At 58.7% G+C, this 57,671-nt stretch carries 50 protein-coding genes (1 of these 50 running past the window's edge); 40 read left to right on the forward strand and 10 right to left on the reverse strand.

Annotated elements, in window-relative coordinates; translation table 11 throughout:
• Nucleotides 1-484 precede the first annotated feature (484 nt).
• The 30 genes from SO058_RS06100 to rpsU all read left to right on the forward strand — a co-directional run bounded on the left by SO058_RS06100 (nt 485) and on the right by rpsU (nt 35,015).
• Complete coding sequence (locus SO058_RS06100; protein WP_320842102.1) at nt 485-2,569, forward strand: elongation factor G; 2,085 nt, start codon at nt 485-487, stop codon at nt 2,567-2,569.
• 138 nt (nt 2,570-2,707) lie between these two features.
• Complete coding sequence (locus SO058_RS06105; RefSeq protein ID WP_320842103.1) at nt 2,708-3,913, forward strand: FprA family A-type flavoprotein; 1,206 nt, start codon at nt 2,708-2,710, stop codon at nt 3,911-3,913.
• Between the two features lie 75 nt (nt 3,914-3,988).
• The gene (locus SO058_RS06110; protein WP_320842104.1) at nt 3,989-4,480 is read left to right on the forward strand and encodes a DUF4830 domain-containing protein; all 492 of its coding nucleotides are present in this window, start codon (nt 3,989-3,991) and stop codon (nt 4,478-4,480) included.
• A gap of 196 nt (nt 4,481-4,676) precedes the next feature.
• A complete protein-coding gene (locus SO058_RS06115; protein WP_320842105.1) occupies nt 4,677-5,429 on the forward strand; it encodes a pseudouridine synthase in 753 nt (250 codons plus the stop codon).
• A 217-nt stretch (nt 5,430-5,646) separates the two neighbouring features.
• Nucleotides 5,647-6,738 carry a PucR family transcriptional regulator gene (locus SO058_RS06120; protein ID WP_320842106.1) on the forward strand — a complete coding sequence of 364 codons (1,092 nt, stop codon included), beginning with the start codon at nt 5,647-5,649 and terminating at the stop codon, nt 6,736-6,738.
• A 174-nt stretch (nt 6,739-6,912) separates the two neighbouring features.
• The gene (gene ftsE / locus SO058_RS06125) at nt 6,913-7,602 is read left to right on the forward strand and encodes a cell division ATP-binding protein FtsE (protein ID WP_320842107.1); all 690 of its coding nucleotides are present in this window, start codon (nt 6,913-6,915) and stop codon (nt 7,600-7,602) included.
• Nucleotides 7,589-8,473, forward strand: coding sequence for a permease-like cell division protein FtsX (gene ftsX / locus SO058_RS06130; protein ID WP_320842108.1), 885 nt, complete (start codon nt 7,589-7,591; stop codon nt 8,471-8,473). The genes ftsE and ftsX overlap by 14 nt, the downstream gene beginning before the upstream one ends.
• Before the next feature lie 28 nt (nt 8,474-8,501).
• The gene (locus SO058_RS06135; RefSeq protein ID WP_320842109.1) at nt 8,502-9,680 is read left to right on the forward strand and encodes a murein hydrolase activator EnvC family protein; all 1,179 of its coding nucleotides are present in this window, start codon (nt 8,502-8,504) and stop codon (nt 9,678-9,680) included.
• 70 nt (nt 9,681-9,750) lie between these two features.
• Nucleotides 9,751-10,908 (forward strand): S41 family peptidase, encoded by a 1,158-nt coding sequence (locus tag SO058_RS06140; RefSeq protein WP_320842110.1) that lies wholly within the window; start codon nt 9,751-9,753, stop codon nt 10,906-10,908.
• A 130-nt stretch (nt 10,909-11,038) separates the two neighbouring features.
• Nucleotides 11,039-11,512: a transcription elongation factor GreA gene (gene greA / locus SO058_RS06145; RefSeq protein ID WP_320842111.1), complete on the forward strand. Its 474-nt coding sequence runs from the start codon at nt 11,039-11,041 to the stop codon at nt 11,510-11,512.
• 42 nt (nt 11,513-11,554) lie between these two features.
• Nucleotides 11,555-13,063 (forward strand): lysine--tRNA ligase, encoded by a 1,509-nt coding sequence (lysS, locus tag SO058_RS06150; RefSeq protein WP_320842112.1) that lies wholly within the window; start codon nt 11,555-11,557, stop codon nt 13,061-13,063.
• A gap of 132 nt (nt 13,064-13,195) precedes the next feature.
• The gene (locus SO058_RS06155) at nt 13,196-14,509 is read left to right on the forward strand and encodes a TrkH family potassium uptake protein (RefSeq protein WP_320842113.1); all 1,314 of its coding nucleotides are present in this window, start codon (nt 13,196-13,198) and stop codon (nt 14,507-14,509) included.
• 32 nt (nt 14,510-14,541) lie between these two features.
• Nucleotides 14,542-15,198 carry a potassium channel family protein gene (locus tag SO058_RS06160; RefSeq protein WP_320842114.1) on the forward strand — a complete coding sequence of 219 codons (657 nt, stop codon included), beginning with the start codon at nt 14,542-14,544 and terminating at the stop codon, nt 15,196-15,198.
• Nucleotides 15,195-15,980: a TrmH family RNA methyltransferase gene (locus SO058_RS06165; protein ID WP_320842115.1), complete on the forward strand. Its 786-nt coding sequence runs from the start codon at nt 15,195-15,197 to the stop codon at nt 15,978-15,980. The genes SO058_RS06160 and SO058_RS06165 overlap by 4 nt, the downstream gene beginning before the upstream one ends.
• Complete coding sequence (dprA, locus tag SO058_RS06170) at nt 15,977-17,200, forward strand: DNA-processing protein DprA (protein WP_320842116.1); 1,224 nt, start codon at nt 15,977-15,979, stop codon at nt 17,198-17,200. The genes SO058_RS06165 and dprA overlap by 4 nt, the downstream gene beginning before the upstream one ends.
• A gap of 78 nt (nt 17,201-17,278) precedes the next feature.
• Nucleotides 17,279-19,627 carry a type I DNA topoisomerase gene (gene topA, locus SO058_RS06175; RefSeq protein WP_320842117.1) on the forward strand — a complete coding sequence of 783 codons (2,349 nt, stop codon included), beginning with the start codon at nt 17,279-17,281 and terminating at the stop codon, nt 19,625-19,627.
• Nucleotides 19,620-20,924 (forward strand): methylenetetrahydrofolate--tRNA-(uracil(54)-C(5))-methyltransferase (FADH(2)-oxidizing) TrmFO, encoded by a 1,305-nt coding sequence (gene trmFO, locus SO058_RS06180; RefSeq protein ID WP_320842118.1) that lies wholly within the window; start codon nt 19,620-19,622, stop codon nt 20,922-20,924. The genes topA and trmFO overlap by 8 nt, the downstream gene beginning before the upstream one ends.
• Complete coding sequence (gene plsX, locus SO058_RS06185) at nt 20,921-21,943, forward strand: phosphate acyltransferase PlsX (RefSeq protein ID WP_320842119.1); 1,023 nt, start codon at nt 20,921-20,923, stop codon at nt 21,941-21,943. The genes trmFO and plsX overlap by 4 nt, the downstream gene beginning before the upstream one ends.
• 32 nt (nt 21,944-21,975) lie before the next feature.
• Nucleotides 21,976-22,647, forward strand: a complete 672-nt coding sequence (gene rnc / locus SO058_RS06190; RefSeq protein ID WP_320842120.1) for a ribonuclease III — start codon at nt 21,976-21,978, stop codon at nt 22,645-22,647.
• A gap of 145 nt (nt 22,648-22,792) precedes the next feature.
• Nucleotides 22,793-26,368 carry a chromosome segregation protein SMC gene (gene smc, locus SO058_RS06195; RefSeq protein WP_320842121.1) on the forward strand — a complete coding sequence of 1,192 codons (3,576 nt, stop codon included), beginning with the start codon at nt 22,793-22,795 and terminating at the stop codon, nt 26,366-26,368.
• 14 nt (nt 26,369-26,382) lie between these two features.
• A complete protein-coding gene (gene ftsY / locus SO058_RS06200) occupies nt 26,383-27,309 on the forward strand; it encodes a signal recognition particle-docking protein FtsY (RefSeq protein WP_320842122.1) in 927 nt (308 codons plus the stop codon).
• Nucleotides 27,310-28,035, forward strand: coding sequence for a ribonuclease PH (gene rph / locus SO058_RS06205; RefSeq protein WP_320842123.1), 726 nt, complete (start codon nt 27,310-27,312; stop codon nt 28,033-28,035).
• The gene (gene rdgB / locus SO058_RS06210; protein ID WP_320842124.1) at nt 28,032-28,685 is read left to right on the forward strand and encodes an RdgB/HAM1 family non-canonical purine NTP pyrophosphatase; all 654 of its coding nucleotides are present in this window, start codon (nt 28,032-28,034) and stop codon (nt 28,683-28,685) included. Before rph ends, rdgB begins: the two co-directional genes overlap by 4 nt.
• A 14-nt stretch (nt 28,686-28,699) precedes the next feature.
• Entirely contained in the window at nt 28,700-28,999 is a 300-nt protein-coding gene (locus SO058_RS06215; RefSeq protein WP_320842125.1) for a YhbY family RNA-binding protein, read from the forward strand.
• Entirely contained in the window at nt 28,996-29,589 is a 594-nt protein-coding gene (gene nadD / locus SO058_RS06220; RefSeq protein WP_320842126.1) for a nicotinate (nicotinamide) nucleotide adenylyltransferase, read from the forward strand. The genes SO058_RS06215 and nadD overlap by 4 nt, the downstream gene beginning before the upstream one ends.
• Before the next feature lie 34 nt (nt 29,590-29,623).
• Nucleotides 29,624-30,205, forward strand: coding sequence for a bis(5'-nucleosyl)-tetraphosphatase (symmetrical) YqeK (gene yqeK / locus SO058_RS06225; protein WP_320842127.1), 582 nt, complete (start codon nt 29,624-29,626; stop codon nt 30,203-30,205).
• A 25-nt stretch (nt 30,206-30,230) separates the two neighbouring features.
• The gene (locus SO058_RS06230; protein WP_320842128.1) at nt 30,231-31,826 is read left to right on the forward strand and encodes an LCP family protein; all 1,596 of its coding nucleotides are present in this window, start codon (nt 30,231-30,233) and stop codon (nt 31,824-31,826) included.
• Between the two features lie 27 nt (nt 31,827-31,853).
• A complete protein-coding gene (gene rsfS / locus SO058_RS06235) occupies nt 31,854-32,219 on the forward strand; it encodes a ribosome silencing factor (RefSeq protein WP_320842129.1) in 366 nt (121 codons plus the stop codon).
• A gap of 87 nt (nt 32,220-32,306) precedes the next feature.
• Complete coding sequence (gene leuS, locus SO058_RS06240; RefSeq protein ID WP_320842130.1) at nt 32,307-34,709, forward strand: leucine--tRNA ligase; 2,403 nt, start codon at nt 32,307-32,309, stop codon at nt 34,707-34,709.
• 123 nt (nt 34,710-34,832) lie between these two features.
• Nucleotides 34,833-35,015: a 30S ribosomal protein S21 gene (rpsU, locus tag SO058_RS06245; protein ID WP_283674899.1), complete on the forward strand. Its 183-nt coding sequence runs from the start codon at nt 34,833-34,835 to the stop codon at nt 35,013-35,015.
• A 302-nt stretch (nt 35,016-35,317) separates the two neighbouring features.
• On the opposite strand, the gene SO058_RS06250 is transcribed toward rpsU, so the two are convergent.
• Nucleotides 35,318-36,718: a spore germination protein gene (locus SO058_RS06250; protein WP_320842131.1), complete on the reverse strand. Its 1,401-nt coding sequence runs from the start codon at nt 36,716-36,718 to the stop codon at nt 35,318-35,320.
• A gap of 151 nt (nt 36,719-36,869) precedes the next feature.
• On the opposite strand from SO058_RS06250, the gene SO058_RS06255 reads away from it, so the two are divergent.
• The 6 genes from SO058_RS06255 to SO058_RS06280 all read left to right on the forward strand — a co-directional run bounded on the left by SO058_RS06255 (nt 36,870) and on the right by SO058_RS06280 (nt 45,063).
• A complete protein-coding gene (locus tag SO058_RS06255) occupies nt 36,870-38,864 on the forward strand; it encodes a DNA gyrase/topoisomerase IV subunit B (RefSeq protein WP_320842132.1) in 1,995 nt (664 codons plus the stop codon).
• A 21-nt stretch (nt 38,865-38,885) separates the two neighbouring features.
• Nucleotides 38,886-41,093, forward strand: a complete 2,208-nt coding sequence (locus SO058_RS06260; protein WP_320842133.1) for a DNA topoisomerase (ATP-hydrolyzing) subunit A — start codon at nt 38,886-38,888, stop codon at nt 41,091-41,093.
• 161 nt (nt 41,094-41,254) lie between these two features.
• Nucleotides 41,255-41,923, forward strand: a complete 669-nt coding sequence (locus tag SO058_RS06265; protein ID WP_320842134.1) for a FadR/GntR family transcriptional regulator — start codon at nt 41,255-41,257, stop codon at nt 41,921-41,923.
• A gap of 36 nt (nt 41,924-41,959) precedes the next feature.
• Nucleotides 41,960-43,207: an enolase C-terminal domain-like protein gene (locus SO058_RS06270; RefSeq protein ID WP_320842135.1), complete on the forward strand. Its 1,248-nt coding sequence runs from the start codon at nt 41,960-41,962 to the stop codon at nt 43,205-43,207.
• Nucleotides 43,208-43,243: 36 nt separating this feature from the next.
• The gene (locus SO058_RS06275; RefSeq protein WP_320842136.1) at nt 43,244-44,293 is read left to right on the forward strand and encodes an alcohol dehydrogenase catalytic domain-containing protein; all 1,050 of its coding nucleotides are present in this window, start codon (nt 43,244-43,246) and stop codon (nt 44,291-44,293) included.
• 2 nt (nt 44,294-44,295) lie between these two features.
• On the forward strand, nt 44,296-45,063 hold the full coding sequence (locus SO058_RS06280; protein WP_320842137.1) for an SDR family oxidoreductase: 768 nt from the start codon (nt 44,296-44,298) through the stop codon (nt 45,061-45,063).
• Nucleotides 45,064-45,092: 29 nt separating this feature from the next.
• Here the strand turns inward: SO058_RS06280 and cysK are convergent, their stop codons facing one another.
• The 3 genes from cysK to pepV form a co-directional block, all read right to left on the reverse strand.
• The gene (cysK, locus tag SO058_RS06285) at nt 45,093-46,022 is read right to left on the reverse strand and encodes a cysteine synthase A (RefSeq protein WP_320842138.1); all 930 of its coding nucleotides are present in this window, start codon (nt 46,020-46,022) and stop codon (nt 45,093-45,095) included.
• A 115-nt stretch (nt 46,023-46,137) separates the two neighbouring features.
• Entirely contained in the window at nt 46,138-47,229 is a 1,092-nt protein-coding gene (locus SO058_RS06290; protein ID WP_320842139.1) for a dipeptide epimerase, read from the reverse strand.
• 16 nt (nt 47,230-47,245) lie between these two features.
• Nucleotides 47,246-48,607 carry a dipeptidase PepV gene (gene pepV, locus SO058_RS06295; protein ID WP_320842140.1) on the reverse strand — a complete coding sequence of 454 codons (1,362 nt, stop codon included), beginning with the start codon at nt 48,605-48,607 and terminating at the stop codon, nt 47,246-47,248.
• A 213-nt stretch (nt 48,608-48,820) separates the two neighbouring features.
• Between pepV and SO058_RS06300 the strand changes: the two genes are divergently transcribed.
• The 3 genes from SO058_RS06300 (at nt 48,821) to SO058_RS06310 (ending at nt 51,161) form a co-directional block, all read left to right on the forward strand.
• Nucleotides 48,821-49,984, forward strand: coding sequence for a DUF819 family protein (locus SO058_RS06300; RefSeq protein WP_320842141.1), 1,164 nt, complete (start codon nt 48,821-48,823; stop codon nt 49,982-49,984).
• A 64-nt stretch (nt 49,985-50,048) separates the two neighbouring features.
• The gene (locus SO058_RS06305; protein WP_320842142.1) at nt 50,049-50,603 is read left to right on the forward strand and encodes a class I SAM-dependent methyltransferase; all 555 of its coding nucleotides are present in this window, start codon (nt 50,049-50,051) and stop codon (nt 50,601-50,603) included.
• Between the two features lie 39 nt (nt 50,604-50,642).
• Entirely contained in the window at nt 50,643-51,161 is a 519-nt protein-coding gene (locus tag SO058_RS06310) for a putative signal transducing protein (RefSeq protein ID WP_320842143.1), read from the forward strand.
• Nucleotides 51,162-51,204: 43 nt separating this feature from the next.
• Here the strand turns inward: SO058_RS06310 and SO058_RS06315 are convergent, their stop codons facing one another.
• Genes SO058_RS06315 through putP form a run of 4 tightly spaced genes read right to left on the reverse strand, consistent with a single transcriptional unit; the run spans nt 51,205 to nt 55,107 of the window.
• A complete protein-coding gene (locus tag SO058_RS06315; protein ID WP_320842144.1) occupies nt 51,205-52,470 on the reverse strand; it encodes a diaminopimelate decarboxylase in 1,266 nt (421 codons plus the stop codon).
• Between the two features lie 24 nt (nt 52,471-52,494).
• The gene (locus SO058_RS06320; protein ID WP_320842145.1) at nt 52,495-52,728 is read right to left on the reverse strand and encodes a DUF3006 domain-containing protein; all 234 of its coding nucleotides are present in this window, start codon (nt 52,726-52,728) and stop codon (nt 52,495-52,497) included.
• A complete protein-coding gene (locus tag SO058_RS06325; protein WP_320842146.1) occupies nt 52,725-53,609 on the reverse strand; it encodes a ComEC/Rec2 family competence protein in 885 nt (294 codons plus the stop codon). The genes SO058_RS06320 and SO058_RS06325 overlap by 4 nt, the downstream gene beginning before the upstream one ends.
• Before the next feature lies 1 nt (nt 53,610).
• Nucleotides 53,611-55,107 carry a sodium/proline symporter PutP gene (putP, locus tag SO058_RS06330; RefSeq protein WP_320842147.1) on the reverse strand — a complete coding sequence of 499 codons (1,497 nt, stop codon included), beginning with the start codon at nt 55,105-55,107 and terminating at the stop codon, nt 53,611-53,613.
• A gap of 209 nt (nt 55,108-55,316) precedes the next feature.
• On the opposite strand from putP, the gene SO058_RS06335 reads away from it, so the two are divergent.
• Nucleotides 55,317-56,708 (forward strand): glutamate synthase-related protein, encoded by a 1,392-nt coding sequence (locus SO058_RS06335; protein ID WP_320842148.1) that lies wholly within the window; start codon nt 55,317-55,319, stop codon nt 56,706-56,708.
• A gap of 44 nt (nt 56,709-56,752) precedes the next feature.
• On the opposite strand, the gene SO058_RS06340 is transcribed toward SO058_RS06335, so the two are convergent.
• Together SO058_RS06340 and SO058_RS06345 are read right to left on the reverse strand one after the other, a co-directional pair.
• A complete protein-coding gene (locus SO058_RS06340) occupies nt 56,753-57,346 on the reverse strand; it encodes a CYTH domain-containing protein (RefSeq protein ID WP_320842149.1) in 594 nt (197 codons plus the stop codon).
• A 2-nt stretch (nt 57,347-57,348) separates the two neighbouring features.
• On the reverse strand, nt 57,349-57,671 hold the 3' end of the coding sequence (locus SO058_RS06345) for a glutamate-5-semialdehyde dehydrogenase (RefSeq protein ID WP_320842150.1). 925 nt of this gene lie beyond the right edge of the window; the window shows 323 of its 1,248 coding nt (coding positions 926-1,248); the start codon falls outside the window, past its right edge; it ends in the stop codon at nt 57,349-57,351.

The raw sequence follows: 57,671 nt of genomic DNA on the forward strand, positions 1-57,671 counted from the left end.
TTATAATAACTCAGACCCCAATTTAATTAAATTGGGGGTGGGCCTATTTTACGCGCCCCACGCCTGTTTGGTTTTTATCGGGATCAAAGAGAGAAAAAGAGGAGGAAGATTATATAGGGATCAGAGAGAGGACGGAAAATACCGCCAGCGCCAGCATGAGCACGGCAGCAGCCGTAGCGAGATAAGCCCGTGTCATATCCATCCCTCCCAAGTCCTTATACTATTAAGACGCTTCAGACCCGGTTTTGGTGACAAAAAACTATGTGATTTCTGAAAATTCATCGGATTGCATAAATGAAGGAGATGATTCTTGTGCAGATTGCAAAATGGTTACAAGAATCGTGTCTGAATGCGTAAGCTTCATAAAGTTGCACAAAAAACCGCTTGCGTACATGGAGAAACTCGTGTATAATAACAAACAGGGAGTTCATCCCGAGACAATGCCGCCCGCATCAGGCGCGCGGGCAAGGGAGTGTTATAACAAATGGCCAATTATCCGGTTAATAAGATCCGTAACGTATGTCTGATGGGTCACGGCGGCGACGGCAAGACCTCGCTGGTTGAGAGCCTGCTTAATATCGCGGGCGTAACCGCACGCGTCGGCAAGATCACAGACGGCAATACCGTTTGCGATTTTGATCCCGAGGAGACCAAACGCCAGTTTTCGATATCGACCGCAGTCGCGCCCGTCGAATGGGGCGGCTGTAAGATCAACCTGCTCGACACGCCCGGTTTCTTCGATTTTGAGAGCGAAGTCAATTGCGCGATGCGCGTGGCCGAGTCCGCATTGATCGTGTGCACGGGCAAGGACGGCCCGGGCGTCGGCACAGAAAAAGCATGGGAGCGCTGCCAAAAATACGGCATGCCCCGCATGTTCTACATCTCCAAGATCGACGAGGAAAATTCGGATTACTATACCTCGCTGCATAAGCTGCAAAAGCAGTTCGGCGTATCGGTCGCTCCAATCGTCGTGCCGATTTTTGAGGGCAACCGCGATACGGTCGGCGTTGTCGACTGCGTTATCCGCAAGGCCTATAAGATGAACGGCAGCGAGCGCGTGGAGATCCCGATCCCGGAAAACATGGTCGATAAGGTCAACCAGCACCGCGCGGCGCTGTGCGAAAATGTCGCCGAGCTGTCGGAAGAGCTGATGGAACGCTATTTCGCAGGCGAGGAATTTTCGGATGAAGAGCTGATCGCCGGCATCCGTCAGGGTGTGCGAGATCTGGTAATCGCGCCCGTATTCTGCGGCACGGCGGTCACCGGTATCGGCTCGTACGCTATTTTGAAAGGCATTGCGGATTATATGCCGTCGCCCGATGAAAAGCCCGCCGAGGTCTGTGAGGACGAAAAGGGCGAGCTGATCGAGATCACCTGCACGCCCAACGGTTCGGCCTGCGCGTTCGTCTTTAAGACGGTCGCCGACCAATATGGCCGCTTCTCGTATTTCAAGGTCATGTCGGGCGAGGTTAAGCAGGATATGACGCTGGTCAACAAGCGCGCCGACGCGAATGAAAAAATGGCGCATATCTATTCGGTCTGCGGTAAAAAGACAACCGAAGTCCCGGTGATCGGCTGCGGCGATATCGGCGCGGTCTCCAAGCTGGTGACAACCAAGACGGGCGACACGCTTTCGATGTCGGTTCGAAAGGTCGAGCTCGACCCGATCGAGATCGCCCCGCCGTGCTACACACAGGGCATCGCGGCCAAGGTCAAGGGCGTGGAAGAGAAAATTTCGGCCGGCCTGTCCCGTCTGCGGGACGAGGACCCCTCTTTTGAGACCGAGTTTAACCCCGAAACCAAACAGCACACCATTTCGGGCGCGGGCGACATCCAGCTCGACGTGCTGTGCGCCAAGCTGCGCGATAAATTCGGCGTCGAGGTCGAGCTGACCGCGCCGATCGTGCCGTACCGCGAGAAGATCCGCAAAAAGGTTTCGGTCGAAGGCAAGCACAAAAAACAGTCGGGCGGCCATGGGCAATACGGCCATGTCAAGATGGACTTCGAGCCGTACGCCGAGGGCGATTACCTGTTTGAAGAAAAGATCTTTGGCGGCAGCGTGCCGAAAAACTTCCACCCGGCGGTCGATAAGGGCATCCGTGAGGCCATGGAGCACGGCGTTTTGGCCGGCTATCCGCTTGTCGGCCTGCACGCGGTGCTGACCGACGGCTCGTATCATGACGTTGACTCCAACGAGCTTTCGTTCAAGATGGCGGCGCGCCTCGCCTATAAGGCGGGCATCCCGCAGGCCAGTCCGGTGCTGCTCGAGCCGATCTGCTCGATGAAGGTCGTCGTGCCGGATTCGTACATGGGCGACGTGATCGGCGATCTCAACAAGCGCCGCGGCCGTATCATGGGCATGAACCCGATTGAGGGCGGCAAGCAGGAAATCCTGGCCGAATGCCCGATGGCCGAACTGTCCGATTATGCGATCACCTTGCGTTCAATGACGCAGGGACGCGGCTCGTTTGTATCGAATTTTGAGCGGTACGATGAAGCGCCTGCGCCGGTGCAGGAAAAGGTCATCGCGGAGAACAAGGCGCGCCTCGAAGCGCTGGATAAGGAATAAAATAAAACAAAACCGGCTGCTTTTGCGGCCGGTTTTTTTGTATATTGCCGATAGTTGGGCACACTGGACTTGTACCCGTCTGCGTGTTATAATTTTAACAGAATCAACCCACATATTATTATTGGAGGTGCCGCAGCCATGCACTGCACGAGAAACATTCAAGACGACCTCGTTTATATCGGCGGAAGCGACCGCCGCCTTTCACGCTTTGAGAATTTATTCCCCATTCCGCGCGGCGTGTCCTATAACAGCTATGTTTTGCTCGACGACAAGACCGTGCTGTTTGACACGGCGGACGAAGCGGTAGGCCGCCTGTTCTTTGAAAATCTGGAGTATGCGCTCGGCGGACGCAGCCTCGACTATCTGGTGGTACACCATATGGAGCCCGATCATTGTGTGCTGCTCGGCGAGGTATTGCACCGCTGGCCCGAGCTCAAGCTGGTGTGCAGCGCGAAAGCGCTTTCGATGATCGGTCAGTTTTTTCCGCTCGATGTGGCCGACCGCACGCTGGTCGTCGGCGAGGGGGACAAGCTTTCCACCGGCCGCCATATGCTGCATTTCTTTATGGCGCCGATGGTGCATTGGCCCGAAGTCATGGTGACCTATGACGAAATGAGCAAAACGCTGTTTACCGCAGATGCGTTCGGCGTGTTCGGCGCGCTCGCGGGCAATATTTTCGACGATGAGATCGATTTCGACAGCGCATGGCTGGCTGACGCCCGCCGCTATTATGCGAATATCTGCGGCAAATACGGCGCGCAGGTGCAGGCGGTGCTCAAGAAAGCGGCCGCGCTCGATATTGCGGCCATCTGCCCGCTGCACGGCCCGGTCTGGCGCACAAATCCCGGCCTGCTGATCGAGAAATACGAAAAGTGGAGCACATATGAGCCCGAGGAGCCCGCGGTTGTCATTCTGTACGCCACAATGTACGGCAACACCGAAAACGCGGCTAGCGTGCTTGCGTCGCGGCTCGCGGATCGGGGCGTGCGCAACCTTGCGATGTACGATGTTTCCGATGTCGACGTTTCTTATCTTGTGGCCGAGGTGTTCCGGTGCAGCCATCTGGTGCTGGCCGCGCCGACCTATAACGGCGGTCTGCATCCCCGTATGGAAACGCTACTGGCCGATATGAAGGCTCTTTCTGTGCAGAACCGCACGGTAGCGCTCATCGAAAACGGCACATGGGCTCCGGTCTCCGGCCGCCATATGGCGGCGCGCCTCGCGGAAATGAAAAACATGACGCTGCTCGACGGCACCGTAACTCTGAAATCGTCTGGCGGCGGCCTCCAACTGGAGGGGCTCACTGCGCTTGCGGAGACGATCGCGGCGCAGCTTCAGCAGTAAAAATTTGTCCCGCCGTGGTTCTGCTTTGTCCACCTGCCGCATAGGATAGACCAAGCAAGGGCAGGAGGGACGAGAATGATCGTTTATGCAACCAAATTATCGGTAAAAAAAGCGATAGCGGGCGTGCTGGTGATCGGTGCTGTCGTCTGGGGCGTGACCGCGCTCGTACCCAAGGCGGTCGAAACGGCCGGCACGGAAACAGCGGCAGCAGCGACCGAAGGGCTGGACGCCAAGCTCAAAAACAACGAGCAGCGCGTTGCGCTTCTGGAGAGCTTTGGCTGGAAAGTCAATCCCGAGCCGCGCAGCGAACGGGAAGTGCAGATTCCCAAAGTGTTTGACGAGACCTATGAGGCCTACAACGCCATCCAGATCGACCAAGGGCTTGACTTGACGCCGTATCAGGGGAAGCGCGCCATGCTGTATACCTACGAGCTGACCGAATACCCGACCGGCGCCGAGGGCGTGATCGCCAATCTGCTGGTCCGCAAAAACAAGCTGATCGCAGCCGACATCAGCGCAGCCGAAGCCGATGGCTTTGTCCACGGCATTACGCAAATGCCTGAATGAGAAAAGACCCCGCCAATCGGCGGGGCCTTTTGTTTTCTGTAGGGAGCCCTCAGCGTTTTCGCCCAAAAGCGGGCACGGTTTTTTGGTATGTCTCTTTTAAGTTCATTGGAAATGCACTTTTTTTGTGATTGCCTATTGTGCAACATGCAAAAAAGTGATATGCTATATCCATCAATCGATTGTCGGGAGGCACAAAATGCCGGGAATGCGTTTGGATAAGCTGCTCACGCATATGAACTGCGGCAGCCGCCGCGAGGTCGCTGCGTGGGTGCGCGCCGGACGGGTGGCGGTGGACGGTTTAATCTGCCGCGATCCTGCATATAAGGTCGATCCCGATAGAGCCTGCGTCCTGCTGGATGGACAGATACAAGCATACCGTGCGCAGCGGTATCTGATGCTGAATAAGCCGGCGGGCGTTATCACGGCATCCAGCGACCCGCGTCATCGGACGGTGCTCGACCTTATTCCGGAAAGCGAACGGCGGGGGCTGTTCGCGGTCGGCCGTCTGGATAAGGACACCGAAGGTCTGCTTCTGCTAACTACGGACGGTGCATTCAGCCACGCGCTGATGGCGCCCGGCAAACACGTCGAAAAGGAATATCTGGCCGAAATCGAAGGTACGCCTGCGGCCGATGCCGCAGAGCGGTTCGCCCAGGGGATCGTGCTGAAGGATGGTACGGTATGCCGTCCGGCGGGGCTTGAGCCAGTGCCGGAGGCTGCGGTGCAGACCGTGCGCGTGACGCTTTGCGAGGGGAAATACCATCAAGTTAAGCGCATGCTGTGGGCGGTGGGCTGTGAAGTGACGCGGCTGAAGCGCCTGCGCGTTGGCCCGCTTCGGCTGGATGGGGCGCTCGCGCCCGGCGCTTTCCGGGACCTTTCGGCAGAAGAACTGTCGTCCTTTGGACTTCCTGTGATGGGGCAAACAGGCATAGAGATATCGAAAAAATAAAATTCTACAAATAAAATTGAAAAAATTTGTACAAATCTGTTGACGCTTGTGATATAATTACTTAAAATGCACAGGGTTGTCGGCTGATTCTTGTGTAGATTGATGATGGATCCACGGCAGCCGGCACATCGTGCGGACTGTGTGCCGTCTATCCAGCCAATGGGCTGGTGCCACTGTAGAAGAGGGAGTAAGAAAACAGACGGGAAAGGTGATGGAAATGGCTTCAAGATTGTTCCAGTCGATTATTTTACAAATGAAAGACACGGTGGACCGTACGATCGGCATTGTCGATGCGAGCGGCGCTGTCGTCGCGTGCACCGATTTGCCGCGCATTGGCGAAATGCGCGAGGAAGCAATCACCGAGCTTGGCTTCGCGGGGGAAATGGTGCGCTTCGGCGGCTACACATACCATATGACAGGCGAGCGGTCGACCCGTTTGGAATACGCTGTTTTCGTGCAGGGCGAGGATGAGCTGGCGCGCAGTATCTGTTCGCTGGTTTCTGTCGCGATCAACAACATTAAAACGCTGTATGATGAAAAGCACGACAAAGCGACTTTTGTCAAAAACATCATTCTGGACAATATCCTGCCCGGCGATATTTACATCAAATCCCGCGAACTCCACTTTGGAAACGACGTGCCGCGCGTGGTGTTTCTCGTGCGCCAGCAGGCGCCGGGCGACGTCGCCGCGATCGACGTGGTGACCGGGCTGTTCCCTGATAAGCAGAAGGATTTTGTGCTGCATATCTCCGAGAGCGATATCGTCGTGGTCAAGGAGGTCAAGGCGGGGAGCGAGATCAAGGATCTGAGCAAGATCGCCGTGTCCATCGAAGAGGCGCTGGAGAGCGAGCTGTCCATCAAATGCCTCATCGGCATCGGTTCGGTTTCCGCGCAGATGAAAGACATTGCCAAATCGTTTAAAGAAGCGCAGACTGCGATCGAGGTCGGCGGCGTTTTCGATACCGAAAAAAACATTATCAGCTTTGAGAATCTGGGCATCGGCCGTCTGATTTATCAGCTGCCGATCACCCTTTGCGAAATGTTCCTGACCGAGGTTTTCAAAAAAGGCTCGATCGATTCGCTTGACCAGGAGACGCTGTTCACTATCCAGAAGTTCTTTGAAAACAATCTGAACGTTTCCGAAACCTCGCGTAAGCTGTTCGTACACCGCAACACGCTGGTCTACCGGCTGGAGAAGATCAAAAAACTGACCGGACTGGACCTGCGTGAGTTTGACCATGCCATCGTCTTTAAAGTTGCGCTTATGGTGCGCAAATATCTCGCCAGCCGTGAGGAAAGCGTGCGCTGAGAAGCTGGAAAGTTTCCACGCCCTTGCCGAAAACGGTCTGGTACGCGCCGCATTTGGCAGGGATTGTCGACTTGCGCGGCGGGAAAAAACCTGTTATAATAGACAAAGGTGCGTGCCAAACGCGCGCCTTTGTCTTTTTTTGTAAATCCGAACGCTTTCGGGGAGGATTCATCTGTGATACGAATGACTAACGCCACCGTGGTGTACGATAACGGCACCCGTGCGGTCAATAAAGCCAGCCTGCGGATCGACGAGGGCGAGTTTGTCTTTTTGGTCGGCGCGTCGGGCTCGGGCAAAACGACGATGATCAAGCTGCTGACCGCTGAGGTGCGGCCGACCGAGGGTCGTGTGCTGGTCAACAACTATAACATCGGCGAGATGAAAAAGCGCGAGATCCCGTATCTGCGCCGCACGCTGGGCGTGGTCTTTCAGGATTTCCGCCTCATTAATAATAAGACGGTCTACGAAAACGTCGCGTTCGCCATGCGCACGATCGGTGCGAAAACCAAGGCGATCCGCCAGCGCGTGCCTTATGTGCTCGAGCTGGTCGACCTGGCGGACAAGGCGAACGAAAAGCCGATGAACCTTTCGGGCGGCGAGCAGCAGCGCGTGGCGATCGCGCGCGCGCTGGTCAACAATCCCCGTCTGATCATCGCCGACGAACCGACAGGCAACCTCGACCCCGCGCGGTCACTCGAACTGATGACGCTGTTCGAGAAGATCAATGAGCTGGGCACGACCGTGCTGATCGTGACGCACGAAAAGGGCCTTGTCGACGAGTTTGAGAAGCGCGTGGTCGTCATCGACCAGGGCGAAGTCATCAGCGACCAGACAGGTGGGTACTATAATTATGAGAAGTTTTAGTTATTACTGCAAAGAGGGTTTCCGCAATGTCTTCAAACATGGCTTCATGAGCTTTGCAGCGATCGTGATCATGCTCGCGTGCCTGCTGGTGACTGGAACGGTCATGCTGCTTGCGCATAACATCAATTTGAGCATCGTCACACTGCAAAAGTCCAACGAGGTCATCGCGTTTATTGATGAAAGCCTGACCATGCGCGAAGCAAAGGCGCTGGGCACCGAATTTAACCAGATCGAGAATATAGCCAGCATCAAGTTTGAATCGCGTGACCAGGCGTTGGAGGATTACCGCATTGAGCTGGGCGACGACGCCTATATCCTCGATTCGTATGATTCGGGTAATAATCCGCTGCGAAACAGCTTCCGGTTCACGCTCAAGGATCCGACGATCGCCGAACAGACGATCGAGGAGATCAACGCGGTTTCCGGCGTGGCCCGCGTCAACGCGGACGAGACCACGATCGCCGCGCTGGTCCGGGTGCAGAACGTGTTCAATATCGTTGCGTTGGCAATGGTGATCGCGCTGGCGCTCATTTCGATCTTTATCATTTCCAACACAGTCAAGCTCGCGATGTTCGCGCGCCGTGAGGAGATTTCGATCCAGAAGATGGTGGGCGCGACCAACTGGTTCATCCGCTGGCCGTTCGTCATTGAGGGCATGATCATTGGTTTGGTCGCAGGCGGGCTCGCGTTTTTCGCACAGTGGGGCGTGTACGCCGAGATGACCAACATCGCGTCCGGCGTGATCCCATATTTCAAGATCGTCCCGTTTGACGGGCTTCGCTGGTTTGTGCTCGCCGTGTTTATGGGCGCGGGCCTGCTGTTCGGTATTGGCGGTTCGGTCACCAGCATCCGCCGTTTCATGAATGTTTAAATCTGAGCGATTGGAGTGATTTGCAGTTATGATGAGCAAAAAAACTGTCCGCGTCATTTCGGCGGTGATCGCCGCGATCCTAGTCGGCGCGATGGTGTTCGGGATGCTGGCCTCCGGCCTCAGCTTCGCGGGTGCGGCCGATGCGGACGAACTGAAAGATAAGCTTTCTTCCCTGGAGGATCAGAAAGCCTCGGTCAAGGCACAGATCGCTGAGCTGACGGAACAGGCCAAGGACGTGGAGGCAACACGGCAGGCACTGCAAAGCGAGATCGATTTGACCAAGGAAGAGATCTCGACGGTAGAAGCCTACATTGAACGCCTGCAGCAGCAGATCGATGTTAAGACCGCCGAGCTTGAAGTGGCTGAGCAGCAGCTGACGGAAAAAGAGGATGAGTTCGCGCTTGCCGTCCGCACCACCTATGAGCAGGGCGATTCCACTTATCTGCAAATTCTGCTTAATTCTTCGAGCTTTTCCAATATGCTCAAGCGTATTGAGATCGTCAGCCAGCTGCTTGAGCACAACAAGCAGGTGGTGGCCGAATTCCAGGCGGCCAAGGAGGATATCGAGCAAAAGCGCAACGACTTGCAGGACACGCAGGACGAACAGGTGCAGTATCAGGAAAACCTGGGCTACAAGGTAGATGAGCTTGCGGCTAACGAGGCCCAGCAGGCCGCGCTGCAGGAAAGCTTGGAAGCGTATAAGGCGGAATCTGAGGCTGAGTACGACCGCATCAACAGCGAGATGAATTCGGTCTCGAACGAGATCGCGGCGCTGTCGCGGCAGTCGGCCGCTGCGGGCGGCGCAACGCTGTACAGCGGCACGTTCACCTGGCCGCTGCCCGGTTATACAAGTAATTCGAGCGCGTACGGCTGGCGTATCCATCCCATTTTCGGTACGAGAAAATTTCACTCTGGCGAGGATATCCCGGCTCCGACCGGAGCATCCATTCTTGCCGCCGCGTCCGGCACGGTCGTCACGGCTGGCTGGGTATCGGGCTACGGCAACTACACGGTCATCGACCACGGCGGCGGATATATGACGGCTTACGGTCATCAGTCCGCAATCTATGTGTCGGTCGGGCAGTCCGTTTCGGCGGGCGAGACGATCGGTGCGGTCGGTTCGACCGGCAACTCGACCGGGCCGCACCTCCACTTTGAGGTGTATGTCAACGGCGCGACGCAGAATCCAATGGATTACTTCAGCTAAGGCTTACATAGGATCAAGAGGGGGAGCGGGAGACCGTTCCCCCTGTTTTTGACGAAAGGAGGAAACCCCCTTGCGTGATAAAAAGATATCGCTTGCGACCGCGCTCGTACTGTGCCTGATGGCGGCGGCGGCCGGCATCGCGTGCTGCTACGCGCTGTTTGGCTGGCATACGCAGGCGGTGCAGGAAAAGCTGCGGGAAATCGATGCGCTGGTCGCGGAAAAATACGTGGGCGAGGTTGATGTGAAGCAGGTTGCGGATTACGCGGCGATCGGTTATCTGACCGGCCTTGACGATAAATGGTCGAGCTACATCCCTGCCGATCAGTACGCGGCGTATCAGCTTCGCAACGATGGGCAGGGCGTGGGCATCGGCGTTTCGGTCATGACCACAAAAGACAGTATCCATGTTTACGAGGTATACGACGATTCGCCTGCCCAGCAGGCGGGCATCGAAAAGGGAGACTATATTCTGGCGGCGGAGGACAAGACCATTGAAAAGGACGGGGGCGAGGCGGTCGTCGAAGCCGTGCAGGGCGAAGCGGGCACCGAGGTGACGCTGACCGTCCGCAAAGGCGAAGCGGGGGAGAGCAAAACGCTGACGATGATCCGCGCAGTTGTCACGCAGAAGATGGCGTGGGGCGAAATGCTGGACGGCAAGGTGGGCTACCTGCGCATTACGAATTTTCGAAACGGCTCGGCCGACCAATTTGACGCCGCGCTCGATACGCTGCTCGAGGATGGTGCGAAGTCCCTGATCGTAGACGTGCGGCATAACGGCGGCGGCAAGGTGAAGCAAATGAGCCAGATGCTCGACCGGCTGCTGCCCGAGGGCACCATTATGACCCTGCGGACGAAAACAGGCGCGGAGACGGTCTATGAATCGGATGCGGACATGACCGACCTGCCGGTCGCTGTACTAATCGACGAAAGCTCGATTTCGGCTGCTGAGTTTTTCGCCGCGGCACTGCAAGAATATGGGCGCGCCACGCTGGTCGGCACGCACACGACGGGCAAGGGGCGCGCGCAGCAGACCTTTGCGCTGTCCGACGGATCGGCGCTCAACCTTTCGACCGAGGAATATTTCACGCCCAAGGGCAATAACCTTGCGGATAAGGGTATCGCGCCCGATATCGAGGTCAAACTTTCCGATGAACAGCGGGCGAATTTCTACTTTTTAACGCCCGAAATCGACCCACAGCTTGCAAAAGCAGTGGAAATTCTGTCATAATAAGCGCGAAACGGGAGAAAATATGCAAAAAGCACGAGGCCTTGCTTGACATCGGGGCTGACGTTACCTATAATAAGGAGTATTGTGACGGCCGGGAGGGCCGATTTCGGAGGATAAGAAGGTTTTCGATATGGCAAAAGAATTTAAACTGACACAGGAAAGTCTGGATAAACTGAAGGACGAATTGGAATATTTAAAGACCGTGCGTGAAAAAGAAGTTGCCGAGCAGATCAAGGAAGCACGTTCGTTCGGCGACCTTTCCGAGAACTCGGAATATGACGAGGCGAAAAACGAACAGGGCAAGGTGTATTCACGCATTGCCGAACTGGAAAATATTCTGGCGCACGCGGTCGTCATCAATGAGGATCTCTACGCGGCGGATGAGGTTTCACCCGGCTGCCGCTTTGTGGTAGAGGATCTGGAGTTTGGCGACCAGGAGGAATACCACTTTGTAGGCTCTCAGGAGGCCGACCCGATGGAAGGCAAGATTTCCGACGAATCCCCGTTCGGCAAGGCCGTGCTGGGCAAAAAGGTCGGCGAGGTCGTTGAAGTGGAAGCACCGGCAGGCGTGGTACAGTATAAGGTAATAGAGATCAAGAAGTAAAGCCTGTTTGTAGAAACAGGAATTAAGGGATAGGTGAAAGATATGGCAGAACAGCAAAATCCGCAGGCCGCCGAGCCGACCGCCGAGGAGCTGCATGAACTGAAGCGCATACGCCGGGAAAAGCTCGCGGAATTGCAGCAGGCGGGCGCCGACCCGTTTGAGCAGGTCCGCTTTGAGCGCACCCATCACACCTGCGACATCCGCGATCATTTTGAGGAACTCGAGGGCAAGACCGTGCGTCTGGCCGGCCGCATGATGTCCAAACGCATCATGGGTAAAGCCTCTTTTTCGGATATGACCGATCGCTATGGCCGCTTGCAGCTTTATATCAAGCGCGACAATGTCGGCGAGGATGTGTATAAGGGTTATAAAAAGATGGATATTGGCGATATCCTCGGCGTGGAAGGCGAGGTGTTCCGCACCCAAAAGGGCGAGATTTCGGTCATGGTGCGGGAACTGACGCTGCTGTCCAAAAATTTGACGCCGCTGCCCGAAAAGTGGCACGGCCTCAAGGATACCGACATGCGCTACCGCCAGCGATATGTCGATCTGATCGTCAATCCCGAGGTGCGCGACACGTTCGAGAAACGTTCGGCCATCGTGCGAGAGATCCGTAATTTTATGGATGCGCGCGGCTTTATGGAGGTCGAGACCCCGTGCCTCAACACCATTCCGGGCGGCGCGGCGGCGCGTCCGTTTATCACGCACCATAACGCGCTCGATATCGATATGTACATGCGCATCGCGACCGAACTGCACTTAAAGCGCCTGATTGTCGGCGGCTTGGAGCAGGTCTATGAGATCGGCCGTATTTTCCGCAACGAGGGCATGGACACCAAGCATAACCCCGAATTTACAACGATCGAGCTTTACCAGGCTTATACCGACTATAACGGCATGATGGATATCACCGAGGACATGGTCGTGCACGTGTGCGAGGCCGTGCTCGGCACCACCAAGGTGACCTATCAGGGCACGGAGATCGACTTCTCCAAGGGCTGGAAGCGCACGACGATGGCGGACGCGGTCAAGCAATACGCAGGGCTGGACTTCATGGCCATGAGCCCGGAGGAGGCGCTCGCCGCGGTCAAAGCCAAGGGCGTGGAGACCGAAAAAGGCAAGGAGAGCTGGGGCGACCTGCTCGCGCTTTGCTATGACGAATATGTGGAGGAAAACCTCGTGCAGCCGACATTTATCACCGACTATCCGGTGGAGGTGTCGCCGCTGGCCAAGCGCAAGCCGACCGATGCGCGGCTGACCGAGCGCTTTGAATGCTTTGTCTGCGGCCGTGAGCTGTGCAACGCGTTTTCCGAACTCAACGACCCGATCGACCAGAAGCAGCGCTTTGAACGCCAAGTTGCGCTGCGCGCTGCGGGGGACGATGAGGCCAATATGATGGACGATGATTTCGTCAATGCGCTTGAATACGGCATGCCCCCCACAGGCGGCATGGGCATGGGCATCGACCGTCTGGTCATGTTCCTGACCGATTCTGCGTCGATCCGCGATGTTTTGCTGTTCCCGACGATGAAGCCGCTTGGCATGGACTAAAAACATTTCCAAAGCCTGAACGCTTCCCGTTCAGGCTTTCGGCATATTACTCGAGAGGAGGGGACGGGCACGAACCGCCTGTTTCTGCTGCTGCACCGGCCGGACCGCAAAGCCGTCCGGCCGACGACCGTTATGGCGCTCGGTTTTCTCTGTATCATCCTGCTCGGCGCGATGCTGCTGTCGCTGCCCGCAGCCGCGCGGGACGGCGAGCCGACAAGGTTTTTTGATGCGCTGTTCACGGCAACCTCGGCCACATGTGTGACCGGGCTGGTCACACTCGACACGGCGACACATTGGTCCGGGTTCGGCCATGCGGTCATCCTGCTGCTGATCCAGGTCGGCGGGCTGGGCTTTATGACGCTGGCCTCGATCGCGTCCTTTCTGCTGCGCCGCACCTTTACGCTGCGCGAACGCATGGTGATGTCCGCCGGCCTCAATTTGACCGAAAACGCGGGCATTGTCCGCCTGACCCGCCGGGTGCTGTTTGGAACGATCGCATTTGAAAGCGTCGGCGCCGTTGTGCTCGCCTGTCGGTTCGTGCCGCGCTTCGGCGCATGGAAAGGCATCAAAATGGGTATTTTCCATTCGGTTTCCGCGTTTTGCAACGCGGGCTTCGATTTGATGGGTACGCCCGACGTGCAGTTCCCCTCGGTCACCGGATATATTTCCGACCCAGTGGTCAATCTGACGCTGATGGCGCTTATCGTGATCGGCGGGTTGGGCTTTTTTGTATGGGGTGATGTTTACGACAACCGACGGCATCCCCACCGTCTGCGCCTGCACACCAAACTGGTGCTGACGACGACCGGTGTGCTGCTCGCTATCGGCTTTTTGATGACGCTGGTGTTTGAATGGTCGAACCCAGGTACGCTTGGTCCGCTAAAAACGGGGGATAAGCTTCTAGCCGCCGCGTTCCAGTCGGTCACGCTGCGCACCGCTGGCTTCAATACCATCGATCAGGCCGCATTGTCCGGGCCGTCGCAGGCGGTCGCATGCTTCCTGATGCTGATCGGCGGGTCGCCCGGGTCGACCGCCGGCGGTATCAAAACAGTCACCGCCGCCGTGCTGCTGCTGACAACATTGTCCGCCCTGCGCGGACGGACGACGGTCTCGGCGTTTGGACGGACGATCGCGTCGCGCGGCGTTATGAACGCAGTGACGATGCTGGTCGTCGGCGTGGTGACCAGCTTGGCCGGCGCGTGCGCCATTTCCTACTGGGAGGCCGCGCCGTTCCATCAGTGTTTGTTTGAGGCAATCTCGGCGTTCGGCACAGTCGGACTGTCGATGGGACTGACACCGACGCTTGGTCTGGCTTCGCGCCTCGTATTGGTTCTTCTGATGTATCTCGGACGCGTAGGCATCCTAACGCTGGGTGTCGCCGTGTTGATGCGGCACAGAGAGCCGCCTAAAATGCACTACCCGGAAGGGCAGGTCATGGTAGGCTGATTAAAAATTTGCATAAGAATGAGGGATAGAGGATGAAATCCTTTCTGATAATCGGATTGGGACGATTTGGCACCGCGGTCGCGCGCGAACTGTCTTTGCTGGGGCAGGAAGTCTTGGCGCTTGATGAGGACGCGGACAATGTGCAGCGCATTGCGGACGATGTGACGCAGGCCATCGTGGGCGATGCGCGGGACGAGGCCGTGCTGCGTTCGGTCGGCGCGCGCAATTTTGACTGCTGCGTGGTCGCGGTAGCGACCGATATGGAAGCCAGCGTGCTGATTACGGCAATCCTCAAAGACTTGGGCGCCAAGCATGTGGTTGCCAAGGCGCAAAGTCCGGTGCACGCACGCGTGCTCGAGCGCATCGGCGCGGACCGCGTCGTACTGCCGGAAAGCGAAATGGGGCAGCGGCTGGCGCAGCGCCTGTCCCGCACCAACGTTGTGGACTTTATCGGCGTGTCGGACGATTTTTCCATTGTTGAGCTGCATCCGCCCAAGGCATGGGTCGGACACTCACTGGGAGAACTGAATATCCGCGCGAAATTTCTGATCAATGTGCTTGCCATCCGGCATGGCGCGGGCGGCCATGTCGATGTGACGCCGGCGGTCGACCAGATCATTCAGGCGGATGACATGCTGATCGTGATCGGCACCAATGAAAACGTCAATAAGGTGGTCGAGCTGAATTGACCAGAATTGAAAGCCGGCAGAATGCAACGCTCAAGCATTTGCAGCGGCTGCGCCGGGAAAAGAAATACCGCAAGACGTGCGGCGAGATGCTGTGCGAGGGCGGTAAAATGCTGGAAGAGGCGCTGCGCTCAGGGGCGGACGTCCGCAACGTTCTCGTGCGCGCGGACGCGCCGCTGCCGGACGGCGCGCGGCAGGCCGAGGCGCGAGGCGCGCGCCTGTTTGATGCGCCTGAAGCGTTGTTTTCGCTGGCAAGTGATGTGGAAACGCCGCAGGACGTGGTGTTTTCCTGCGCGTGCCCCCATTGGGGCACGGACGCGCTGACGGCTGCCGACCGCGTGCTGCTGCTCGAAGGGCTGCAGGACCCGGGCAACCTTGGCACGATCTTACGAACCGCCGAAGCGTTCGCGCTTGGCGCCGTCGTATTGTGCGAAGGTTGCGCAGACCCCTTTTCGCCCAAGGTCGTCCGCGCGACGATGGGGGCGGTGTTCCGCATGCCGTGCGTGTTTCTGCCGCTCACAGAAGCGGCATGCCGGCTGCGCGAAAACGGACTGCCGGTCTATGCGACCGCGCTGCACGAGGACAGCGAGCCGCTTTGCTCAGTGCCGCTGTCCCGCGCCGCAGTCATCATCGGCAGCGAGGGGCGGGGCGTGTCGCCGCAGGCGCTCGCGCTGGCGGACAGGCATGTCGTTATTCCGATGGCGGGGCGCGCTGAATCGCTGAACGCGGGCGTTGCCGCCGCGATTGTGATTTATGAAATGACAAAAGGGGGAAGCGGTAAATGAGCGTGCGTGAAAGCTTTCTCTGGCTGTCCCGGAAAAACAGCGTCGGCGCGGGGACAGCGGCCGATCTGCTGCGGATCTTTGGCTCGGCCGAGGCCGTCTACGCGGCGGATCGCGAGCGGTTTGCAACGTGCGGCTGCCCGCTGACCAAACGGCAGGTCGACGCGCTTTGCGACAAAGACCTCGATGAAGCCGCCAGAATATTGGAGGCCTGCGCGCATAAAGGGATTTCGGTTCTGACGATAGCGGATACGGCCTATCCGGACCGTCTGCGCGCGATCGCCGACCCGCCGCTGGTGCTCTATGTGCGCGGCAGCTGGCCGGACTTTGACGCGATCCCGGCGATCGCTGTCGTCGGCACCCGGAAATCGACCGGATATGGCGAGCGGATTGCGGAGAGCCTGGGCCGCGCGTTGGCGGAGGCGGGCTTTGTGGTCGTCAGCGGCATGGCGGCTGGAAACGACGCTGCCGCGCACCGCGGCGCGCTTCGCGCGGGCGGATTGACTGTCGCCTGCTTCGCGGGCGGCGTGGACGTGTGCTATCCTCCCGAAAACCAGCGGCTGATGGGCGATATCCTGCTTTCGGGTGCGATTGTCAGTGAGCAGCCGCCCGGGGAACGGCACCTGCCCGGACACTTTCACGGCAGAAACCGGATTTTAAGCGGCCTTTGCGTGGCGGCCGTTGTGGTTGAAGCCGCAGGGTCGCGTTCCGGCACGATGATCACAGCGCACGCCGCGCTCGACCAGGGGCGCGACGTGTATGCCGTGCCCGGCGCGGTCGGCGCGCCGCAGTCCGCCGGATGTAACGAGCTGATTGCGAACGGAGAAGCCGAAATCCTGACCGGTCCCGAAACGCTGATCCGCGCCTATGGCGGCCTGATGCGGAACAAACCCGATGAGCGGCTGGCCAGGCAGGCGTTTGAACGGCAGACCGGCGAGCGCCGGAAGCCGGCAGAGCTATCCGCATGGGACGAAATACAAAAACGCGAGCAGGCGGGACGGATGCGGAAAGCGGAACCTCCGCATAGCAGCCCCGCGCCGCTACCGGACACCCTGAGCCCTGAGGAGCGCCAGATCGCGGAACTAGTTGCGGCGGGCGCGTCGACCCCGGCCGAGGTGGTCGACAAGAGCGAGCTTTCCGCCGCGCGCGTCATGGCCATTCTGACGATGCTGGAGATGGACGGCGTGCTCATCCGTGAAAAAGGCGCGCTCCGTCTGCGCTAAAATTTGACAGCGCTTTCCGGACGGGTTACAATAAAGTGTCACGCGGCGTCGGCCGCTTTTTAGGAGGAAACAACAAATATGTCGAAACTTGTCATCGTGGAGTCGCCCGCTAAGGCGAAGACCATCGGCAAATATCTGGGGCCGGATTATGTGGTCAAGGCCTCGATGGGGCATCTGCGCGATCTGCCCAAGAAAAAAATGAGCATCGATTTTGAGCATGGCTTCAAGCCCGAATACGTGCCGATCGAGGGCAAGGATAAAATTATTGCCGAGCTGCGAAGCGAAGCGCGCAAGAGCGATTTCGTCTATCTCGCAACTGACCCTGACCGCGAGGGCGAGGCCATTTCGTGGCATTTGAAAGAGCTGCTGAAGCTCAAAAACGAAAAATATAAGCGCGTCACCTTTAACGAGATCACAAAACCCGCCGTCAAATACGGTATCGAGCATCCGCGTGATATTGATACCGACCTGGTGGACGCGCAGCAGGCGCGCCGCATCCTCGACCGCATCGTGGGCTATGAGTTGTCGCCGTTTTTGTGGCGCAAGGTAAAGCGCGGCCTGTCGGCGGGACGCGTGCAGTCGGTCGCCACCCGTCTGGTCGTCGACCGGGAAAATGAGATCCGCGCCTTTGAACCTGAGGAATACTGGACCATCGAGGCGCTGCTTAAAACCGAACAGGGCGGCAGCTTTTCCGCGCGTTTTCACGGTGACGCCTCGGGAAAAACCGAACTGAAGAACGAAGAGCAGGCCATGGCGGTGGTGAACGCCGTCACAGGCAAGCCGTTTGTCGTCGGCCCGGTCAAAAAGGGAAAAAAGAAAAAGTCGGCCACTGCGCCGTTTATAACGTCGACCCTGCAGCAGGAAGCCTCACGCAAGCTCAACATGACGCCCCGCCGTACCATGAGCGTGGCGCAGGAGCTGTATGAAGGCGTTGAGCTCGCGGGGATCGGGCTGACCGGCCTCATCACCTATATGCGTACCGATTCGCTCCGCTTGGCAGACGAAGCGCTGATTGCGGTCGCGGGCTTTATCCGCGGCCGGTATGGCGAGGAATATTACCCGGGCAAGCCGCGCGTGTTTAAGACCAAGTCGGGCGCACAGGACGCGCATGAAGCAATCCGCCCTTCCGACGTCAAGCTTGTACCAGAGGATATCCGGGATTCGCTTTCCCCCGACCAGTTTAAACTGTATAAGCTGATCTGGTCGCGCTTTGTCGCGTGCCAGATGGCGGACGCGATCCTGGATACGGTCTCGGCGGATATCCTGTCCGAGGGCTATGTGTTCCGCGCCTCCGGGCATACGGTGGCGTTCCCGGGCTTCACTGCGGTCTACGAAGAGGGCACGGACGACGATAAAAAGTCGGACGGCGGCAAGCCGCTTCCTGCTTTCAGCGAGGGCGACAAGCTGCAAAACGAGAAGCTAGAGCCAGCCCAACACTTTACGCAGCCGCCCGCGCGCTATACCGAGGCGTCGCTCATCCGTGCGATGGAGGAGCGCGGCATCGGCCGCCCGTCCACCTACGCGCCGACCATCTCGACCATCCTCGACCGCGATTACGTGGTCAAGGAAAACAAAGCGCTGCGTCCGACGCCGCGCGGCGAGGCGGTCACCGGGCTGCTGGTAGACAAATTCCAATCCATCGCGGATTATGAATTTACCGCCAACATGGAAAACGAGCTTGACGAGGTCGAGGCGGGCAAAGTCGGCTATGTCGACCTGCTGCAGGAATTTTACGGCGGCTTTGAAGACGCGCTCGAACAGGCGGAGAAAGCGCTGGAGGGCCAGCGGATCAAGATCGAGGATGAAGTGACCGACGTGATCTGCGAGAAATGCGGACGCAATATGGTCATCAAGTCCGGCCGGTTCGGCAAATTTCTCGCCTGCCCGGGCTTTCCGGAGTGTACGAACACCAAGGCCATCACCGAGGACACGGGCGCGTCCTGCCCGCTGTGCGGCGCCAAGGTGGTCAAGAAAAAATCCGCGCGCGGCTATGTGTACTATGGCTGCGATAAATACCCCGACTGCAAATTCATGACTTGGGACAAGCCGCTCAAAACCAAATGCCCCGATTGCGATTCCTCGCTCTTCCGCCATACCGACCGCGATTCCAAGGAGGTCACCGACGTGTGCCTGCGCGAGGGATGCGGCTATTCCGAGTTAGTCAAGGAGGGGCTGCCGCCCGAGGAGGCCGAAAAGAACCGCCAGAGGCGCGAAGCACGTGCGGCTAAGGCAGCCGAACGCGCCGCAGCAAAGGAAGCAGCGGGCGAAACTGAAAAGAAACCGGACAAAAAAACGGCCGCCAAAAAAACAGTCGCAAAAAAGACGGCGGCAAAGAAGTCTGCTGCGAAAAAGGCGCCGGCGAAGAAAACGGCGGTTAAGAAGACGACTGCCGCACGCAAAACCAAAAAGGAAGCCGCCGATGAATAACGTGACTGTGATTGGAGCCGGATTGGCCGGCTGTGAAGCCGCGTGGCAGCTCGCGAAGCGCGGCGTTCGGGTGACGCTTCATGAAATGAAGCCCGCCCTGCGCTCCCCCGCACACCACTCGGATGATTTTGCCGAGCTGGTGTGCTCGAACTCCCTGCGTTCGGACGAACTGACCAACGCGGCGGGACTCCTAAAGGAAGAGTTGCGGCGGCTGGACAGTCTGATCCTCCGCTGTGCCGACGCGACCCGCGTCGAGGCGGGCGGTGCGCTCGCGGTCGACCGCGAGGCGTTTGCACGCGCGGTGACGGAGCAAATCAAAAGCCATCCAAACATCGAAATCGTGCCGGGCGAGGTGACGGAAATCCCGGAGGGGCGCGTCATCATCGCCACGGGCCCGCTCACCTCGGACAAGCTCTTTGAGGCCATCCACCGCAAAGTGGGCGGCGATTTCCTGCATTTTTTTGATGCGGCCGCGCCTATCGTAACCGCTGAAAGCATCGATATGGATTCTGCTTATGCCGCCTCGCGCTACGGCAAGGGCACGGCGGACTATATCAATTGCCCGTTTACCCGGGAGGAATACGATGCTTTCTGGAATGCATTGACTACGGCGGAGGAAGCCCCTGTGCACGGCTTTGAAGACAAGCTGGTGTTTGAGGGCTGTATGCCGGTCGAGGTCAACGCGCGTCGCGGCTACGATACGTTGCGCTTCGGCATTTTAAAGCCTGTCGGCCTGCCTGATCCCAAGACGGGCAAGGACCCCTACGCGGTGCTGCAGCTCCGCCGGGACAATGCGCAGGGCACGCTGTACAATCTGGTCGGCTGCCAGACGCATTTGAAATTCGGCGAGCAGAAGCGCGTGTTCTCCATGATCCCGGCGCTCCGAAACGCGGAATTTGTGCGCTATGGCGTGATGCACCGCAACACGTTTCTCGATTCGCCGCGCCTTCTGGACGCGACCTTTGCATTAAAGAGCGACCCGCGCGTGCGCTTCGCCGGACAGATGACCGGCGTGGAGGGCTATATCGAATCGACGGCCTCGGGGCTGGTGACCGGCATCGCGGCGGCCTGCGAGGAACAGGGGCGGGAAATGCCCGCGCTTGACCGGCAGACCGCAGTCGGCGCGCTGGCCAGTTATATTTCGGATCATACTGTGGCAAAATTCCAGCCGATGAATATTAATTTCGGCATTCTCGATCCGCTTGGCTATAAAATCAAGGGCAAGCGGGAGAAAAACCTCAAGATTTCCGAACGCGCGCTCGCGCGGCTCGACAGCTTAAAGGGGGATTTGACATGAAGATCATCGTGGATGCAATGGGCGGCGATAATGCGCCCGAATCGGCCGTTTGGGGCGGCGCGCTCGCGGCGAAGCAGTTCGGCGAGGAGGTCGTGCTGGTCGGCCGCGAAGAGGAAGTGCGCGCTGTTTTGCAGCAAAAGGGCATGGCGGACACGCCGGGAGTCAGCATTGTAAATGCGGTCGACGTGGTAGACATGCATGACGATCCCGCGACCGTGCTGCGCCGTAAGCCGGATTCTTCAATGGCGGTCGCGTTTAAAATGCTGAAAAGCGGCGAGGGCGACGCGCTCGTTTCCGCGGGCAACACGGGCGCGCTGCTGTCGGGCGCGACGCTGTATGGCGGCCGAATTAAGGGCATCCGCCGCGGCGCGCTCGCGCCGGTCATGCCGTGCGCTTCCGGGCAGGTCATGCTGTGCGACGCGGGCGCGAACACTGAATGCACCCCCGAATATCTGCTGCAATTCGCGTTTTTGGGCTCGCTGTATGCTGAGAAGATAAACGGCGTAAAGAATCCGCGGGTCGGTTTGGTCAACAACGGCACAGAGGACACCAAGGGCGACACACTGCGCAAAGAGACCTATAAGCTGCTGCGCGCAGCGGGCGACGCGGGACGGCTTAACTTTGTCGGCAACGTCGAGGGCAGCATGGTGCCGCTCGGCGCGTGCGACGTTGCGGTGTGCGACGGGTTTGCCGGCAACGTGATGTTAAAGACCATCGAGGGTGTGGCAAAATTCATGGCGGGCGAGATAAAAAAGGTGTTTTACCGGAACCTCGCCACCAAAATGGCCTATCTGCCCTGCAAAAAGGGCATGGACGAGTTCCGCGACCTGTTTAACCAGGATAAGATCGGCGGTGCGCCGTTCCTTGGCATTGCCAAGCCGGTCATCAAGGCACACGGCTCATCGAATGAAATGGCGGTTATGAACGCGGTGCGGCAGGCTATCGCCTATACCAAATCGGGCATGATCGAGGCGGTTTCAGAAAATATCGAGTATATGACGGTCGCCTCCGAGGGCTGAGAAGCCGCCGCGGCGGCGGGAGGAAAGCAAGCATGCTGAATATGGAGTACCAATTTAAGAACGAAACGCTGCTGAATACGGCGATGACGCATTCATCCTATGCCAACGAGCACCGCGGCAGCCATCTGCACCATAACGAACGCCTGGAATTTTTGGGCGATTCGGTGCTCGGCTTCGTCACGGCGGACTATCTGATGAACGCTTATCCGGATCTACCCGAAGGCGGGCTGACCAAGCTGCGCGCGGCGGTCGTATGCGAGGGCGCGCTGTGTGAGATTGCCAAAGAGCTTGGCATCCCGGCGCGCATCAAGCTGGGGCACGGCGAAGAGACCGGCGGCGGAAGGGAACGGCCGTCCATCTTGGCCGACGCGACCGAGGCGCTGCTGGGCGCGATCTATCTGGACGGCGGCATCGAGCCCGCACGCGCATTCGTTCTGCGCTTTATCCCGAAAAAGGTGGAGATCGCGATCGAGGGCGGCGCATTCAAAGATTATAAGACCATGCTGCAGGAGATCGTGCAAAAAAACAAGCAGGAAACGCTGGAATACCGTCTGGCGAGCGAATCCGGCCCCGACCATGACAAGCGCTTTACGATGGAGCTGCTGCTAAACTCCAACGTATTCGCCATGGGCGAGGGGCGGAGCAAAAAAGAGGCCGAGCAGATGGCGGCCAAGAAAGCGCTCGAACTGATGGGAGAGGGCTGACGCGCGCGGGCGCGGACGGGATGCCGTCCGCGCCCGCCGCCGTCTTTGCGGAAAGCGTGAACAGGCTGTAAAATTGCTGTATGCGCATTGAAAAGCAAGGCGAAAAGTGGTAAACTGTACCCAACAGTATAAGCAGAGGTGCCGTATGGTATTAAAGAGCCTGATCTTGCAGGGCTTCAAGTCCTTTCCAGATAAAACTGAAATCCAATTCCTCGGCGGCCTGACCGCCATCGTCGGCCCGAACGGTTCTGGCAAATCCAACATTTCGGACGCCATCCGCTGGGTGCTCGGCGAACAGTCCTCGCGCAGCCTTCGCGGCGCCAAGATGGAAGATGTCATCTTTGGCGGAACGGCAAAGCGCGGACCGGTCGGCTTTGCCGAGGTTTCGCTCATTCTGGATAATTCCGAGGGCGCGTTCCGCTCTGCCTATACCGATATTATGGTCACCCGCCGGTACTACCGTTCCGGCGAAAGCGAGTATTATATCAACCGCGTCCACTGCCGCTTAAAGGATATCCATGAGTTGTTTATGGATACCGGCCTCGGACGCGACGGCTATTCCATCATCGGCCAAGGTCGTATCGACGAAATCCTGTCGCTCAAAAGCGAGGATCGCCGCGAGATCTTCGAGGAGGCCGCGGGCATCACCAAATTCCGGTACCGCAAGGAGGAGGCCGAGCGTAAGCTCACCGCCACCGAGGACAACCTGACCCGCATCCGCGACCTATACGCCGAGCTGGAACGGCAGGTTGGGCCGCTTGCAAAGCAGGCGGAGAAAGCAAGGGAATACCTCCTTTTGCGCGACGAGCTGCGCGTGCTGGAGATATCGCTTTGGCTGTTGGGACTGCAAAAGCTCAAAGAGGACGAGGAAAAAACGGAAAACGATGCCGCCGTATGCGCGCAGCAACTGGACGAGGCGCGCGCCGCGCAGGACGGCCTTTACGCGCGTTCCGAGCAGCTTGCCGGCGACATGCGTGAGATCGACCGAGAGGCAGACCGCCTGCGGCAGCAGCTCCGCGAGACCGAGCAGCGCGTCGCCGAACAGGCGAGCCGCGCGGCGGTGCTGCGAGCCAATATCCAGAACAACCGGGACAATATCGAGCGCGCGCGGCACGAAAGTACGCAGCGCGCCGAACAGGCGCAGTCGCTCGGCGCACAGCTCGCGGCGCGCGAAAGCCGCATCGAGCTGCTCGGCGCGCAGCTCGAGGGTCTGCTGGCCAAGCAGGAGGCGGGCAAGCAGGAGGCGGAGAAAGCCGGGGAGAGCCGTGCCGGGGCCGAACAGGCGCTTCGCGAGGCGCAAGCCGAACGGAAGGACAGGCAGGATGCGCTGCACCGTCTCGCGCTCGACCGCACCGCGGCAGAGACCGGGCTTCAAAGCTGTGATGGCCGGCACGATACCATCGCGGCCGATATTTCGGCGGCAGAGACCCGGCTTGCCGCCGAAAAACAGGCGCACGCCGCGCTGGAGGAACAAATGCGCGCGTGCCTCGACACCTTGGCGGGCGCGAAAAACAAGGCGCAGGGTGTGGCGCTCAAGGCGGATAGCCGCCGTAAAAAGGTCGAAGCGCTGTCAAATGAACTGGCGCGCGCCACCGCCGCGCTGACCGACGCGAAAAACCGCGTCAAAATGCTGTCCGACATGCAGAAGGATTACGAGGGCTTTTCGCGCTCGGTCAAAACCATTATGCAGCGGGCGGAGAGCGGCGCGCAAAAGGGCGTACACGGACCGGTGTCGTCGCTTTTGGATGTACCGGAGCAGTTCGTCACCGCTATCGACACCGCGCTCGGCGCCTCCGCGTCCAGCATCGTGGTCGATACGGCGGCTTCCGGCAAGGCGTGCATTGAATACTTAAAACGGGCGGACGGCGGCCGCGCCACCTTTCTGCCTATAGATATTATCAAGCCCCAACAGCTGCGGGAAACCGGGCTGGAAAACCGCCCGGGCTGTTTCGGCACGGCGGACAGGCTCGTATCATGCGGCAGCCAATATACCGCTATCGTGCAGAACCTGCTCGCGCGCACCGTCATTGCAGAGAGCATGGACGCGGCGCTCGCGCTTGCAAAGGCGTACGGGCACCGCTTCCGCATCGTCACGCTGGACGGACAGATCCTGCAAGCCGGCGGCGCGATGACGGGCGGTTCAGCCTCGCGCGGCACAGGCGCGCTCGCGCGCGCCGGCAAGCTTAAGGCCATGCGGGAGCAGGTTTCTGAGCTGGAACAAAAACAACAGCAGGCTGAACGCGACTGCCTTGCCGCCAAGGAAGAGCTGGCCGCGCTCGATTACGATTTAAAGGCCATTGAAGCCGAGCGCGCCCGCGCCGAACAGGATGAAGCGGGGCTGCGCGCGTCGGTTTCGCAGCACGGAGCGCTGCTCGAGAGCCTGACCGTCCAGTTTGACGGCCTGACGCTTGAGCGGGACAACCTTTCCGCAGCCAAACAGCAATATTTGGATACCATCGCGGCCTGCAAGGCGCGGCAAACGGAAGCACAGGCTGCACTCGACGCGGCGGACGAGCGGGTCGGCGCGTGCCAGAATAAGCTTGAAGAGCTGGCCGTTGTGCTCAATGAAACGATGCGGCTTGAGGCCGCGCTGCAGACTGAGATCGCGGAAAACCGTTCAGAGGCCGCGAGCGAAGCACGCGCGCGGGACGATCTGGAACGCCTCAAAAAGGAGCTGGACGCGGGCGTGACCGGGACCGATGAGGCCATCGCGGGCTTTGAAGCGGAGATCGGACGGCTTGAGGCTGAATTGGCACACGCCGAATCCTCCAAAGAGGATACGGGCGCGGTTTCGACGAAGCTCAGCGAGCAGCTTGCCGCGCAGGTGAACCAGCGCGAGCGCGTCGAGGGTGAGCGCGCCGCGGTCGACCGGCAGGCGCAGGGCAAGACCGAGGAGATCCTGAACCTTGAGCGCGAGGCCGCACGGCTGGAAAATAAGGCCGCACAGCTGAAAAATGAGCAAACGCAGATTTTGGATAAAATGTGGGAAAGCTATGAGTTGACCCCCACGCCTGCTGCCGAAGCCGCCAAGGAGCTGCCCGACGTGCCCGCGGCGCGCGAGAAAGCGCAGAACCTGCGCGCGCGCATGAAAACGCTCGGCAATGTCAATTTGGACGCGGTCGATGAATATAAAGAGGCACTGGAACGCTACACGTTCCTCGGCGGGCAGAAAGACGATCTTGAAAAGGCACAGAAAGAGCTGTATAAGGTCATCGAACAGCTCACGCAGAACATGAAAGAGATATTTGCTTCTGAATTTGCCAAGCTCAACGCCTATTTCGGTGAGACGTTTCGCGAGATATTCGGCGGTGGCCACGCGGAACTGCAGCTTGCCGATACGTCGGACATTCTGAATTGCGGCATCGACATCCGCGTTTCGCCTCCAGGCAAAGCGGTCAAGACGCTGACGCTGCTTTCCGGCGGTGAGAAAGCGTTTGTGGCGATCGCGCTGTATTTTGCCATTTTGAAACTCAGGCCAACGCCGTTTTGCGTGCTCGACGAGATCGAGGCCGCGCTGGACGATGTCAACGTGGTGCGGTACGCGCAGTATATCCGGCGGCTGGCCGACAAAACGCAGTTCATCGTCATCACGCACCGCCGCGGCACGATGGAGGAGGCCGATATGCTCTATGGCGTGACTATGCAGGAGCAGGGCGTTTCCAAGCTGCTGATGCTCAACCTTGCCGAGGCGGAAAAACGGTTGGGCAGCACGATTCGATAAGTAGGAGATACGCAATGGGATTATTTGATAAAATAAAAAAAGGCCTCGCCAAGACGAGCGACGCGGTCACGCGCTCGCTCGACCAGGTGTTCGCGGGCTTCGTCACGATCGACGACGACCTGCTCGAAGAGCTGGAAGAGGCGCTCATCCTGTCCGATGTCGGCGCGGTGAGCGCGGCGGGGATCGTCGCGGAGGTGGAAAAACGCGCCAAGCTGCAAAATGTGACCACCGCGCTCGAGCTGCGCTATGTGCTCAAGGATACGTTGCTCGACACCATGCTGGAAAATCAGCCGCTGGATGTTTCGGGCAGCCCCGCGGTCGTACTGGTCATCGGCGTCAACGGCGTCGGCAAAACGACCTCGATCGGCAAGCTGGCCGCGCGGTACGTGCAGGAGGGCAAGCGGGTCATGCTGGCGGCAGCGGATACGTTCCGCGCGGCGGCGGCCGACCAGCTGGAGATCTGGGCGGAACGCGCGGGCGCGGATATCGTGCGCCACGGCGAGGGGGCGGACCCCGCCGCCGTCGTGTTCGATGCGATCGCCGCCGCTAAGGCGCGGAAATGCGATATTATCATCATCGACACGGCGGGACGACTGCATAATAAGCAGAACCTGATGAATGAGCTTGCCAAGATCGACCGGGTGATTGCTCGTGAGCTGCCGGACGCATCGCGCGAAACACTGCTCGTGCTGGACGCAACCACTGGGCAGAATGCCGTGCATCAGGCGGAAGAGTTCAACAAGGTGGCAAAGCTCACCGGCATCGTGCTGACCAAGCTGGACGGCACGGCCAAGGGCGGCATCGTCATCGCGATTTCCGGCGGGCTGGGCGTCCCGGTCAAGTTAGTCGGCGTGGGCGAGGGGATCGACGATCTGGTCGATTTTGACCGCTCTGCGTTCCTGGAGGCCGTGCTGCCTCCGCTTGAAGGAGGCATTTCATAAATGGAAAGACCTGATGGTAGAAAGCCCGGCGCGATGCGCCCGGTGAAAATCACGCCCCACTATACGATGCACGCCGAAGGCTCGGTACTGGCCGAGATGGGGAATACCAAAGTGATTTGCACGGCGAGCGTCGACGAAAAGGTGCCGCCGTTTCTGGAGGGCAAGGGGCTCGGCTGGGTGACCGCCGAATATTCCATGCTGCCCCGCGCGACGAATACGCGCAAAAAGCGCGATATTAAAAATTTGAAGCTGGACGGGCGTTCGAGCGAGATCCAGCGGCTGATCGGGCGGTCCTTACGCGCTGTGGTCGACCGCGCGGCGCTCGGAGAACGGCAGATCATTATTGACTGCGATGTGATTCAGGCGGACGGCGGCACGCGCTGCGCGTCCATCACGGGCGGTTTTGTGGCGCTGTGGCTGGCATGCAAAAAGCTGCTGGACGAGGGCGTGATTGAAAAAATGCCGCTTTCGGCACAGGTCGCGGCGGTTTCTGTCGGCATTTTCGAGGATGAGGCGGTGCTCGACCTCAACTATGCGGAGGACAGCCACGCCATTGTCGACTGTAACGTTGTAATGACCTCGAAAGGCGAGTTTATCGAGGTGCAGGGCACGGGCGAAGGCCGTCCGTTCTCTGATGGTGAACTGAAAACGTTGCTGTCGCTCGGTAAACGGGGCGTGGCCCGTCTGTGCAGGGCGCAGGCTAAAATCACGGGGGACATTGTATGACCAGATTTGTGCTCGCGTCCCACAATGCGAAAAAGCTGCGCGAGATGGAAGCGATCCTCGGAGAGCTTGGAACCGCGGTCGAGATTTTGCCGGAAGGCGCACCCGAAGCCGCGGAGACCGGGACGACGTTTGAGGAAAACGCGCTCATCAAGGCGCGGTCAGCTATGCTGTTCACCGGCCTGCCCGCCATCGCGGACGACTCCGGCCTGTGCGTCGACGCGCTCGGCGGCGCTCCCGGCGTTTATTCCGCGCGCTACGGTTCGGCAGAATACTTTGATTACGCAGAAAAGCACGGCCTGCGGGTAGGTCTTGAGCCGCTCGCACCGGGCGCATCCGACGAAGATCGCACCCTGCGCCTGCTGCGCAACATGGCGCTTGTGCCGGACGGTGAGCGCCAAGCCCGCTTTGTCAGCGCCATCTGCTGCATCTGGCCGGGCGAAGAACAGAACGCGGTCATCGTGCGCGGGGAATGCGGGGGCGAGATCACGCGCCGCATGCAGGGCGCGGGCGGCTTTGGCTACGACCCTGTTTTCTATGTCCCTGAGCATGGCTGCACGTTCGGCGAGCTGCCGGCTGCGGTCAAAAACCAGATATCCCACCGCGCCCGTGCGCTGCAAAAGCTGAAAGCGGCGCTTGAGAAACGAATTTGAGGAGAAATAAATTTATGCTGACAACCAAACAACGCGCCCAGCTCCGTGGCATGGCCAATACGCTGCCCGACACGCTGATCATCGGCAAGGAGGGCGTGACCGAGGCGGTCGAGCGCCAGCTCGAAGAACTGCTGGACAGCCATGAGCTGGTCAAGGGCAAGGTGCTCGAAAGCGCGATGCTCACGCCGCGCACGGTATCCGAGGCGCTCTGCGAGGCTTCGGGCGCAGACCCGGTGCAGTGCATCGGCGCGAAATTTGTGCTCTACCGACCCGCGCGTGAAAAGGACAAGCGCAAGATCGTACTCGTCAAATGAAGACGGGCGTTTTAGGCGGCACGTTCAACCCGCCGCATCTGGGGCATCTGACCGCCGCGCGCAACGCCAAAAACGCGCTCGCGCTGGATAAGGTGCTGTTTATCCCGACCAACATCCCGCCGCACAAGGAACTGCCCGAGGACACCGCGACGGCAGCCGACCGCTGTGAAATGGTGCGGCTTTTGACAAAGGACGAGCCGTGGGCCGTGCTGTCGACCATAGAGGTCGACCGCGGCGGCGCGAGCTATACGGTCGATACGCTGCGCGCGCTGCAAAACGCGGGCGAAACCGACCTGACCCTGATCGTGGGAACCGACATGCTGCTGTCGTTCGACCGCGTCTGGCGTGCGCCGGACGAGATCGCGCGGTTGGCCTCGCTTGCGGTATGCGCCCGCGAGCAGGACGACTGGGACGCGCTGCGCCGAAAGGCGGACGCGCTCCGGCGGACACTTCATGCCAAAATCGAACTGGTGCGGGGCGGCGTTTTCCCGGTTTCGTCGACCGAGCTGCGCCAGGGCGGCGAGCTGCGCAGGCTGACAGCCCCCGCGGTCGCTGATTACATCGAGCAAAAACACCTATATGGGTTTTAGACAACGATGAAAAGACAGAAAGGCGGTCCTGGTTATGTTGTGTAATGACGAAATGCGGAAAGGTATCCTCTCGCGGCTGCACGGCTATCGGTTTGAGCATACGCTCGGCTGTGAGCGCGCGGCAAAGTTTTTGGCCGGGCGGTATGGCGGCGATGCGGAAAAGTGTGCGTTTGCGGCGGTTTTGCATGATATGACTAAGCAACTTTCTAAAGAAGAACAGTTGAATTTATGTGAGAAATACGGTATAATACCGTGTAACGTTGAAAAAAACGAGCCCAAAATGCTGCATGGAAAAACCGCGGCCGCGCTCGCGCTGGACGAATACGGCGCGCCGCAGGACGTGGCTGACGCCATCGCCTGCCATACGACGGGTAAAGCTAAAATGACCCTGCTCGATAAAATATTGTATCTTGCCGATTATATTGAGGACACGCGTGATTTCCCGGGCGTTGAGAAAGCGCGGGAACTGGCCGAACAGGATATCGACCGCGCGCTTCTATACTGCTTTGACCAGACGCTGATTGAGCTGATCGGGCGGGGCAAGCTGATCCACAGCGATACCATTGCCGCGTATAACGACCTGGTGGGGCAGGGCGTGTGCTGGCGGGACGCATGACCGAAACTACTGGAGGCAGAAATCTTTGAAACTGTTTGGAGGCGGCGGAGGCCGCAGGAAAGCAAACCGCGCCCCGTCGCGCGCGCAGCAGAGCGCGCCAAAAGCGGCGGCGTCCGGCGGTTCCCATAAGGCTACCGCGCCAAAACCCGCCGGCGGGAAAGGCGGAAAGGTCAAAAAGCCGCTGACAAAGAGGCAAAAGCGTAAGCGCATCATCATTGGAGCGGTCATCGCGGCAGTACTGTGCGCAGGAATTGCAACGGCCGCGTGGGTCTTTATCCGTCCGCCCGAGTTCAAAAACGACCCGACGATCCATGATACGGAAAACGGCGACGCGGTCGATATCAACGGCCTGCTCAATTCCGGGCAGCGCGTGGACGATGTGTTTACGTTTGTCGTCGGCGCGGTGGATGAGGACCAGACCCGCACGGACGCGCTCATGGTCGCTACGATGAACACCAAGAAAAAGACGATCAACGTCATGAATATCCCGCGCGATACGATGTGCAACAACGGATATTCGGGTGCGTCGCGCAAGATCAACGCCGCTTATGGCATGAAAAAGGGCGGTGATATCGAGCGCACCAAAAAGGAAATTGAGCGTTTAATGGGCTTCCAGCCTGATAAATACGTCATCGTCAACTTTGATGGTATCGCGGCGATCGTCGACGCGATCGGCGGCGTGGATTATGAGATCCCATTCCGCATGCAGTACGACGATCCCAGCCAGAACCTGCATATCGACCTCTATGCGGGAAACCAGCATCTGACCGGCAAGCAGACGGTCGAGTTTCTGCGCTGGCGCCACAACAACGATTTTTCGATGCAGTATCCCAACGGTGACGAGGGACGCGTTGAAAATCAGCAGAAGTTCTTAAAACACCTCGCAAGCGAGGTATTCCAGCTCAAAAACGTGCCGAAGATCCCTAAAATCGCGGACGCGGTGTTCCAGAATGTCAAGACCGATTTTACGGCCGGCCAGATCCTCTGGATGGGCATGCAGGCCATGCAGATCAAGAACGACAACCTGCAATTCTTCACCCTGCCCGGCTACGGCGCGATGAGCTACGCTGGCGGCGATCCATACCAATATTCGTTCTTCTTCCCGTATTACAACGAGACGCTCGAACTGGTCAACCAGTATTTCAATCCATTTGCGACCCCGATCGAGACGCTGGATATGGTGGATGGGCCTGAGGGTGGCTCCGGCGGCGGTGGCGGCGGCTCCTCTTCGCCGTCGAACGACGACAATTATATCTGGGGCGACAGCTCGTCCGGCAACAGCACGGGCGGAGAAGACCCGGAGGGAGGCACGGACGGCGAGCCATCCGGCGGCGGTACAACGGGCGGGGAACCGTCCGGCGGCGGCACAACGGGTGGAGATACGACGGGCGGCGGCACCTCTGGCGGTGATACTTCCGGGGGCGATACCTCTGGCGGAGATACGACGGGTGGCGGTAATGCAGGCGGAGACACCTCCGGCGGCACAACCGGCGGAGATACAACGGGCGGCGGCACGTCTGGCGGAGACACTTCCGGCGGCACTTCGGGCGGGGAACCGTCCGGCGGCGGCGCCTCCGGTGGGGACACTTCCGGCGGCGGTTCGATCGATCCGGAAGCATAAACGATAAAAATAAAAGGAGTGCATGAATTGACTGCACAACAAACAGTAAAAGCGATCTGCGAAGCGCTGCTCGAGAAAAAAGGCAAAGACCTGCAGGTTCTGCATATCGAACAGCTCACCACGCTGACTGAATATTTCGTCATCTGCTCGGCGACCTCGACCACCCAGGTCAAGGCGCTGGCGGACAACGTCGAGTGGCGGCTGAAATACGATTACGAGACCGTGCCGCACCATATCGAGGGCTATGAATCCAACCAGTGGATCTTGGTGGATTACGGCTGCGTGCTGGTGCACGTCTTCCTGCCCGAGGCGCGCCAGTTCTACAATCTGGAGAACCTGTGGAAGGACGGCACGGCCGTACCGCTTGATGAGATCGGCGTGAAAGACGAATAAGCAAAACAATTGCGGCGGGCGCAGGAAATGGTGCCCGCCGCGTTCCCGCGTTTTTTAACAGAATCCAAACTTTAGGGGGAAACACCGTTGAAGTACGATCATAAGCAAATCGAGAAGAAATGGCAGGACGCTTGGGACGGCGCGCACTGCTTCGAGGCGTCGGACGACAAAAGCAAAGAGAAATTTTATGCGCTGGTCGAGTTCCCGTATCCGTCCGGACAGGGACTGCACGTGGGACATCCGCGCTCTTATACCGCGCTTGACATTGTTGCGCGGAAAAAGCGTATGCAGGGCTATAATGTGCTTTATCCGATGGGCTGGGATGCGTTTGGCCTGCCGACAGAAAATTTTGCAATTAAGAACCATATCCATCCGGCGGTCGTGACCAAGAACAATATCGCGCGGTTTAAGTCCCAGCTCAAGGCGCTTGGCCTGTCGTTCGATTGGTCGCGCGAGATCAATACGACCGACCCGGACTATTATAAGTGGACCCAGTGGATCTTCCTCCAGCTCTTTAAAAAGGGCTTGGCGTACAAGAAAGAAATGAATGTCAACTGGTGCACCTCGTGTAAGTGCGTGCTGGCAAACGAGGAAGTCGTAAACGGCGTATGCGAGCGCTGCGGAAGCGAGGTCGTCCACAAGAACAAGAGCCAGTGGATGCTTAAAATTACCGAGTACGCCCAGCGGCTTTTGGACGATCTGGACGACGTGGACTACATCGAGCGCGTCAAGACGCAGCAGCGCAACTGGATCGGCCGTTCGACGGGCGCTGAGGTCGATTTTGCGACCACTGAGGGCGATAAGCTGACCGTGTACACCACCCGCCCGGACACGCTGTTCGGCGCGACCTACATGGTTATTTCGCCCGAGCATCCGGCGGTTGAAACATGGGCTGCCAAGCTTAAAAATATTGACGCGGTGCGTGCCTACCGCGAAGAGGCCGCGCGCAAATCGGACTTCGAGCGTACCGAGCTGAACAAGGACAAGACCGGCGTCAAGCTGGACGGCGTTTCGGCCATCAACCCGGTAAACGGTAAGCAGATCCCGATTTTCGTGTCAGACTATGTGCTGATGGGCTACGGCACGGGCGCGATCATGGCCGTGCCCGCGCACGACGAGCGCGACTGGGATTTCGCCAAGGCGTTCGGCCTGCCGATTATCGAGGTCATCGCGGGCGGCGATGTGCAGAGCGCCGCATTCACCGATGTGGAGACCGGCACGCTTGTCAATTCCGATTTCCTCAACGGCCTTTCGGTCGCGGAGGCGAAAAAGAAAATCATTGCGTTTTTGACCGAAAAGGGTCTTGGCCATGAAAAGGTCAATTTTAAGCTGCGCGACTGGGTGTTCTCCCGCCAGCGCTATTGGGGCGAGCCTATCCCGCTGGTGTACTGTGAGAAGTGCGGCTGGGTGCCCGTGCCCGAGGACCAGCTTCCTTTGACGCTGCCCGACGTGGAATCCTACGAGCCGACCGAGAATGGGGAGTCTCCGCTCGCCAAGATGACGGACTGGGTGAACACCACCTGTCCGCACTGCGGCGGCCCGGCCAAACGCGAAACCGACACCATGCCCCAGTGGGCCGGTTCATCCTGGTACTTCCTGCGCTATATGGATCCGCATAACGATAAGGCGCTCGCCTCCAAGGAAGCGCTCGAATACTGGTCGCCTGTTGACTGGTATAACGGCGGCATGGAGCACACCACGCTCCATCTGCTCTATTCCCGTTTTTGGCACAAGTTCCTATATGACATCGGCGTGGTACCTACTAAGGAACCGTACGCCAAGCGTACCAGCCACGGCATGATCTTGGGTGAGAACGGCGAAAAAATGTCCAAGTCCCGCGGCAACGTCGTCAATCCAGACGATATTGTAGCGGAGTACGGCGCGGATACGATGCGCCTCTATGAAATGTTTATCGGCGATTTTGAAAAGGCCGCGCCGTGGAGCCCTAAATCGATCAAGGGCTGCCGCCGCTTTTTGGAGCGTGTTTGGGCGCTTGCCGAAAAGGTGCAGCCGGGAGAGGCGTACTCGGCGCAGCATGAGGTGCTGATGAACCGCACGATCAAAAAGGTCGGTGAGGACGCGGACAACCTCAAGGCCAACACCGCGATCGCGGCGCTTATGACCATGCTCAACGAGTTTTACGATAAGGGCGTCAATATGGTGGAGTATGAGGCCTTTCTGGCGCTGCTGAATCCCTTTGCGCCGCATATTACCGAGGAACTGTGGCAGCAGATCGCCGGCGAGGGGCTGCTGTCCGTCTCACCGTGGCCGGTGTACGACGAGAAAAAGACCGAGGAAGACACGGTGGAGATCGCGGTGCAGGTGGGCGGAAAGCTAAAGGCAACCATCAAGCTGCCGCGGGATTGTGACAAACAGGCGGCGATCGACGCGGCACTCGCGGAAGAAAAAGTGCAGCGCGCGATCGAGGGCAAGGAAATGGTCAAGCAGATCGTCGTGCCGAATAAGATCGTCAATCTGGTTGTCCGGTAAACTTTCCTGTTGACAGGGACGGTAAAAACAGATATAATATTCTTACGGTTTTATGCGCGGTATATCCCGCAGAAACTGTGCAAAGTGTTTCCCTCTGGGAAACGCGCGGAGGGAGGGAAAACTGTGTCGGAAGTCCGCATTAAGGAAAACGAGTCTATTGACAGCGCGCTGCGCCGCTTCAAGCGTTCGTGCGCAAAAGCGGGTACGCTTTCCGAGCTCCGCAAGCGCGAGCATTATGAAAGCCCGAGCGTAAAGCGTCGTAAGAAGTCTGAGGCTGCACGCGCCAAGAAGAAAAAGTTCAAATAAGAACCGAAAACGGCTGGGTGAAAACCCGGCCGTTTTTTTATGCAGTAAAACGTTAACAGTTCTTTCAAAAATTCTACAAACTTTGGACATAGGATTCGGGTATTCTATTACCAGAGCAACGGAAAAGACGATCGCAAACAAGATCGGCTCTATATGAAAATCTGCTCCGGTCCTGTGGGACGGAATACCGCGCAGGCTCCCGGGCAGTCCAATAACAAAGGCGCAGGGCGTTTCCGCTCCGCCTTTTGCATAAAAAACACGCGCATAGGGAAGTGCACATCCCTTGCGCGTGTTTTTGCGTGTTACCGTTGGTTTTTGATGCTGGGACGGAACAGCTTCTTTTTGAGCAGCTTGCCGTCAAAGGGCACGAGCGGATAGAGGTAGCTGTGGCCGGAAAAGGTCTTGCAGGAAAGCACGATGACGAGGATGAGCACAAGCCCTCCGATAAAGCCCCAAAGGTTAAGCGATGCGGTGAGGACGAGCAGGCCGATGCGCATGAATTTGATGGCGTAGCCGAGCTCGAACGAGGGCTGGTTGAAGCCCCCGAGCGCGACGAACGCCATATACAGCATAGCCTCCGCGGAAAACCAGCCGGACTGCACGGCGAAATCGCCGACCACAATGCCCGCGATGACCGACAGCGAGGTGGTCAGCATGGAGGGCGTGTTGAGCGTGGCGAGCTTGAGTCCGTCGATGCCCAGCTCCAAAATGAGAAGCTGCCAGATGAGCGGCACCGCCGGGGCTTCACTGGGCAGTAGGAAGCGTAAGCCGTCCGGCAGCCACGCGGGATTCTGGTTTAAAAGCAGCCAGACAGGCGTGATGAGCAGCATCAGGATGAGTACGAGCATGCGCGTCAGCCGCAGGTAGGAGCCGGTCAGCGGCGGGAAATAGTAATCGTTGGCTTCCTCCAAAATATCGAAGATCGAGGTGGGCAGCGTCATGGCGGCGGGGGAGTTGTCGACCAGCAGCACTACGTCGCCCTCCAGCACCTGCGCGGCGGCGGCGTCCGGACGCTCGGTGTATTTGAAGCGCGGAAAGGGGTTATACCATTTATGCGGCAGCAGGATCTCGGCCAGGCTTTCACTGTTCATGGTCAGCGCGTCGACCCGTGCGTTTTGCAGCTTGCCGCGCAGTTTGGAAAGCAGCGTTTCATCCGCGCGGTCGGCCAGATAGCAGAGGACGATGTCGGTTTGGCTGGCCGTGCCGATCTGGAAAGCCTCCATGCGCAGATGCGGCGAACGGATGCGGCGGCGGATAAGCGCGCAGTTCAGCACCATAGTTTCGACGAAGCCGTCGTGCGAACCGCGGAACACCTTGTCTTTTTCCGGCTCGGCCGTGTCGCGCTGCGGATAGGTGCGGATATCGAGCAGCAGGAACTGGGAGAACCCCTCGATGAGCAGCGCGGTCTGGCCGGAGAGTATGGCGGTTACGGCTTTATCCAGATCAGGCTCGAGCGCGGCTTCACAGTAAGGGACCGCGCGGGCCAGAAATTTTTCTTCGCTCTCGAAGCAGGGGTCGTCTTCTTTGAGCGAATAGAGGAACTCCATGATTTTCTCAAACAGCTCGTCTTTCACGAAGCCGTCGATCAGCGTAAAAACTGCGCGCCGTCCGCCGAAGAAAACCGGCCGATCGAGCACATCAAAACTCTTGCCGACGTAAAGCGCGTCCCGCAGGGAACGCGACCGGGAATCAAAATCCTGCATACGCATACCGTCCTTTCTCTAGAAACACACGTAGTTTGTGTGAAAAATGGCAGATTATACACGAAAAACTGTGGTTCAAATTTGACGAAACGCAAAATATAGTGTAAAATAAACTAGGTTATTATTTGGAAAAACAGGAGTGCAAACAGGCATGAGCAAGGCAAAACAGCAATACGGCAACGATAGCATATCCTCGCTCAAGGGAGCCGACCGCGTGCGCAAGCGTCCGGGCGTCATCTTTGGCTCGGATGGCCTCGAGGGCTGCGAACACGCGGTATTTGAAATATTATCCAACTCGATTGACGAAGCCCGCGAGGGCTTCGGCAGTGAGATCACCGTCACCCGCTATGAGGACGGCTCGATCGAGGTCGCGGACCATGGCCGTGGCATCCCGGTCGAGTGGAACGAAAGCGAACAGCGGTACAACTGGGAGCTTGTTTTCTGCGAATTGTATGCGGGCGGCAAATATCAGAACGACACCGGCGAAAACTATGAGTTTTCGCTCGGCCTGAACGGGCTCGGCACCTGCGCGACGCAGTATTCCTCCGAATACATGGACGTAACCGTCGTGCGCGACGGGTTTGAATACTCGCTGCATTTTGAAAAGGGCGAAAACAAGACCGGGAACAAAGAGGGCTTTCTCAAAAAGGAGACCGCGAGCAAAAAGACGGGCACGACCATTCGATGGAAGCCCGATCTGGAGGTCTTCACCGATATCCGCATCCCAGTCGCGTATTACCTCGATACGCTGAAACGGCAGGCCGTGGTAAACAACAAGCTCAAATTCATCCTGCGCGACCAGCAAGGCGGCAAATTTGAAAGCACGGAGTTCCTTTATCAAAACGGCATCGTCGACTATGTGCAGGAGCTCGCGGGCGAGACGCCGCTTACCTCGGTGCAGTTTTTAGAGGGCGAAAAGCGCGGGCGCGACCGCGCGGATAAGCCGGAATACAAGGTGCGGCTCTCCTGCGCGTTCTGCTTTTCCTCCAGCGTGTCGCAGATCGAGTATTACCACAATTCATCCTGGCTTGAGCATGGCGGCGCGCCGGACAAAGCGGTGCGCTCGGCTTTTGTTTCGGCGATCGACAGCTATATTAAGCAGATCGGCAAATACAACAAGAACGAGAGTAAAATTGCGTTTCAGGACGTTTGGGACAGCCTGGTGCTGGTGACCAACTGCTTTTCCACGCAGACCTCCTACGAAAACCAGACCAAAAAGGCGATCACCAACAAATTCATCCAGGAAGCGATGACCGAGTTTCTCAAGCAGGGGCTCGAAATCTACTTTATTGAAAACAAGGCCGAGGCCGACCGGATCGCCGAGCAGATCCTCATTAATAAACGCAGCCGCGAGCAGGCGGAAAAGGCGCGCCTGAACATTAAGAAGAAGCTATCCGGCAATCTGGATGTGGCCAACCGCGTCGCGAAGTTTGTCGACTGCCGCACCAAGGACGTTTCCCGCCGCGAGGTCTACATCGTGGAGGGCGATTCGGCGCTCGGCTCGGTCAAACAGGGGCGGGACAGCGAATTCCAAGCCATCATGCCGGTGCGCGGCAAGATTTTGAACTGCCTCAAAGCCCCCTATGACAAGATTTTCAAAAACGATATTATTACAGATTTACTGAAAGTGCTCGGCTGTGGTGTCGAGGTGCGGGGCAAGGCGTCCAAGGAACTGTCCGCGTTCGACTTGGACAGCCTGCGCTGGAACAAGGTCATCATCTGCACCGATGCCGACGTCGACGGCTTCCAGATCCGCACGCTGATTTTGACCATGCTCTACCGCCTGACGCCCACGCTGATCGAAAAAGGCTTTGTTTATATTGCAGAATCGCCGCTTTACGAGATCGAATACAAGGGCAAGAGTTATTTCGCGTTCGATGAGAGCGAAAAGGCGGCTATCCTCAAAAAATTTGAGGGAAAAAAGCTGCTCATCCAGCGTTCCAAGGGGCTGGGCGAAAACGAGGCCGAGATGATGTGGGAAACCACGATGAATCCGGAAACGCGCCGTCTGATCCGCGTGCAGCCCGAGGAGGCCAAGGCGACGAGCGACATGTTCGACCTGCTGCTGGGCGACAACCTCGCCGGGCGCAAGGAGTATATCGCGGAAAACGGCTACTTGTATCTGGATCTTGCGGACATTTCCTAAATGAAAGTGTGAAACAATTTCATGGCTAAAAAACCGGAAAAACCAACCTATAAGGAACATCCGTCGACCGACCAGCGGATTACCGACACGCTGCGCGAAAACTATATGCCGTATGCGATGAGCGTCATCGTCTCCCGTGCGATCCCGGAGATCGACGGCTTTAAGCCCTCACATCGAAAGCTTTTGTACACGATGTATAAAAAAGGCCTGCTCAACGGCAACCGCACCAAATCGGCCAACATCGTGGGCGAGACCATGAAGCTCAATCCGCATGGCGACGGCGCGATCTATGAGACCATGGTGCGCCTGACGCGCGGCAACGAAGCGCTGTTGACGCCGTTCGTCGATTCCAAGGGTAACTTTGGCAAGGTGTATTCGCGCGACATGGCCTATGCCGCCTCGCGCTATACGGAGGCCAAGCTCGATTCGATCTGCACCGAGCTGTTTCGCGATATCGACTGCGATGCGGTCGATTTTGTTGACAACTACGACGGCACGATGAAAGAGCCCGCGCTTTTGCCGACGACCTTTCCCAACATCCTTGTTTCAGCCAACACGGGAATTGCGGTCGGCATGGCGTCAAACTTCTGCGGCTTTAATATGGGCGAGGTCTGCCGCACGACCATTGCCTGCATCAAGGACCCGAACCATGATATCCTGTCCACGATGCCCGCGCCCGACTTTACGACCGGCGGCGAGCTGATTTACGATGAAAACGAGATGCGCGCCATCTATGAAACGGGGCGCGGTTCATTCAAAGTACGCGCCCGGTGGGCCTATCAGAAGAGAGAAAACCTGATTGAGGTCACCGAGATCCCCTATACGACGACGATCGAGGCCATTATCGACAAGGTTGCCGAACTGGTCAAGGCGGGCAAGATCCGCGAGATTTCCGATATCCGCGACGAGACCGACCTGTCCGGCCTGAAAATCGCGATCGATCTGAAGCGCGGCACCGATCCTGACAAGCTGATGGCCAAATTGATGAAGATGACGCCGCTGATGGACAGCTTCGCCTGCAACTTCAACGTGCTTATCGGCGGCCTGCCGCGCGTGCTGGGCGTTCGCGAACTGATCGACGAATGGACGGCTTGGCGCGCCGACTGCGTGCGCCGCCGCGTGTTCTTTGATTTGGGCAAGAAGAAAGACAAACTGCATCTGCTGCACGGCCTGCAAAAGATTCTGCTCGATATCGACCGGGCGATCCAGATCATCCGAGACACCGAGGAGGATGCCGAGGTCATCCCCAACCTGATGATTGGTTTCGGGATCGACCAAATCCAGGCGGAGTATATCGCGGATATCCGCCTGCGCAACATCAACAAGGAATATATCCTAAAGCGCACGCAGGAGACCGCGGAGCTGGAAACCGAGATTCGGAAGCTGGAGGAGATCGTCAATAGCCAGGCAAAGATCCGGGGGATCATTGTTAAGGAGCTGGAGCAGATCATCAAGAAATATCCGAGCGAGCGCCGCACCGAGATCGTGACCGCTGAGCAGGTCGAGGTGTTTGACGAAACGGAGCATATCGAGGATTATCCCGTGCTTGTGTTCTTAACACGCGAGGGCTATTTTAAGAAGATCACGCCGCAGTCATTCCGTATGGGCAGTGAGCACAAGTTCAAGGATGGGGATGAGCTTATCTGGCAGGCGGAGACGACCAACAAGGCCGAGATCATTCTCTTCACCAACATGCAGCAGGCTTATAAAGCCCGCTTGTACGATTTCGATGATTGCAAGGCCTCGGTGCTGGGCGATTACCTTGCGAGCAAGCTCGGCATGGATGAGGGCGAAGCGCCGGTGTGCGCCATTCTGCCGGGAGACTATAAGGGAACGATGGTCGTTGTGTTTCAGAACGGCAAGGCCGCGCATTTTTCACTTGAGAGCTTTGAAACCAAGACCAACCGCCGCCGCTTGACGGGTGCCTATTCGGACAAATCGCCCGCCGTAGCATTTTTCTACCCGGTGGACGAGAATACCGAGCTGACCATGTTTTCGACCGCAGGCCGTGCGCTGACGTTCCGTGCTGGCATGCTGGACGTCAAGGCAAGCCGCTCGACGCAGGGCGTGCAGACCATGGTGCTGCGCGGCAAACACACCATTACGCGCGCGGTGCGCATGGAGGAAGCCGGCCTCGCCGACAACGGGCGTTACCGCTGCCGCAGCATTCCGTCGATCGGCGCGCTGCTGACCGATGAAGACCTGCCAGACAAACAGCTGACGCTATGATGAAAAAGACCGCTCTTCGGAGCGGCTTTTTTGTATATACCGGGGGAAAAGCGAGATGTGGATTTGTGCAAAACAGAGAAACGCGAAACATCGTCTTGACACGCGCAAACGGGGTGCTATAATCAAAATATAACTTGTCAGACAAGTTGGGAGGGGACGCAATGAAGCCCGAGCGGATGAATGTGACCGAAAGCGTGGTGCGCTATCTGACCGAGCACATCCAAAACGGGGATTGGCCGGTCGGAAGCAAGATCCCGTCGGAAAACCAGCTGACCGAACAACTTGGTGTAAGCCGCGCCAGCGTGCGCGTTGCGATTCAGCAGCTCATTGGCGTAGGCGTGCTCGAGAGCGAGCACGGTAAGGGGACGTTTTTGCGGGACGACCGGGTGGAAACGCTGCTGACGGGCGCGAACCAGATCACGCCCGCGGACTGCGCGGATATTCGCGCGGTGCTGGAGTTTCGGCGCATTCTGGAGCCGGAAAGCGCAGCCCTTGCCGCCAAAAACGCGGCGGCGGAGCAGATTGCCAAGCTTCGCGAGCTGACCGTGCATCTGCCGACGCTGCTGGGGCAGAAAAGCGAATTTGTGCGGTGCGACATCGCGTTCCACGAGGCGCTTTGCCAAGCGTCGGGCAATCATCTGCTGGTCAAAAGCCTGCACGAGGTGTTCGCGCAGACCGTGCGCAACCACGTGCAGCTGACCACGCGCTTCGGCGAACAGGATGCGCTGTTTTTCCATCCGCAGATACTGGATGCGGTCGAGGCGCGCAACGCCAATCGAGCGCGGGCGCTGATGGAGGCTCACATCCTGCAAAATTACGACCGCGTTTGATTAACTTGTCTAACAAGCAAGAAAGGAAAGGGAATTATGGCAACGCTGATTCAGGACGTCCGCGTCATCTGCACCGCGCCGGAGGGCATCAATCTTGCCGTCGTGCGGGTGGATACCAACCAGCCCGGGCTGTACGGCCTCGGCTGCGCCACGTTTGCCTACCGCCATCTGGCGGTCAAGTGCATCGTGGAGGAGTATTTAAAGCCGCTGCTTCTGGGGCGCGACGCTGAGCGCATCGAGGAACTGTGGCAGCTCATGCACCAGAACGCCTATTGGAGGAACGGACCGGCGGAAAACAACGCGATCTCAGGCGTGGATATGGCGCTGTGGGACATCAAGGGCAAGCTCGCGAACATGCCGCTCTATCAGCTTTTCGGCGGCAAATGCCGCGAGGGCGTGCCGGTCTACCGCCATGCGGACGGCCGCGACGTGGAGGAGCTCTGCGAAAACATCGCTCGGTACCGGGAAATGGGCATCACGCATATCCGCTGCCAGTGCGGCGGCTATGGCGGCGGCACCTTTGGCAAAGCACCCGCGACAGCCCCGGATGGCGCGCTGGACGGCGTTTATCTGGACGCGCGGCAGTATATCCGCGACACGGTTAAGCTTTTTGACGAGGTGCGCGCCAAGATCGGCTTCGAGGTTGCGCTGTGCCACGATGTGCACGAGCGCTTGCAGCCGGTAGACGCGATGCGCCTTGCCAAAGCGCTCGAGCCATACGAGCTGTTTTTCCTCGAGGATGCGGTTTCGCTCGACCGGCTGGAATGGCTGCGCGAGCTGCGGCAGCATACGGTGACGCCGCTGGCGCAGGGCGAGCTCTTTAACAATCCCTATGAGTGGAAGCAGATCATCGCGGAACACCTGATCGACTACATCCGCGTGCATATCAGCCAGATCGGCGGCATCACGCCCGCCCGCAAGCTGACCATTTTCGCCGAGCAGTTCGGCGTGCGCACCGCGTGGCACGGGCCGGGCGATATGTCGCCGCTCGCGCACGCGGCCAATATCCATATCGATCTGGCCGCGCCCAATTTCGGCGTGCAGGAATGGTCGGGCATCGAGCCGCCGAACTTTGTCATCCAGGAGCTCAAGGGGCCGCGCGGCGCGCTTCTGGAGGTGTTCCCGGGTCTGCCCGAATACCGGGACGGCTATGTGTACGCGAACGATAAGCCGGGCTTGGGCGTCGACCTGGACGAAGCGCAGGCCGCAAAATACCCCTGTGAGAACACCGTTACCATATGGACGCAGACGCGCCGGCGCGACGGTTCGCTCCAAGCCCCTTGAAACCTATTTTGAAGAGCTATAAGGAGGAGAAACAGCATGTTGACCAGCAAGGAAGTACTTATCACAAAGCCTCATGAGTTTGAGGTGCGCGAGGTGCCGCGTCCCGAGGCCAAGGGGGATTACGATGTGCTCATCCGCATGAAAGCGGCTGGCGTTTGCGGTTCGGATATCCACAATTACCTCGGCGAAAATCCCTGCGCGTCGTATCCGCGCATCCCCGGCCATGAAAACGCCGGCGTGGTGGAAGCTGCCGGCGCCAAGGTGACCAAAGTGAAGCCCGGCGACCATGTGATCGTCGATCTGGTCGTGGCCTGCGGCGAGTGCTACCAGTGCAAACTAGGGCGCTACAACGTGTGCGAGCACGTCCGCGCGCGCGGTTCGAGCTTTGACGGCGGCTGGCGCGAGTATTTCGTCGCGCCGGAGAAAGAGGTCTACCCGATCTCGCCTGAAATACCGTGGAAAGACGCGGCGCTGGTTGAACCGTTTGCGATCGGCGGGCACTGCACGGGCCGCGGCCGCGTGGTACCCGAAGACACCGTGCTGATCCTGGGCGCAGGCACCATTGGCGCGATCATTTTGCAGACCTGCAAGGCCAAGGGCGTGAAAACCGTCATCTGCTGCGACATCAGCGATTCCTCGCTCGAGCGCGCGAAAAAATTCGGCGCGGATTATGTGATCAACACCAAGACCGAGGATCTTGTCACGCGTGTGCAGGAAATTACAGACGGCCACGGCGTGACCTGCGCGTTTGATTCGGCCTGCTTCCCGGGCTCGCTGACCAGCCTGTTTGTGGACGGCATTATGGCGAACGCGGGCCGCGTGGTTTCGCTCGGCTTCTGCACGGTGCCCGAGCAGATCTCCTCCGCTATGCTCGACCAGCGTGAGCTGGATCTGATCGGCTCCCGCATGTCGGCCTACCAGTTTGAGCCGACCATCGAGCGTTTTGAGCAGCATGCTTTCGATCTGGAGGGTGTGGCGACCAACTTCATTTTGTTCAAGGATATCGACAAGGTGTTCGACCTGATCGAGCATCCCGATCCGTCGGTCAAAAAAATGGTCATTATTTTTGATGAGGAGGACATGTAACCATGGTGCATCCGCTGTTTGATATCACGGGAAGAAAAGCGATCGTGACGGGCGGCACGCGCGGCCTGGGCCACGGCATGGCCGAAGGGCTGATGGAGGCGGGCTGTGAGGTCGTCATCATCGGTTCGAGCGACAAGGCGTTTTCCGAAGCCGAAGCATTCTCGGCGCGCGGCTTTGCGTGCCACGGCGTCAAGGCCGATCTGAGCCGGCGCGAGGAGATCTACCGCGCGTTTCAGGAGGCGGTGGAAAAGCTCGGCGGCACACTCGATATCATTGTCACCGCGCACGGTATCCAGCGCCGCCACCGCGCCGACCAGTTCCCGATGAGCGACTGGGACGACGTGATCAAGGTTAATCTGGAAAGCCAGTTTATCCTGTGCCAGGAGGCGGCGAAGATCATGGTCGCCAAGGGCTATGGCAAGATCATCACCGTGTCGTCCATGTCCTCGTTCTTCGGCGGGCAGAACGTGGTCGCGTATTCGGCGGCCAAGGGCGGCGTCGCGCAGATGACCAAATGCATGTCGAACGATCTGCTGGCCTGCGGCGTCAATGTCAACTCGATCGCGCCCGGCTATTTTGCGACCGAAATGAACGAGGCGCTGCTCGATCCAAACTGCGTGCGCTATAAAGAGATCTGCGACCGTATCCCCGCGCACCGCTGGGGCGAGCCGCAGGACATGAAGGGCGCGTGCCTGTTCCTCGCGAGCCACGCGAGCGACTATGTGAGCGGCGTCATCCTGCCGGTGGATGGCGGATACCTTGCAAAATAAAAAAAGAGCCGCTTTTGCGGCTCTTTTTCTTATTCGTCAAACAGCGGGGTGGAGAAGTAGCGCTCGGCGGTGTCGGGCAGCACGGTGACGACCGTCTTGCCCGGGCCCAGCTTTTTGGCAAGCTGGATAGCGGCGGCGACGTTGGTGCCGCTCGAAATGCCGCACATCAACCCTTCCAGCCGGGCAAGGTCGCGCGCGGTCTGGATGGCTTCGCCGTCGGATACGATGTATAGGTGATCGTAGATCTCAGTGTTGAGGTTTTTGGGGATGACGCCGTCCCCAATGCCCATCTGCAAATGGGTGCCGATCGATCCGCCCGACAGGATCGCGGCGTTTTCCGGCTCGACCGCCCAAACCTCAAGCTGCGGGTTTTGTTCTTTCAGCACTTCGCCGATGCCGCTGATTGTGCCGCCCGTGCCAAAGCCCGCGCAGAACCCGTCTACCGGGCCGCCGACCTGCTCCAAGATCTCCTGCGCCGTATGCGCGCGGTGCACCGCCGGGTTGGCCGGGTTTTCGAACTGCTGCGGCACGAACACGCGCGGGTCGGCTGCGGCCATTTCATCCGCCTTGCGCACGCACTGTTCAATACAGTCCCCAATGTTGCCCGCATCGTGCACGAGAATGACCTCGGCGCCGTAATGCCGCACCAGCTTGCGGCGTTCCTCAGAGACCGAGTCCGGCATGATGATGACGGTGCGGTAGCCCTTGACCGCGCCGCAGAGCGCAAGGCCGATGCCCTGGTTGCCGCTCGTCGGCTCGACGATGACCGTCTCAGGCCCGATGAGCCCTTTGCGCTCGGCGTCCTCGATCATATTCAGCGCAGTGCGGGTCTTGATCGAACCGCCCACGCCCAGCCCCTCGAATTTGACCAGCACTTGGGCGCCGTCCCGGGGCGCCATGCGGCTGAGCCGTACCATCGGCGTGTGGCCGACGGCCTCGAGTATGTTTGCGTAAACCATCGAAAAATCTTCCTCTCCAACATGTCTTTCACTATTATAGCATAGTTCAGTCTATATGGATAGGAGAGATTTTGTTAGCCATAGAAAGAACCCCCGGCGAAAGCCGGGGGTTCTTTTAGTCCAGATAAGTAATTTTTTCAATGCCCTTGATGCCAAGGCCGGGCGCGTCGGACACGGTGATATTTTTCTCGTCGAAAACCGCGCCGCCTGAAATCGGGTCTTCCAGGCAGAGCACCGGGCCGTCCAGATCGATCTTGGTGATGATCTGCTTGGCGCAGGCCAGATGCACGGCCGCGTTGACGCTGATTTTGGCTTCGAGCATGCAGCCGATCATACATTCGACGCCGTATACCTCGGCGGCGGAGGCGATCTTGAGCGCGTTGTAAATGCCGCCGCACTTCATCAGCTTGATGTTTATAAGATCGGCCGCGCGCATCTGCATGATCGTGAGCGCGTCCGCCGGGCCCTGCACGCTTTCGTCAGCCAGTACGGGGATGGAAACGTTATCGGTCACGTATTTGAGGCCTACAAGGTCGTGCTGGTGTACGGGCTGCTCGACAAATTCAATGCCGAGCCCCTGTTCCTCCATGCGCGCAAGGATGCGCACGGCTTCTTTGGGCTTCCAACCCTGGTTGGCGTCAATGCGGATGCGCACGTCCCTGCCGACCTCAGCCCGGATGGCCTCCAGACGGCGCAGATCGAGTTCGGCGTCCTTGCCGACCTTGCACTTGAGGCAGTCGTAGCCGCGGTCGACGGCGTTTCGCGCGTCGCGCGCCATCTCCTCGGGGGAGTTGACGCTGATAGTGATGTCGGTGACGATCTGGCTGCGGCTGCCGCCGAGCAGCTTATAGACCGGGATGGCGTGCAGCTGGCCGTATAGATCCCAGAGCGCCATGTCGACCGCCGCCTTGGCGCTCGTGTTTTTCAGGATGCAGCCCTGCACGGCCAGCATCAGGTTTTCAAAATCGTCCACCTCACGGCCGAGGATGGTCGGCGCGATGTGATCCTGGATCGCGCCGATGATCGCGCCCGCCGTGTCGCCCGTGACCGCGCCGGTCGGCGGCGCTTCGCCATAGCCGACCGCGCCGGTGTCGGTGTGGATCTCCACGATGACGTCCTCAACGGACGAGACCGAGCGCACCGCCGTTTTAAACGGCACGCGCAGCGGAACCGAGATTTTACCCAGCCTTACCTTGGTGATTTTCATGATGTCGTCCTCCTGTTTACTTGGCCAGCTCGTACATGGCGGCCGCGATGATTTCTGCGTTTTGGATGAGGCGTTCAATCTCCATATATTCATCCGGCTTGTGCTCGCGCACCTCGTCGCCCGGGAAGATCGGGCCGAACGCGACCAGATTGGGGATCGATTTGGCATAGGTGCCGCCGCCGATGGATTTTAAAACGGCCTTTTCACCGGTTTCGGCCTCATAGACGCGGGATAGCTTTTGAATCAGCTCGCTTTCGGGCGGCATATAGATCGCCGCCTTGTGCATCATCGCGGTTTCCGCAAACCCGGCGAGCGAAAAAGCTTTGATAAGGCGCGGGTACACCTCATCGTACGTCTTGGTGACCGGATAACGCACCGAAAGCGTGACCGATAGTTCTCTTTCGTTGCCCTTGGCAACGCCGAGGTTGACCGTCAGATCGCCGGAAAGCTCGTCGCGCATGGCGATTCCCAGCGATTCGCCGCGCGTTTCCATGCCGATGCGGTCGGCCAGAAAGGCGATGGTATTGAGCAGCTCGCCCGACAGCGGCAAACGGGCAAGCGCCATGGCCAGCCGGCCGATCGCGTTTTCGCCCTGTTCCGGGGTCGAACCATGCGCCGAAACGCCCTCGGCTTCGATGCGGAGCCCGCCCTCGATAGCGGTGACGGTGACGCGGGGCATATCGATCTTGCCCGCTGCGTCCGCCGGGCAGCGGATTTCGGCCACCGCATAGGCGGGCGAAACATTGGATGCCGTGCCGCCCTCGAAGCGGGTCAGCTTATAATCGCCGGTCTGATGCAGCTTTTTAGTGAACGTGCAATTCATGATGCCTTTTTCGCCGTTGATAATCGGGTATTCGCCATCGGGCGTAAAGCCCATGACGGGCGTTTCTCCACCTTGTGCCAGATAATGCTTCATGTCCTTGCAGCCGGTCTCCTCATTGGTGCCGAAAAGAATGCGGATGCGCCGGGAGGGCGTGAAGCCCGCGTCTTTTAAAGCGGCCAGCGCGTACAGCGCGGCCACGGTCGGCCCCTTGTCGTCCATGGTGCCGCGGCCGTAAATGCGGCCGGCTTCGGTCTCGCCCCCAAAGGGGGCTTTTGTCCAGCCGTCGCCCGCGGGTACAACGTCCAGATGGCCTAAAACGGCGATCATCTCGTCGCCCTCGCCGTATTCACAATAGCCGACCATATTGTCGATATTCTCCGTGCGGAAGCCGAGCGAGCGGCATAGATCGAGCGTTGCCTCAAGGCAGTCCTGCACATCCCGGCCAAACGGCGCGCCGTCCGCAAGCTGTCCCTCGACGCTTGGGATGCGGATAAGCGTTTGCAGGCTGGCGATCAGGTCGTCCGCATGCCGGCGGATAAAAGGCTTGAAATCCATATGCGTTCTCCTTTAACTGCTGATATATCCTTATTGTACCCGAAAACGCGGCGGTTTGCAAATACATGCACAAAGAAATCGAAACAGGAAATGGATTTTTGTGCAGTTCTTGCAAAGGGATAGAAAATCGTGTATAATATAGCAAACGCTTGCCACGGCACGGGATGGGGAAACCGACCGGGCGGCGAAAAACTGAACAGAGAGGTAGACTGTATGATCACTAATGGCTTTACGTACGTTGCGGTGCTGGTATTCCTTGCGGCAATACTGGTCGGCGCGGAAAAGATTACAAAATGGAAGTTTTTCAAGTTTATTCCGCCGGTCGTTTTGCTGTATCTGCTGGCGATGCTGCTGTGCACCGCAGGAGCATGGGATATGGAGGCCACTTCGGCAGCCTACGGCGCAATGAAAAACAACATTCTGTACGCCATGCTGGTACTGATGCTGCTGCGCTGCGACATCCGCAAAATCCTGAAGCTCGGCCCGCGTATGCTGGGCGGCTTTTTCGCGGCGAGCTTTTCAATCGCTATTGGCTTTATTGCCACCTATGCCATCATGAATTCGCAGCTGGGCGTGGACGCATGGAAGTCGCTCGGCGCGCTGTGCGGCAGTTGGATGGGCGGCTCGGGAAACCTTGTCGCGGTATCCAACGCGCTGGGAATCGGTGAGGCAGAGCTGGCCTATGCGCTGGTGGTAGACTCGATCGACTATTCGATCTGGGTCATGTTCCTGCTGTGGGCGATTTCGTTCGCACCCAAGTTTAATAAATGGACCAAGGCGTCCACCACGACGCTCGACGAGGTGTGCGCGCGTCTGGAGGCCGAAGAAAAAGAGGCTGACAAGCATATTACTTTCCCCGGCCTGCTGTTTTTGGTTGGCGGCGCGCTGCTGGTGTCGGCGCTCGGACAGAACGCGGGCGCGGCAATTAACGGCGTGGCCCCTTGGCTGGATAAGGCAACCTGGACGGTGCTGGTCGTCACGGTCGTGGCGCTCATCGCAGCGGTCACGCCGATCGGCAAGATCGCAGGCGCGGCCGAGTTATCCAATGTATTTTTGTATATCGTGATCGCGCTGCTCGCTTCCCGCGCGAGCCTGCTCGAGCTGACCGAGGCGCCTGCATGGATCATCTCAGGCTTTATGATTCTGGCGATCCATGGCATCATCCTGCTCCTGCTGGCCAAGCTCTTCAAGCTTGACCTGTTTACCTGCGGCGTGGCCAGCCTTGCCAATATCGGCGGCACGGCCTCCGCGCCGATCCTCGCGGGTGCGTATTCGGGCGCGCTGGTGCCTGTCGGCGTGTTGATGGCGTTGATGGGTTATGTTATCGGCACTCCAGTCGGCCTGCTTGTGGCGAAGATTATGCAGATGTTCGCGTAATTCCCCAAACCAATCAAAACAGGGCGCCAGAAAGCGCCCTGTTTTTCTTTCGGAGGAACAAGAAATGCAACGGAATACATTGGGTCTGGTACACACGTTTCTAGAGCGGCACGTCAAACCGGGAGCGTTCTGCATCGACGCGACGGCGGGCAGGGGGCGTGACACCGCGCTGCTTTGCCAGTTGGCGGGCAGGAAAGGGCGCGTGCTTGCGTTCGACGTGCAGCCCGAGGCGGTCGCGCAGACGCGCGCACTGCTTGCAAAAGAGGGGCTGGAGGCTGAGGTCGTGCTGGACAGCCACAGCCATATGGCGGACTATGCGGATAAGGGCACGGCCGACTGCATTGTGTTCAACTTTGGACGATTGCCCGGCGGCGACCCGAAGATATTTACCACCGCGAAGACCTCAATTCCGGCAATCGACGCCGGACTCACTCTGCTTGCGCCAAGTGGCGTGATGTGTCTCGCGCTATATTATGGTGGAGAAAATGGATATGAGGAGAAAAATGCGGTTTTATCGCACTTAAAGTCGATAAATGACCGTGCGTTCACTGTTCTGTCGTGCGATTGGCTCAACCGTCCAAACGATCCGCCCATGCCGATTTTTATCTGGAAAGAATGATGCCAACATGGTAGAATAGAGGAAAAGGAGGGGATGCATATGCCATGGTGCCCCAAATGCAAAGCCGAATACCGGGAAGGATTTACTGAGTGTGCGGCCTGCCACGTAGCGCTGGTAGATGAGCTGGCGGAAGTGCCGGAACAGCAGGATGCACTGCCCGAGGGAATGGAAAAAGCAATCGCGATCTATACGGCTGAAAACCGCCTGGAGGCGGAACGCATCTGCGATGTGCTGCGTCAGCAGGACATCGCGGTGTTCAACCGTCCGGCCGCCTTTCGGCAGATTCAAGCGTACAGCGGATCGGATTCCCGATTCGGCGTGGAAATTCTGGTCGACGCCGCGCAGACCGCGCGCGCCCGGCAGATTATCGATGAGCTGAACGAGGGGATAGAGGAAAACCCGCTGGATGAGGATGAGTTGGCCCGCCTCGCCGAAGAACAGGCGCTTGAGACGCCTGAGCAGCCCCCGGAGGACAACGCCTCATTCAAGCTGCTGCCCGTCGTGGCCGGTGTCATCGTAATCGCAATCGTATTGATCTGGCTGATCACCAACCGATAATAGAAAAAACCGCGCGTTCCATTCGGAACGCGCGGTTTTCAATTTACTCGACGTCGTCAAACAAATGCGTAAAATCAAAGGTTGCAAAATAATCCTTGGGGGTCTCCGCGCGGCGGATGAGCTCGGAGGAGCCGTCCTCACGGAGCAGCACCTCGGCGGAACGCAGCTTACCATTGTAGTTGTAACCCATGGAGAAGCCGTGCGCGCCGGTATCGTGGATATAGACATAGTCGCCGATATCGATGCGCGGCAGGTTGCGGTCGACCGCAAATTTATCGTTGTTTTCGCACAAGCCGCCGGTCACGTCGTAGGTGCGGTCGCGCAGGGCGTCCTCCTTGCCGAGCACGGTGATGTGATGGTATGCGCCGTACATGGCCGGGCGCATCAGGTTGGCCGCACAGGCGTCCAGTCCGGCGTATTCCTTGTGCGTATGCTTGTGATGGATGCATTTGGCGATGAGCGCGCCGTAGGGACCGAGGATATAGCGGCCCATTTCTGTGAAGATCGAGATATCGCTCATGCCCGCGGGCACGAGCACTTCTTCAAACGCGCGGCGCACGCCCTCGCCGATGGCGAAGATGTCGTTGGGCTCCTGCCACGGCTTGTAAGGGATTCCCACGCCGCCCGACAGGTTGATGAACGCGATATGCACGCCGGTTTCCTTTTGCAGCTCGACAGCCGTTTGAAACAGGATGCGCGCCAGCGCGGGATAATACTCGTTTGCAACGGTGTTGGATGCGAGGAACGCGTGGATGCCGAAGTGCTTCACGCCTTTATCTTTCATGATCCGGAACGCCTGCGAAAGCTGCTCGCGCGTCATGCCGTATTTGGCTTCCTGCGGGGTGTCCATGATCTCATTTTCCAAAACAAAATCGCCGCCCGGGTTGTAGCGGCACGACATGGTCTCTTTCCATTCGCCGACCCGGTCGTAATAGTCGAGGTGAGTGATATCGTCAAAATTAATGATCGCGTCAAGATCGGAGGCTAGCTTAAAATCCTCGTCCGGGGTCACGTTGGACGAAAACATGATTTCGTGCCCGGTGATGCCGCAGGCGCGGCTCATCTGCAGCTCGGTGTAGCTCGAGCAGTCGCAGCCGAAGCCCTCTTCGTGCAAAATTTGCAGCAGACGGGGCGTGGGCGTGGCCTTGACCGCGAAATATTCCTTGAAGCCAGGGTTCCACGAAAACGCTTCCTTTACCCGGCGGGCGTTTTCACGGATGGCCTTTTCATCGTAGAGATGGAACGGGGTTGGGTAGGTCTTGACCAGCTCCTGCACCTGTTCAAGGGTTACAAAGGGTTTCTTTTCCATTGGTTTTCGCCTTTCTTTCTGTGTTCATTCGTCGGTATTCTTGCCCAGGATGCGCTCAAAGCGGCGGCGCATATCGTCCTCCATGCGCTGGGTCTCCTGTTCGTCAATGCCGAGGATACGGCCGTTTTCCACTAGCACGACCATGCCCTCCGCCAGCATAGCGGGCGCTTCGTCGCGGGGAAAATCGACCATTTGGTTTTCGATCTCGATAACGACCCGCCCGCCTTCAAAGCGGTCGACGATACCGGTCTGTTTCATGCAGCATTCTCCTTATCCATGGGCGGTTCGCCGAGAGGCAGGACGACCGTGCCCTCTTCGGCGGTAATGTGAATGTTGTGCACGCTTTCCGCGGAAAGCGTTTCAAGCGTTTGCGGGCTGGGATGGCCGTAAATGTTATTCTGCCCGCAGGAGATAACAGCGGTTTCGGGGCGGATTCGTGAGAGAAAGCGTTTGCTGGTTGACGTGTCGCTGCCGTGATGCCCGGCCTTGAGCACGTTGCACGCCAGAAACGGATGATGCCGCAAAAGAGAGTCCTCCGCGTCCTGTTCCGCATCGCCCATCAAGAGCACGCGCGTATCGCCGGCGCGGAACAGGCAAACGAGCGAGCGGTCGTTCAGATTATCGGCCGGCACGTCGTCATATGGCCCGAGAAAGGTGAGCACAGCACCGGAAGCAAAAGCAAGCTCGTCGCCCGGTGTGGGCACAATGGGCCGCAGCCCCTGGCGTTCGAGCGTTTCCAGCAGATCCCCATAGGTTTTCGTGGTGGTCACGTCGCCGCCCATATAAAAGTTTTCCACTTCGAAATTGTCAAGCACAGAGGGAATGCCGCCGATATGGTCGGCATGCGGATGGGTGGCGACGACTGCGAGCAGCCGCTTGACACCCAGATTTTCCAAATACGCCGCAACGGTTTCGCCTGCCTCGGCTTCCCCTGCGTCGATCAGCACGGCTTCACCGCCCGAAAGGAGGAGCGTTGCATCCCCCTGGCCGACGTCGATGAAGTGCGCTTCCGTCTCGCCGGTCAGTGCCGCACCGCCGAAACGTGCGCCGGAAAGCAGCAAGATTCCATCCGCCGCAAGCAGCAGCAGACCTAGAAACAGCAGCGATAACCGGATGCGGGCGTGACGGATGCGTTTCACATCAGTCCTCGCAGGCGCGGTAGGTTTCAAACTGTTCAGTGATCTCAGCGCTGGGCTTGGGGGTGAGCAGGCTGACGACGATGATCGCGATCAGGCCGCACACAAAGCCGGGCACGATCTCATATAGGTCGAAGATGCCGCCCGAAAGCTGCGCCCAGACCAGATCGACCACGCCGCCTACCACAATGCCCGCAAGCGCGCCGTATTTGTTGGTGCGCTTCCAGAACAGTGAGCATAGGACGAGCGGGCCGAACGCCGAACCGAAGCCGGCCCACGCGTATTCGACCAGGCCGAGCACGGTGCTGTTTTGATCTGTCGCGATGAATGCCGCGATCAGGGCGACGGCGATAACGCAGATGCGCGAGACCCACATGAGCTCGCGGGCCGAAGCGTTCGGTCGGATCTTGTTGTGATAAAAGTCCTCCGTGATAGCGGACGCCGTGACGAGGAGTTGGCTGTCCGCGGTCGACATGATCGCGGCTAGGATGGCCGACAGGAAGATGCCGCCGATAAAGATGGGGAACAGGCGGCCGACCAACGTGATGTAGATGGTTTCCTGCGCGCCGCCGTTCACAAGCGCGTCGCCGAGGAACATGCGGCCCGCAACGCCGATCAGCACGGCGGCGGTTAGCGAGATGAGCACCCAAACGGTCGCGATGCGGCGGGATTTCTTGATGGCCGCAGGCTTTTCAATGCCCATGAAGCGCACCAGAATGTGCGGCTGGCCGAAATAGCCCAGTCCCCACGCGACCAGCGAAATGATGCCGAGCGCGGTATAGGGAACACCGGTCGCCCCGTCGACAAACATGTTGAGGAAATTGGGGTTGAACGCCTCCACCGAAGAGAAGAACGGTGTCACGCCGCCGAGCGACTGGATCGTGAGCACAGGCACCGCAATGACGCAGAAGAACATCAGCAGGCCCTGAAAAAAGTCGGTCCAGCAAACGGCGAAAAAGCCGCCCGCAAACGTGTAGGAGATGACGACGACCGCGCCCACAGCGAGCGAGACCAGATAAGGCAGCCCAAACACCGAGGAAAACAGCTTGGCGCAGGATACAAAGCCCGAGGCTGTGTAGAACAGGAAAAACACCAGAATGAACACGGCGGCGATCACTGAGATCATGCCGCTTTTGTCCTGATACCGGTTTTTAAAGAACTGGGGAAGCGTGATCGCGTCGCCCGCTATCTTGGTGTATTGGCGCAGCGGCTTTGCCACAAACAGCCAGTTCAGATAGGTGCCGATGGCCAGGCCGATCGCGATCCACCCGGCCGAGATGCCGGAAAGATAGGCCGCGCCGGGCAGCCCCATGAGCAGCCAGCCCGACATATCGCTTGCCTGCGCGGACATCGAGGTGACCCACGAGCCGAGTTTGCGCCCCCCGAGGAAGTATTCGGTGGTCGTGCGGTTCTTGCCATAGAAAAACATACCGATGCAGATCATAAACGCCAGATACACGATAAAGGCGACAATGATCACGATGTTGTCACTTACATACATATTCCCTTTTACCCTCCCATAATTCATATTAATTATACATAGTACGGGGTGTTTTTGCAAGAACAGCACGTGGAAATTGCGCGCTTGGCAGAATTTATACATTCCGCACAAGGAAAAGCATTTTTTGAAAGGTTTCGTGAAGCGAATTGACAAAAGGGAGAATTAATATATAATAGTATTAAATACTAAATGGTAGAGGAGGAAAAATGATGGCAGTTTACCGATGTAGGATTTGCGGCTATGTGCATGATGAGGAAAAGGCGGGCAAGCCGCTTTCGGCCATGAGCGAATGCCCGCGCTGCGAGCAACCGGCATCCAATTTTGTGCTGATTGAGGGCGAACCCGCACCCGCGCCGGTTCCGGTGACGAAGCCGGAAACGCTCGATTATCCGCACGCTTTCGCGCGGGATGACGCTTCCATCCGGTACATGGACGCGATCCACCAGATTGCGGTATCAGGCGAATCGATCATCGAGGCAATGGGGACGCAGTTCCCTATGCCAAGCTGGGACGAGATCCTGCTGCTGGGTGCGCAGCTCAACCCGCCGCCGCTGGACGAGCACGCCGAGGTCTCTACGCGCACGGTCATCGGCAAACACGCCGCGCAGCCGATGGTGTTGGACAGCCCGGTCTACATATCGCACATGTCGTTCGGCGCGTTGTCCGCCGAGACCAAGACCGCGCTCGCCCGTGGCAGCGCGATGGCGCGGACTGCCATGTGTTCGGGCGAGGGTGGCATCCTGCCCGCCGAGCGGGAGGCGGCGTACCGCTATATCTTTGAATATGTACCCAACCGTTACAGCGTGACCGATGAAAATTTGCGCAGTGCGGACGCGATCGAAATCAAGATCGGGCAGGGGACCAAGCCGGGCATGGGCGGACACCTGCCGGGAAACAAAGTGACGCCCGAGATCGCCGCGGTGCGCGGCAAGCCGGTCGGGCAGGATGTGATCAGCCCGTCGAAGTTCCCGGGGATCGATACCAAAGAGGACCTGAAAGCGCTGGTGGACGACCTGCGCACCCGCTCGGGCGGACGGCCGATCGGCATTAAAATTGCGGCTGGACGCATTGAGGACGATCTGGAGTATTGTGTATTCGCCGGACCGGATTTCATCACGGTCGACGGCCGCGGCGGCGCAACGGGTGCAAGCCCCAAGCTGGTGCGCGACGCAACCAGCTTGCCGACCGTATATGCGCTGCACCGCGCGCGCCAATATCTCGATAAATGCGGCGCGGACATCGATCTGGTGATAACGGGCGGCCTGCGCGTGTCCTCGGACTTTGCCAAGGCGCTCGCCATGGGGGCGGACGCGGTCGCGGTCGCTTCCGCCGCGCTGATCGCGGCGGCCTGCATGCAGTACCGCATCTGCGGCACAGGGCGCTGCCCGGTCGGCGTGGCGACGCAGGATCCGGCGCTCCGGGCGCGCCTGCAAGAGGATGCGGCGGCACAGCGCGTGGCGAATTTCCTGCGCGTGTCGACCGAAGAGCTCAAAACGTTCGCCCGGATCACCGGGCACGACGACGTGCACGCGCTGACTGTGCGCGATTTGTGCACGACGAGCCGGGAGATCTCGAAATATACCTCCATCAAGCACGCCTGACGGTTTTGCAAAGCGCCCCGCATTCGCGGGGCGCTTTTTTTGCATTACAGCGCCATGGCGCGTTTCAGCTTGCTGTCCGGCTCGGGCTCGAGCGACAAATGCTCGGCCAGCTCGGAGGCGAGCGCGTGAAATACCTGCGCGTCGCCCGCGAGGAATTCAAGTTCAATCTCGCAGAGCGGGGCGGCGCGCCCGTTCCGGCGCAGCTCGCCCTGGTCGAGCGCGAGCTCGCACACCGTGTCGTGCTCCTGCAAAAGGATGGCGACGCGCATGAAATCCACCGCGCACTGCTCCATGAGCGGCGCTTTCGCGGCTTCGGCGCACAGCGTTTCGGGCGCGCCCTTCCCGGGGAGCAGCAGCAGGCCGTCTTCGAGCGTTTCGGCTTCGCATTGGTACTCCTCGTGCGTGCGGCAGCCCTCGGGCGTCGTCTCATCGCGCAGCTTCATGCAGCAGACCGAAACGCCGTTTTCCTGCCGCAGGCGCAGCGCCGCGCCGCGCAGCTTTAAAAAGCCGTCCGCCGTGTCAAAATAGCGGGATTTCATGTGGATCGTGCGGCTTTGGCTGCCGATCCGGCTGGACGCCCACAGCAGCGCGCCGCCGAGCAGGGCTTGGTCCGCGCGCCACTTGTATTCCTGTTCCATTTTTATCGCACCTGTCCATTTCCATAAATCACATATTTGGTCGAGGTGAGCGCAGTAAGCCCCATCGGGCCGCGCGCGTGCAGCTTCTGCGTCGAAATGCCGATTTCCGCGCCGAAACCGAATTCGAAGCCATCGGTAAAGCGGGTGGAGGCGTTGACATAGACGGCGGCCGCGTCGACCTCGTCGAGAAAGCGCTGGGAGGCGGCATAGTCCCGGGTGACGATGCACTCGGAATGCCCGGTGTTATAGCGGTTGATATGGCCGATGGCCTCGTCAAGAGAATCGACCACCTTGACCGAGATTTCATACGCGAGGTATTCCTTGC

Source organism: Agathobaculum sp., assembly GCF_034098985.1.
Lineage (GTDB): Bacteria > Bacillota > Clostridia > Oscillospirales > Butyricicoccaceae > Agathobaculum.

What these genes read in the sequence shown, in the direction of transcription:
- SO058_RS06100 (WP_320842102.1), top strand. Translation starts at nt 485, where the DNA reads ATGGCCAATTATCCGGTTAATAAGATCCGTAACGTATGTCTGATGGGT.
- SO058_RS06105 (WP_320842103.1), top strand. Translation starts at nt 2,708, where the DNA reads ATGCACTGCACGAGAAACATTCAAGACGACCTCGTTTATATCGGCGGA.
- SO058_RS06110 (WP_320842104.1), top strand. Translation starts at nt 3,989, where the DNA reads ATGATCGTTTATGCAACCAAATTATCGGTAAAAAAAGCGATAGCGGGC.
- SO058_RS06115 (WP_320842105.1), top strand. Translation starts at nt 4,677, where the DNA reads ATGCCGGGAATGCGTTTGGATAAGCTGCTCACGCATATGAACTGCGGC.
- SO058_RS06120 (WP_320842106.1), top strand. Translation starts at nt 5,647, where the DNA reads ATGGCTTCAAGATTGTTCCAGTCGATTATTTTACAAATGAAAGACACG.
- ftsX (WP_320842108.1), top strand. Translation starts at nt 7,589, where the DNA reads ATGAGAAGTTTTAGTTATTACTGCAAAGAGGGTTTCCGCAATGTCTTC.
- SO058_RS06135 (WP_320842109.1), top strand. Translation starts at nt 8,502, where the DNA reads ATGATGAGCAAAAAAACTGTCCGCGTCATTTCGGCGGTGATCGCCGCG.
- greA (WP_320842111.1), top strand. Translation starts at nt 11,039, where the DNA reads ATGGCAAAAGAATTTAAACTGACACAGGAAAGTCTGGATAAACTGAAG.
- lysS (WP_320842112.1), top strand. Translation starts at nt 11,555, where the DNA reads ATGGCAGAACAGCAAAATCCGCAGGCCGCCGAGCCGACCGCCGAGGAG.
- SO058_RS06155 (WP_320842113.1), top strand. Translation starts at nt 13,196, where the DNA reads ATGGCGCTCGGTTTTCTCTGTATCATCCTGCTCGGCGCGATGCTGCTG.
- SO058_RS06160 (WP_320842114.1), top strand. Translation starts at nt 14,542, where the DNA reads ATGAAATCCTTTCTGATAATCGGATTGGGACGATTTGGCACCGCGGTC.
- dprA (WP_320842116.1), top strand. Translation starts at nt 15,977, where the DNA reads ATGAGCGTGCGTGAAAGCTTTCTCTGGCTGTCCCGGAAAAACAGCGTC.
- topA (WP_320842117.1), top strand. Translation starts at nt 17,279, where the DNA reads ATGTCGAAACTTGTCATCGTGGAGTCGCCCGCTAAGGCGAAGACCATC.
- trmFO (WP_320842118.1), top strand. Translation starts at nt 19,620, where the DNA reads ATGAATAACGTGACTGTGATTGGAGCCGGATTGGCCGGCTGTGAAGCC.
- plsX (WP_320842119.1), top strand. Translation starts at nt 20,921, where the DNA reads ATGAAGATCATCGTGGATGCAATGGGCGGCGATAATGCGCCCGAATCG.
- rnc (WP_320842120.1), top strand. Translation starts at nt 21,976, where the DNA reads ATGCTGAATATGGAGTACCAATTTAAGAACGAAACGCTGCTGAATACG.
- smc (WP_320842121.1), top strand. Translation starts at nt 22,793, where the DNA reads ATGGTATTAAAGAGCCTGATCTTGCAGGGCTTCAAGTCCTTTCCAGAT.
- ftsY (WP_320842122.1), top strand. Translation starts at nt 26,383, where the DNA reads ATGGGATTATTTGATAAAATAAAAAAAGGCCTCGCCAAGACGAGCGAC.
- rph (WP_320842123.1), top strand. Translation starts at nt 27,310, where the DNA reads ATGGAAAGACCTGATGGTAGAAAGCCCGGCGCGATGCGCCCGGTGAAA.
- rdgB (WP_320842124.1), top strand. Translation starts at nt 28,032, where the DNA reads ATGACCAGATTTGTGCTCGCGTCCCACAATGCGAAAAAGCTGCGCGAG.
- SO058_RS06215 (WP_320842125.1), top strand. Translation starts at nt 28,700, where the DNA reads ATGCTGACAACCAAACAACGCGCCCAGCTCCGTGGCATGGCCAATACG.
- nadD (WP_320842126.1), top strand. Translation starts at nt 28,996, where the DNA reads ATGAAGACGGGCGTTTTAGGCGGCACGTTCAACCCGCCGCATCTGGGG.
- yqeK (WP_320842127.1), top strand. Translation starts at nt 29,624, where the DNA reads ATGTTGTGTAATGACGAAATGCGGAAAGGTATCCTCTCGCGGCTGCAC.
- SO058_RS06250 (WP_320842131.1), bottom strand. Translation starts at nt 36,718, where the DNA reads ATGCAGGATTTTGATTCCCGGTCGCGTTCCCTGCGGGACGCGCTTTAC.
- SO058_RS06255 (WP_320842132.1), top strand. Translation starts at nt 36,870, where the DNA reads ATGAGCAAGGCAAAACAGCAATACGGCAACGATAGCATATCCTCGCTC.
- SO058_RS06260 (WP_320842133.1), top strand. Translation starts at nt 38,886, where the DNA reads ATGGCTAAAAAACCGGAAAAACCAACCTATAAGGAACATCCGTCGACC.
- SO058_RS06265 (WP_320842134.1), top strand. Translation starts at nt 41,255, where the DNA reads ATGAAGCCCGAGCGGATGAATGTGACCGAAAGCGTGGTGCGCTATCTG.
- SO058_RS06270 (WP_320842135.1), top strand. Translation starts at nt 41,960, where the DNA reads ATGGCAACGCTGATTCAGGACGTCCGCGTCATCTGCACCGCGCCGGAG.
- SO058_RS06275 (WP_320842136.1), top strand. Translation starts at nt 43,244, where the DNA reads ATGTTGACCAGCAAGGAAGTACTTATCACAAAGCCTCATGAGTTTGAG.
- SO058_RS06280 (WP_320842137.1), top strand. Translation starts at nt 44,296, where the DNA reads ATGGTGCATCCGCTGTTTGATATCACGGGAAGAAAAGCGATCGTGACG.
- cysK (WP_320842138.1), bottom strand. Translation starts at nt 46,022, where the DNA reads ATGGTTTACGCAAACATACTCGAGGCCGTCGGCCACACGCCGATGGTA.
- SO058_RS06290 (WP_320842139.1), bottom strand. Translation starts at nt 47,229, where the DNA reads ATGAAAATCACCAAGGTAAGGCTGGGTAAAATCTCGGTTCCGCTGCGC.
- pepV (WP_320842140.1), bottom strand. Translation starts at nt 48,607, where the DNA reads ATGGATTTCAAGCCTTTTATCCGCCGGCATGCGGACGACCTGATCGCC.
- SO058_RS06300 (WP_320842141.1), top strand. Translation starts at nt 48,821, where the DNA reads ATGATCACTAATGGCTTTACGTACGTTGCGGTGCTGGTATTCCTTGCG.
- SO058_RS06305 (WP_320842142.1), top strand. Translation starts at nt 50,049, where the DNA reads ATGCAACGGAATACATTGGGTCTGGTACACACGTTTCTAGAGCGGCAC.
- SO058_RS06310 (WP_320842143.1), top strand. Translation starts at nt 50,643, where the DNA reads ATGCCATGGTGCCCCAAATGCAAAGCCGAATACCGGGAAGGATTTACT.
- SO058_RS06315 (WP_320842144.1), bottom strand. Translation starts at nt 52,470, where the DNA reads ATGGAAAAGAAACCCTTTGTAACCCTTGAACAGGTGCAGGAGCTGGTC.
- SO058_RS06320 (WP_320842145.1), bottom strand. Translation starts at nt 52,728, where the DNA reads ATGAAACAGACCGGTATCGTCGACCGCTTTGAAGGCGGGCGGGTCGTT.
- putP (WP_320842147.1), bottom strand. Translation starts at nt 55,107, where the DNA reads ATGTATGTAAGTGACAACATCGTGATCATTGTCGCCTTTATCGTGTAT.
- SO058_RS06335 (WP_320842148.1), top strand. Translation starts at nt 55,317, where the DNA reads ATGGCAGTTTACCGATGTAGGATTTGCGGCTATGTGCATGATGAGGAA.
- SO058_RS06340 (WP_320842149.1), bottom strand. Translation starts at nt 57,346, where the DNA reads ATGGAACAGGAATACAAGTGGCGCGCGGACCAAGCCCTGCTCGGCGGC.